Raw genomic sequence first — 57671 nt, forward strand, 5'->3', positions numbered from 1 at the left:
TCATCCTGAATGCAATGAAGGATCTTTAAATCAGTAACTTAATAATTTTATTTAATTGATATTCAGTGTTTTGTATTTTTAAACTGATTTTTCAGTAATATAACTTGTTTTATAGTTTTGAAACTGAAAAATAAGTTATAGATTTGGGTATGGAAGAATTAACCAAAGCAGAAGAGCGTATTATGCAGGTTTTATGGAAACTGCAAAAGGCATTTGTAAAAGATATTATTGATGAACTGGATGATGAACCCAAGCCTCCTTACAATACCATTTCATCAATTGTTAGGCTTTTGGAGAAGAAAGGTTATGTTAACTATAAGGCTTACGGCAAAACCTACGAATACTTTCCGGCCATTGGTAAAGATGAATACGCCAAAACCACATTCTCCAAATTATTTGCGGGTTATTTCGATAATTCCCCTACCAGCCTTTTATCATTTATGGTAAAAGAAGAAAAATTAAGTGAAAAAGATATAGAAGAAATTAAAAACATCATTAACCAGGATTCGAAATCATGATTTTAATCTATCTGTTAAAGGTTTCGGCCTGTACGTTTGTATTTTTTGCTGCTTACCAGCTTTTATTGGCTAAACGCACGTTTTTTAACCTTAACCGTGTTTATCTGCTGTTAACGCTGGTATTTAGTTTTACAATTCCGGCAATCACCATCGAAAACAGGCACGAAGTGGTGGTGCACAACCAGGAAGTTCCTTTAAAGATAGGGTATAATAACGATGGTTTTGCAGAAAAGGATTACGTAGATGATGGAAAAGCCAATTTTAATACCATAAACTGGAACCAGCTTCTGCTGTATGCTTACTGTTTTATTTTGGCTGTTCTGGTTTTTAGGATGCTATTGATGATGTTGCACATTAAGCTGCAATTGCGTAAACATACGCTAAATGTAAATGGTGCAGTTGTTTTGGTTGATGGACAATCGACCATTAAAAACTGTTCTTTTTTTAACCGGATTATTGTCGATTCTTCCTTAAAAGCCGATCAAAGGCAATTGGTTATCAAACACGAATCTGTTCATGTGCAACAATTGCATGCCGTTGATAAGCTTTTGGTCAATTTAATAACTGCAATCCTTTGGTTCAATCCTATTATTTATTTCTGGCGCAACGCAATCGATCATAACCACGAATTTTTGGCCGATCGGCAAACTGCCAGGGTTGCAGATAAAAAAGAATACGCTTCATTACTTTTAAATCTGGCCGTGCCTTCTAAAAATATTGCTGTCAATAGTTTTAGTAAACTCCCACTAAAAAACAGGATCATGATGATGTACAAAGAACCCGATTTAAAGTATCAAAAGCTTGCTTATCTGGCAATATTACCGGTTTTATTAATCTGTTGTATGGCTTTTATCAACCGGAAAGAAATTACTGTAGAGAAAACAATTGGTCAAAATCAGCCTTCTGCCGATGCCGCTCAAGCACCAAATGTATATGCCATGAATTATTTAAACAGCAGCATAAAAGTTAACCCAAATGCAAGGGCTGCTTTTAAAGAGGTGAAACCTACTTTAATTATCGATGCCGGACATGGCGGAAAAGATGATGCATCAACTGCCCTGGACGGGCAAAAAGAAAAAGACCTGAATTTAAGGGCAGTAAAAATATTGGCTGAAGAAGCCGCCAAAAGAGGCATTAAGGTAATATTAACAAGAAAAGACGATCAGTTTTTATCCCTGCGCGATCGTTTGCCAAAACAGGAAGCTACTGCATTTATTTCCATCCACCACAATACCGCATCTTCAGCTGCTGTAGCGCCTTTCGGGGGGATAGAAGTTTATGTTTCTAAGCTTAACCCTAACATCAGAATTAATGAAGAATTGGGAGCCGGTATCTTAAATCGGTTAAAACAGCAAAATGGTTTGGCAGTGAAAGAATCTTTAAAAGATGCAAGTCTTTTATTGTTGAGGGAATCGAAAGTGCCTGAGGTTTTAATCGAAATGGGAAATGTATCGGATGTAAAAACGCTGGATTATATCAACCGGGAAAAGAATATCAGGAAAATCAGTAACCTGATTCTGGATGGCTTTGTACAGTTCTCAAAACGCGGATGCTAAATAATCTGACTATGGAAAGCTTAATCTATCTGCTTAAAGTTACTGCCTGTACGGTACTGTTTTTTGGTTTTTACCTGCTGTTTTTACGAAAACTCACTTTCTTTAAAATCAACCGGTTTTACCTGCTGGTTACGCTGTTACTAAGTTTTATAATTCCAACACTACAGCTTGAGCTGAGGCGCGAAATAGCAGTGGTAGAAGAGGTTGCTGCAGAAATACCCGAAATAAAGCCTGTTAGCCCTGCTCCGGTTCAGTTTATCCAGCCGGTAATGGTTAAGGATGATCAGCAGGTTGTACATCGCATAGATTGGTCGGCATTGGCTTCTTATATTTATGTTGGTATCGCTTTGCTTTTATTGCTCATCAGCCTATGGCGGGTATTGGGTTTGCTTAAACATACGAGGGGATATACCAAAAATAGCGATGGTTTAAAGCTGATACCCAAAACAGAAGGCTTTACCAACTGCTCTTTTTTTTATTATGTTTTTATAGATGGTGCTGCTTTAAGTGCTACCGATTTATCTGTTCTGCTCAAACACGAGCAGGTACATGCCAGGCAACTCCATTCCATAGATAAAATTATCCTGATGGTTTTTAAATCCATCTTATGGTTTAACCCTATTGTTTACCTGTACGATAAAGCTTTGGAACAGGTGCACGAATATGAGGCTGATGAAATTACCTCTGGCGATTTCGGGAACCAGGCTTACGCCAATCTTTTATTAAAACTGGCCATCAGTAAAAGCGATATGCCCCTGGTGCACAACTTTGTTAAAAGCCCGATTAAGGCCCGGATTAAAATGTTGTTCGACTCAAAATCTAAAAACATGAAAAAATTAATGTATTTATTGGCTTTGCCGGTTGCTTTGGGCCTGTTCTGGTTATTTGCCATACAGGTGGTATATGCACAGCAGATAAAAGAAGGAAAGAAACCAGCAAAAGATTTTTATGAGGGGACCTTAAAAGGAAAAGTCCTTAAAATTGAAAAAACCACGATGGGTGGTTATACCATTAATTTATTATCTAATGGCGAAATTTACCCCATTTATGCAGCCGATTTTAAAGATAAAATCAAAATTGGCGATGAGCTTGTAACTTACATCAGCAGTAAAGTACTTGGTATGAAAACCATGGATAAAAAGGGTAAAGTAATTGCTGAATTGCATGGACCTGTGTACATTCCAAACAAAATCACAAACTCGGACGGAACGCTGATTTTTGAGGAAAAAATAGAAAACTATCCCTTTTTGTACGAAGCGAATAAAGCCCGTTCTGCCCTTACAAGAATTAAAGCGATAGAAAAATCGGGCAATAATAAGATCGAAAAAATTGTACTGAACAACGGTACGTATACCATAAATTTAGATTTAAGGGGCCAGCATATTACAGATAAAAACTTTAAAGTGGGAGACCGTGTACTGGCTAAATTTATCGGCGAAAAACTGGTTTCGAAAAATACCTATACAACAGATAAAATGATTGTGCTGTATTCGCAGCCCAAAAAATACCTGATCAAAAACGCAGCGCTTTATAACCGTTTTTATCTTATCGATGGGAAACAGAAAATGGTTGCCGTAAAAGATGAGCCGGTTGTGCTTTCAGAAGCAGCCAGTCCAAAAATTATTTCATTTTCCAAAATAACAGGGGATGTAAGAAATAAGACTACTTACATGAATGATGCAGTGATGGATTTTCTAAATTATAAACTGGAAGCAAAGAACATTGAGTTTGATCAGGTTAATAACAGGGTAATAGCCAAAGATGGTATTCTTAAAAGTTTGGATGGCCGGTCAATAACAACGGCCAGTTCATTTGATTTAGACCTCAATAAAGGTGTTTTTAAGATGGGGCATGGAAAGGGTGAGTTATGGGCAGATAATTTAACCAATGCCGACCATAAAAAGGAGGATTTGTCAAATGCAAAAGATAAAGTAGAATACAAGGCACTTGATTCGGTTAGATTTAGCAAAGATAAATCGATTGTATATTTATTTGGCAATGCAGAATTACGCTATAACAAACTGGTTGTTAACGGAAGAAAAATCACTTATAATAAAAATAATAATACGGTACTGGTAAATGATGCAACCATGATATCGGACGATAATAAGGAAGTTAAAAAAGAAGTTTTATACTTCAATCTAAAAACAGCTGAAACCCATTAATAGGTTTTGCTTTAAATCGTTAAATGTTCAGATCTCTTTTTTTTCTGATTGCTTTTTTTTCTGTTTTATCTTCGAAAGCGCAGTTTAATCTTTCAGGAAAGGTAAGCGATGAAAATGCCAAGGCTTTGCCTTTTATTACCGTTAAAATTTCGGGTGCTAACCATACGGTAAATTATACCCAAACCGATAGTTTAGGAAGATACCATTTCAATAAGTTGCCTGCCGGAAAATATTCAGTTGTTTTTTCGGCAATCGATTTTAAAAACCTAAGCCAATCATTTATCTTAAACCGTGATACTTTAATCGATATTCAGTTACAGGAAAACTTTAAAAGTTTAAACGAAGTTGAGGTAAATGGTAAAAAAGCGACGATCGAAAAAAAGATCGACCGCACTGTTTTTAATGTAGAAAATAATGTTTCTGCAATCGGAACAGATGCATTGGAATTACTCTCAAAAGTGCCCGGAGTAAGGGTTTTAAACGATAAAGTATCTTTAGTAGGCAAAGGCGGGGTTAATGTAATGATCAATGAAAAATTGGTGCCATTATCTGCAGATGAACTATCGGATTATCTAAAATCAATCCCCTCTGATCGTATCGCGAAAATTGAGGTGATTACCAATCCGCCGGCCAGGTACGACGCGCAGGGAAACAACGGACTGATCAACCTGGTGTTCAAACCAGTTACAGCCGAAGGTTTTAAAGGTTCGGTAAATACAGCTGTAACGCAGGCAAATTATTTAACCGCATCTACCGGTGGAAATTTAAGTTATCGCAAAAATAAAATTACACTTTCTTCGAATCTCAACATCAGAAAAGGGTCTATTGTTCCTTTCGAACAAAGTGCTGTTTTTTATCCCAACCAAACCTGGAATATTGTAAATAAAGACCGCAATTTCAGAACAGTACCTAGTGGGCAGATCGGGGTAGATTACCAGGTTTCAAAAAATACCTTATTTGGTTTATCGTATAATGGTGGACTAACCAATTTCCATTCGGAAGAGAACATTAAAACGAAAGTTTACAATCAAAGCAAGGGTTTAGATTCGGTGCTTAATTCTGATGCAAATGCTAAAATCAGATCGCACTATCATTCGGCCAATGTTTATTTGAAACAAGCTTTAGATTCCGCCGGAAAACAATTAACCATTAATGCCGATTGGTTTAAATATAGTGATGATAAGAGCAGGTTTTTTAACAATATCAGCTATTTTCAAAACGGAGATATGATTCCAAATTCCTTTGCCGAATACCTGTCAACCAGTAAACAAAGCATCGATTTGTATACTTTAAAAGCAGATGTGGATCTTCCCTATAAAACCTTTAAATTATCCTTGGGTGCAAAACTGAGCCTTATCAGTAATCAGAGTGATCTGGCTTTTTACAGATCGCGTAATAACGCTTATGAAATAGATGCTGCACAAAGCAACCTATTCAATTATCAGGAAAACACCCAGGCCCTGTATGCAAATTTTAATAAAACGATAAAGAAATGGGATTTTCAAGTAGGATTAAGGGGCGAATACACACAGGTTGATGGAATTTCGGTTAATGAACAGCATAAAAGCGAATATTTCCGTCTTTTTCCAACGTTGTACATCGTTTATAGGGCAAATGATAAAAATACTTTTTCGCTAAACTATGGCCGTCGGATTAACCGTCCGCCGTACCGTAAACTTAATCCTTTTAGGTGGTACAGCAATCAATTTGCCTACGCCGAAGGTAATCCGTTTTTGCAGCCATCTTATAACGATAATATCGAGCTTTCGCATAGTTATGATAGGTACAGCACTTCACTATCTTTCAGTAAAACCACAAACGGATTTAATGATGTCAATTTTATTGACGCGCTTACAAATATCCAGGCCTCTAAACCGGTTAATTTTATAACAGGTTATCATTATCAACTGAGCAATGCCATTAGCCTTAATGTGGTAAAGGGCTGGGAAAGCATTAATCAACTGGATGTTTTTTACAATGCCTCCCATTCCAATATCGCCCAAACCCTTGGCAGTTTAAATGGATTTGGCGCCTATTTTTCTACCCTTAACCAGTTTGTTTTTAACCCATCGAAAACCGTTTTGGGTGAGGTAAGTTTCTGGTACCAGTTTCCAACTGTTGATGGACTGAATAAAAATAAAAACCAGTATAACCTCGATCTGGGTATTAAGGCTCTACTGCTTAATAAAAAAATACAATTGGCCATTACCGCAAGTGATATTTTGAAAACAAACCGGTACCGTTTTAGCAGTCTGGTTAATCACATCAGGCAGGATTATAATAACTATTACGATAGCCGCCAGCTGCGGGTTACACTCCGTTACAACTTTGGCAACGAAAAAATTAAACAACAGGATAGGAAACCGGGCAATGAAGAGGAGCGGAGGAGGAATAATTAGGGATGGAAGATGGAAAATGGAAGATGGAAAATGGATGATGGAAGAGGGAAAATGGATGATGTAAGAGGCATAGCATTTGGCGATAAGTGCAGGAGTATTGTTTGATCGGCATTGTTCTGTCTCCGTGGCAGTATTATTTGCTTAAAGATTGCCTGTTTTCATGGTTCGTTTAATTTAAAGGCAAAATTACATAGGGTTGAGCACTAATACTTGTGTTAGGTAAGGGAAATGTTGTAGATTTATAAGGCTCACTCAATCCGGGATAACCATATGGTAAACCAAAAAACACTATTTCTTTTCATAATTCTAATTGGCAGCTTTATTCAATCACAGGGAAAAGGGAAAACTGATTTTATCAATTTTTATAACGCCTATACCATTGATTTTGATTCCCTGCTAACGGGTATTGATCATAAAATTACTAATGATTGGGAGCCATTAGGCAGATTATTGGCTATTGAAGATTTTATGTTGATATATAATCATCCAAAAATGTACCTTGAGGATATTAAAAGAAATATGGGGGATAAAAGCCTAAGTGAATCTAAAAAAATGATTTGCATCATTGGAATTCAGAAACTCGAATTGAATGAATATCTTGAAGTATCAGAATATTGTTTGGAACTGGTTAATCTGGGCAACCTCAGCGAGAGGGTTTTTTACTTTATGATTTTCCCTCCTTCATGGAATACGGATATGAGATTTGCCGAAAATTACAAATTAGCCGGCGTTCAAATATTTTTGAAAAAAGTAATCCATAATAAGAACCTTCCCTGGCGAAAATCAATTAAGAGAATTGCAAGCGGACGAATGTTAAGGGATAGATTAAGAATGATTAAGCAAGGTTGGAAGCCTTAACTTGGAGTTTCATTAAGTTAATATCACAGATTATTGGCAGGACAATGGCAACACAATCATATTCAAAAGGGATTAATATGAGAAATATCTTCTTAATCTGTATTCTTTTTACTTTAGGTAAAAGCTTAAAGGCGAGTAGCTTAAAAACAATATCTAATGATGAGAAAAAGATTGATAGTGCTGGCATTATCAACGCCCTCTACAAAGGTTTTAAAGTTGTTCCTTCTCTAAATGGAAGTGCATTTAATTATAAATATACTTATACAGCTAAGAGCAAGGCCATAAAAGTTTTCTGTACAAAGAAAATCGGTAACATCAACATCGCATATAATATTGAACTAAAAGATACTAAAGGGATTTTTAACAAGAATAGTTTTTTCATAGGTGATGATTATAGATATGTTAACAGTTTTTTTATGCTCGATGGTGTAAAATTATCTCTCGGTAAAGTACATGCCCTAAACATTGGAGAAGATTTTTTAAGGCAGTTTAGTAATGTTTGGAGTGGTGATAAATCTTCACCCTTTATTAAGCTTTATAGTACCGGGAAGAGAAAAATCTTTTTAATAAAAGGTATAAATCCCTTTTGTAATGGACATAACTGTAGTAGCTATGTGGTTTATATATTGCAAAAAGAAGGTAAAATGTGTAGTGTACATCCTTTGTACTTTGATGGTACAAATCATCCTTACGATTTTAATAATCTCAAATTATTTTACAGTCCGGATGATGCTAATCTATCGATTCTGGTGCCTAAGGGTAGTGGTTCCGTAAAATCAAAGGCTGATGTTAATGTCTTTAAAATTTATCTTAATGATATTGGGCTCAAATAAAAGATTAATTGGGTTAATAATTACGAAGATTAAGATGGATCTAAATAAAATAAATACACTCCTTTTTGAAACTTTGGACAGTATAGCTGCAATCGGGACATCCAAAGTATCAATGTTCGATAAAAAAGATAAATATAGCTACATGCCTTTTTTTAGGTTTAAGTTTAAAAACAAAAAGAAAGACGATAAAATTTATAAAGACATTGAGGTTGTAATTAACAGCTTTAAAGGGAATGTTAAATGGGGACTGACAACTAAGCTTTAAAGTGAAAACTTCATCATATCGCCAATTATTAGCGGGCCAAAAGAAGATGATACACACTGGAGCGTAAAGGAGCAGTTTATTTCATTATATGGAGCGCATCATTATCAGAAAAAAATAGATGAGTGTTTTGATGATATCCCAAAATTGGCTAAAGCTATTGGTAATTTTAAATGATATTAATGATGAAGAATATATTGATGGTTATTTTGTTAATAACAACTTATTGCAGCACCCGGGCACAGGAAAAAAAGCCTGTTTCGTACATTACGAATAATGCATTGATCGGTGTTTGGCAGAAAGGCAGCAAAATTGTAGGAAGTGGAATTGATCAGCATTTTGTATTTAGCAAAGATGGTAGGTTTATCCTCAATCTGTACAGCGAAGGTGATGATGCAAGAAGCCTTATCAGGTTGAAAGGTAAATATCGACTGGTTAAGGATGAATTGTATCTTACTATACTTTCAAAGGTTTTTGTTGAAGGAGAATTGGAAATCGGAAGTGAAGCCATAACATCCAGCCTGTTGCAGTTTGGGACTAATTCAAAGATCAGGGAAGTGAAGGTACCCAATCCAAAAGAAATTTCTGATCCATGTTATATTACGGTTATCTCCCGTACCAATATTAAACTCAATAATCAGGTGTATTATAAGATAAAATAATCATTTGCAGCCTTATTAATTAAAGCCCTATATGTCGCAAATCTTCGTAAACTGATTTACATACCTAACCTCTTTTACATTACAATAACCTCCATGAAAAATGTTCTCTATTTTTTAGCAGCTCTAATTATTGTATCAGTTGGATTGTATTACCTCGATTGGAATCGGAACAGGCTAAACAACTTAGCCTTCGAAAATTTGAACCTGCAATTAACAGGAGTTGTTTATAAACTCGATAAGGTGAGCAGTTTTAATGGTTTTGGTATTGCCAACCTTAGGATATTGAAATCAAACATTAAAATGTACGATCCGCGCCAAAAGGATAATTATTATTGTATGGTTAAGAGTGGGAAGGTTGAGATATATGACATACATGTTAGCGCAATGTCAATAGGAGATACCATAAAAATTGATACTAGGAAGAAAGTAATTTATTACCTAAATGCTGGTAAAAAAGAAGAAGGAAGTACTATTGTGAATACAGATGATGGTTTTTATCATTATATTAAAAAGTATCATCAGAAAATTTAGACTTTAATGAACAAATCAAGAGAAAATTTACCAAAGTCGGTAATTAAAGGTAGTGGATTCATTAACACTGATCTGGAATTTCGGGATAGTGGTGATACAATAATGTTTTTAAGCCCACAATGTGTCGTAATAGGTTTTGAAGGATTACCCCATACATTATTTTCTACACCGGATTTTGACAGCGTACAAATACCGGATATACTACAGGAAAAAATTTATCAAGTAAGAAAAATTATTCTGAAGAAAACGTTTTCTGATGAAGCACTGAAAGAGGGAATTTTTTTTGATATTCCAAATTGGCTCATTGGTTTTGATGCTCTTGAATGTATCGATTTTGATGGGGTGAACCTGGATCATTTAAGCATTTTAAAAAACCTTTCTATAAAACATTTAATTCTTCATAATACATCATTCAGTAGTAAAGAAAAAATTAAAGCTACTTTTAGTAGCTTTAAAAAGTTAACGAAAATTGATTGTGATCAGTCTTTTTACGCCCATTTTGGGAATGATTTGAAAACACTAAATTTAAATATAACGCTTATAGCACCGGAAGGATAAGTTCTTGGGCTTAACTGATTTGGCTTTCCTACATTGTTCTGAAAAGCACGTTAAAATCAGTATAAATTTGATCTATATGGAGTATTTTAAAGTAATGGTAACGGTGGCTGAGGAAGGTTTGATCTGGAAGCTTTTAACAGAAACAGAACTTGCCCCAGATCATGTGGCCTTGCAATACCTATCTAGCGAAATAAATATCACTGAATGGAAAAATAGATATTTAAATCTTTACAACAAGTGGCTGAAAAATGAAGACGACCGTATGTGCCAAATTACTGATCCTATCAACATGGAAATGATCAATGCATTGGTGGAGGTAAATAGTAAGGTTAGTGACTTTAAGCTATATTATTGGTTTGATGTTGACCGGGATAAATATCCGGATTACACCTGGAAAAAATGCCCCTTATCAAATTCTGACTTAGTTGTTTTGCCGGAAAATCTTCATGAAAATAACCGAAAAGTTTCTTTGATGTTTCCGTTGGTATTTCCTTAAACTAGATATCTATATGAATCGTTATAAAAATTTATTTTACGCTTTGGTAATGATATTAATGTCCTGCTCGTCGAAACCTGAAATTTACAGCAGCATATGCGGGAAAGATAAAACATATCAAAAGGTAGAAATGGATAATCTTTTGGTCAATATCAGTTACTATGATGGTAAATATGTAGAGCTTAGGGGCAAATATCGATCGGGATTTGAAGAATCTGCGCTGTATGGAAAAGGATTTTACAGCAATTCCGAAAATGCGTTATGGGTTGAATTTGATGCTTTCATACTAAAATGTCCTCTGATATCCTCTGTAAATAAGACTAATCTTTTTGGCAAAGAGGAAAGTTTCAAAAATATGTTCAATAGAACTGTAATGTTGCATGGAAGAATCGATGCTGAACATCAAGGGCATTTGTCTGGGTATAAAGCCACAATAAGGGATATAACTTTAGTTGTTATTGAGTGATTAGTGATATTACATTATTTTTCATTTTTATTTATGATTAGATATTGGTTTGAGTTTAAAAATTATCCTAAAGTACCACCAGGAACGAGAATGGGATGCGGTGTAACTGCTTTTGATTATGAAGATGCCTTAGCTATGCTTAAAGAAAAGGTTTTTAATGGTGGAAATCTGGCTCATATTATTTGTACAAAGGAAAACATTGATATATCTACTTTAGATGCCAACCATGTTTTGCCAAATATTGGATTAGCTAATAAACGTGGGATTTGGTTTCCCCCTGGGTATGATTATTGACAGGGTTAAAAATTAGCGTCATCTCGACCGAAACGCAGTGGAGATCTATATTGAAAGAGATTTAGCCTCGCTGAGCCTTCGGGTTCTCGACTGCGTTGCACTCCGCTCGAAATGGCGATCGCGTAAGATCCTTCGACTACGCTCAGGATGACAAACCTTGGTCGTGTAGTGATTAAGATGCATTCTCCGTGCTTTCCGTGTCTCCGTGGCAAATAATAATATCTGTGTTTAAAGATCTTTCACTGCGTTCAGGATGACAGCATGAAATACCCCATCATCCCTTTTCCATCTCCCATTTTCCATCCTTTAAAACCACTAATCTGGCGCAAGTCTTCGTGGTTAGGGCAAATGGGGCGGGAGACTTGTGCCTTTAAAGCTAAGACTCGCGTTGCATAAGAAGCAAATTATGACAAAATTTGGCAAGAATGCAAAGATCTTTGCTGCAGATTTCCCCGCTCCCGAATATTCGGAACAGGTTACGGTCGAAATGATGACCACTCGCATTTCGATACATTTTCATTCCATCGTCCATTTTACACCTTCCATAAAAGAATCTTCCGGCTAGTCTCAGAATTGACAATTGTAGGAGAGAGAATTTAGCTAAGTGTTGTCCATGTTTTCCGTGACAATAAAATTATCTTTGATCAAATCTTTAGTTCTGAATTACCATAAAGCTTAATCAATAAGAAAATATGAAAAGAATCATCATCATCTTTTTTAGTGTTCTGCTCCTACATCACCAATCGAAAGCCCAAAATTCCAGATTAACAGCTGTAAAAGTAGAATGGGAGGATTTTTTTACCACGACTTTTGTTGCAGTTAATTGTGATGTGTTTCATCGTACTTTCAGTAATACGATTGAAACGATAAATTTTATTAAGCAAAGCGACTTAAATAAGCTGAGCACGATGACGAAAGGTTTTATTGCTGCCGATGAAAAAAATATAGATGTTAGAGGAACAATCACATTTATTTACGGTAAAATAAAAGTTAAGTATTGTTTCGATCAATTTGGTTTGTTTACAGATAACCAAAAGTTTTATTACAATAAGACGTTAATGGCTTTTATTGAGAAAAAGCTTTATCCCAGAGGTTTTTATTGATGATTTTATTTAGAGGAGTTTCCTTGTTTTCTTTGTCTCCGTGGCAAATAATAATATCTGTGCTTAAAGATCCTTCACTGCGTTCAGGATGACAACAGGAAGAACCCCATCATCCCTTTTCCATCTCACATTTTCCATCCTTTAAAACGCTTCTGCTAAACTGATGTAAAATCCTGCCTGGCGTTTTTCATTTGGTAGTTTTTCGCCCATACCATAATCTAAACGAACGCTTAAACCTTTAGCAGGGTCGAAAAAGTAACGGCCGCCAACGCCAAAGTTTGGTTTTAAGCCATCTCCGTTAAACTGGCCATTTGCAAATACTTTACCTGTTCCGGCAAAAGCTACAATACCAAAACGGTTCATAAAGCGGTAGCGGAGTTCGGCCTGTGCAGCCATCAGATTTTCGTCGCGGTAGCGGCCGCTGTAATAACCACGCATCATCTGGTCGTTACCCAATTGTTGCAGTAAATAAAATGGCGTGCTTTTGCTCTGAATGGTATAAAATATTCCCTGTACACCCAGAACCACTTTTGGTGCCAGGCTAAAGAAACCGCGAAGGTCTAACTTAATCTGCGAGCCATTAAAACTTTCGCCCCCAAAAAAATCAGGTGCGTATTGATAAGTGGCCCTTCCAAAAAAACCTTTCGTTGGGTAATTATTGCTGTTGCGCGTATCGTAACTCTGCGATGCACCGATCCAGGCTACCGAGCCACCTTCTTTATCCAAAATACCTGGGTTGGTGGTAAAAATGCCTCCAGGAACTTTGTCGATAAAATGATAATTCTCAAAACCTAACGAAACACCAGTGTAGGCTTTGGGCAAAGTATTCATTTCTGCATCGAAAAGTGTTTTAAAAACCCTTTGGTCTAATTTATCTTCATCTGCCTTTTTAGCGTTGTTACCAATGCCATAAAAATTGAATGGCTGGTTTTTGAAACGGATATCGCCAATAAAATGATATTTGTTCCCTTTCGTCCACATATCGCCCTTAAGCATAAAGTTAGCCGTCTTTTTGGTAGAGTAGGTGGTGTTCAAAGCAAAATTGGAGCTGCGGTTCAACGTATCTTTACGATCGATATAAAATGAATAGATGGCACCCACACCAAATTCAAATCCGGTTTCCTGACTATAGCCAAAGGCCGGCAGCGGTAAAAAACTGGCTTTACGGGTAGTATCTTTTTCGTTAGAGAGCATTTTCCTGATCAGTTTCATCTGTGCAAAAGAACTTCCAGAAACAAACGCAAGTAAAATAATTAGATAATATTTTTTCATCAGCGCAAAGAAAAGGAAATTTAGTAATATGTTGGTTAACTGGTTAATTGTTTAATCGGTTAATTGTATATAACGACTTCCAACTCCAAACACAATAATGTTCACTGGTCATTTGTTTATTGGTTAGCATAGGGCTTAATATTGTTTTATTGTTGGATTGCTTAATTGTTAACTGCTAATTGAGAACTGTATTATTGGTTAACTGGTTAATTGTGTCTGGCTACTCCCAACTCCAAAAACCCAAGCCGTCATTTCGAGCGGAGTGCAACGCAGTCGAGAACCACGAAGTGCTCAGCGAAGCTAAATCTACCCCGAGAATACTTTTAATTTAGATCTCTCCCTGCCCGAAGCAGGCGGGCATTCCGCTGCGCTTCAGTCGAGATGACGAGCCGTTTTATTAGTCTGCCATGCTCTGGTCAATATAACGATCGCTAGGATTCGAAGCAATGCCTGCCGCCATCTAAACCGGATTGAAGGGAAAAGCCCACAGGTGAGGTACGAGCCGAGGACTTGTACCGCAAAGCCGGACTACCTTTATAATAAATGCAACTGCAACTGCTTTTCAAATAAAAACAGATATTCATGATTGTTCTGCATGAAAGATCCTGAAATAAATTCAGGATGACGATTGCAAAGTTATACAGTAATAATTTGTACTGCTTAATTGGCGCTATGCCCTCAGCGCCATGGGCGAAACACCATGCTCCAAACGCTAATCGCTTTTACGTTTTAACCTTTCGGCCTAAATACCTATTTTTGCGGCAAACAATACAAAACGAAATGAGCAATACAAGAGGACCAATATCTCAGTTTATGGAGCGTAATTACCTCCATTTTAATGCTGCGGCAATGATGGATGCTGCTAAAGGTTACGAAACGCATTTAGATGAGGGTGGTAAAATGATGATCACACTTGCCGGTGCAATGAGTACTGCAGAATTGGGTATTTCACTTGCAGAAATGATCCGCCAGGATAAAGTGGCCATTATTTCTTGTACTGGTGCCAACCTTGAAGAGGATATTATGAACCTGGTTGCACACTCACATTATAAACGTGTACCTAATTACCGCGATTTAAGTCCGCAGGACGAATGGGATCTTTTAGAAAACCATTACAACCGCGTTACCGATACCTGTATCCCTGAGGAGGAGGCTTTCCGCCGTTTGCAGAAACACATCCACAAAATCTGGAAAGATGCTGATGATGCTGGAGAAAGATATTTTCCGCATGAGTTTATGTACAAAATGCTTTTAAGCGGCGATTTGGAGCAATATTACGAAATCGACCCTAAAAACTCGTGGATGCTTGCTGCGGCAGAAAAGAATCTGCCAATTGTTGTACCGGGATGGGAAGATTCTACCATGGGTAACATCTTTGCTTCTTATGTAATGAAAAAGGAGTTAAAAGCCACAACAATGAAAAGCGGTATCGAATACATGGGCTGGTTAGCCGATTGGTATATTGCAAACAGTGGTGGTAAAGGAATCGGTTTCTTCCAGATTGGTGGCGGTATTGCCGGCGATTTCCCGATCTGCGTTGTACCTATGTTATATCAGGATATGGAAATGGAGAATATTCCTTTCTGGAGTTACTTCTGCCAGATCTCTGATTCGACCACTTCTTATGGTTCATATTCTGGTGCAGTACCGAATGAAAAAATCACTTGGGGTAAATTGGATATCCACACGCCTAAGTTTATTGTAGAAAGCGATGCAACAATCGTAGCACCGTTAATGTTTGCCTGGATATTAAAACAATAATCATAACATTTTAATAAACCAAATCGGTTTCTGGTATGCCCATTTGAGATTTCGTATCAAAAATGGGCATTTTTATGGCCTGAATGGCTTGAAACGACATTTGTTTAGAATGATTATAAATTGTATTTCCAGTCACTATTATGTCATGGGATTTATTAATAAGTTATACTTTTGTTCAAGTTTTGGTGGGGCTATCTGGGTTCAATCATCAATTTCACAACAAAAAGTAAATTAAATAAGTATAAAGTGTTCATTATGAGAGATATCTCGATGATTTTAAAAAGCGTTTGGAAGTCGTTATTCGTATTTTCAGCAATTTCCGTAATAGCGGTTTCTACCGTAAATGCGCAGGATGCTAAAGAGGGAAGAACGCTTTTCAAAGCAAAATGTGCTTCTTGCCATGCATTAGATCAGAAAATGGTAGGCCCTGCCTTAGCCGGCGTAAGCGATCGTCACCCTGAATCGTTCCTGTTAAAATGGATTCCGAACAATGCCGCATTAATTGCTTCAGGAGATCCTGCTGCTGTTAAATTATTTAACGATAACGGTAAAGTAGCAATGACTACCTTCCCTGAGTTAGATGAGGCAAAAGTAAAAGATATCTTAGCATACATTAAAGAAGGTGAGCCTAAAGCAGCTACCCCGGCAGGTGGAGCAGCAGTAAAAGATGATTCTACTTCAGGTTTATCAATTGCGGGTATCGTTGCTATCGTAGTATTAGCTATCGTTATCCTGGTAATCTTAGGTCGTGCTTCTAAATTGCTGGAGCGTTTGATCCTTCAGAAACAAGGTATCGAGATCGAAGAAGATGTGCCATTAAAAGTTGGTGTGCGCAAAATGTTCAAAAACAAGAAGTTCGTGATGTTCTTTATCTTGTGTTTGATCATCTGCTTAGGTTCGTTCGGTTGGATGGGCATGTGGGAAACTGGTGTTCACACCGGCTATCAGCCAGTGCAGCCAATTAAGTTCTCGCACGAGCTTCACGCGGGTATCAATCAGATCGATTGCCAGTATTGCCATAACGGTGCATTCAAATCTAAAAATGCAACCATCCCTTCGTTAAACGTTTGTATGAACTGCCACAAAGCGGTACAGGCACGTGATAAATATGATGGTGAAATTTCTCCGGAGATCAAAAAAATCTATGCTTCTTTAGGATATGATCCTGAAACACAGAAATATGATGAGAGCAAAGCGAAACCAATGGAGTGGGTACGTGTACACAATCTACCTGATTTTGCTTACTTCAACCACTCTCAGCACGTAGTTGTGGCCGAAGATGCAATCCGTAAAGCAAAAGGATTACAGCCAAACGAACCTGTGTGTTTCGCTTGTCACGGTCCGGTTAATACAATGGAAGAAATTTATCAATATTCTCCGTTAACCATGAAATGGTGTATTAACTGCCATAAAGAAACAGATATTTCTGGTCAGAAAAACAATGCTTTCTACGCTAAGGTTATCGAAGCGCACGAGAAGATTAAAAAAGGCGAGAAAATCACACCAGCTTTATTGGGTGGTTTAGAGTGTGGTAAATGCCACTATTAATAGATTAGAGTTTAGTAAGAACGTTCGATAAACAGTAATATAGCTTAAATGGAAAGCAATAAAAAATACTGGAAAGGCTTAGAGGAGTATAACAATACACCCGATTTTGTTAAAAATAACAAAAACGAATTCGCCGAGCCACTTCCAATAGAAGATGTTTTAAATGAAGCAGGGTTAAGTACCGTTACCCCACGCCGCGACTTTTTAAAGGCGTTAGGTTTTGGATTGGGTGCCGTTACGTTAGCTGCCTGCCAAAGTACACCGTTAAAAAAATCTATCCCTTATCTGGTAAAACCTGAAGAAGTAACTCCGGGTATACCTAACTTCTATACTTCTAGCTTCAACGGCCAGAGTATTTTGGTGAAAACAAGAGAGGGACGTCCGATTAAAATTGAACCAAACCCGAATGCGGGCCAGTTTAACTGCGGTACTGATGCCAGAGCGCAGGCTTCGGTGTTGGATTTATACGATGTATCTAAACTAAAAGCACCTGCTACCGTAAAAGGTGGTCAGGTTGAAGAAACTACCTGGGCAAAAATCGACAGCTTTGTAAAAGGCGAGTTGGCAAAAGCACAGGCAGGTGGAAAGAAAATCCGTATTGTATCATCAACAGTTAATAGCCCGTCAACTAATGCAGTAATTGCAGCTTTTGCGGCTAAATATCCTGCTGCTAAACTGGTTCAGTACGATGCCGTTTCTTATACAGGTATTATCCAGGCCAATCAGAACAGTTTCGGTAAAGCAGTTTTACCGAAATACAATTTCGATAAGGCTGATTTAATTGTAAGTTTCAGTGCCGATTTCTTGGGTACGTGGATCAGTGGTGAAGAGTTTACTTCACAATACACTGCTAACCGTAACTATAAATCGTTAGAAAATAAAAAAATGAGCCGCCACATTCAGTTCGAAAGTGGAATGAGCTTAACAGGTACCAATGCAGATACCCGTGTTCCGGTTAAATTATCAGAAGAAGGTCCTGCTTTAATTGCTTTATACAATGCAATTACCGGTGCTTCATTACCTGGCGGAACTTTAGGTAACAATACTACAGCTGATAAAGTAATTAAATTAGCTGCTAAAGAATTGTTGCAGAATAAAGGTAAAGGCCTTGTAGTTTGCGGTTCGAATGATGTTTCTACTCAAATTTTAGTAAATGCCATTAACGCCGCTATCGGAAGTTATGGTACTACCATCGATTTAGATAACGCCAGTCATTTATATGCTGGTAACGATGCCGAGTTTAACGGTTTAGTTGCCGAAATGGGCCGTGGCGAAGTTGGTGCTGTTTTATTCTTAAACAGTAACCCTGCTTACGATGCTGCAAATGCAAAAGCATTTACTGATGCATTGACTAAAGTACCTGCTAAGATTTCATTCTCAGATCGTGCTGATGAAACAGCTACGCTTTGTGATGTGATCGCAATTAACCACAATTACCTAGAATCATGGGGTGATGCAAACGCTTACGAAGGATATTATTCTATCGTACAGCCAACCATCAATCCTGTTTTCAACAGCCGTCAGGCAGAAGAAAGTTTATTAACCTGGGCTGATGCTCCTGTTAAAGATTACTATCAGTTTGTACGCAGCAACTGGGAAGCTAAAGTATTACCTGCAGCCGGTTTAAAATGGAACGATGTTTTAGAAAAAGGTGTAGTTACCTTAGCTGCTAAAACTCCGGTAGCTTATGGCTTTACTTTATCTTTGGATGCGGTTGCTACTTCAATCAGCACCAGCAGCAAAGCTTTAGTTAAAGGTGGCGATCAGTTAGAATTACAGGTTTACGAAAACGTACCGATGCGTGATGGTAAAAATGCAAACAACGCATTCTTACAGGAATTACCTGATCCGGTATCGAAAGTAACATGGGATAACTTTGTTGCCCTTGCACCTAAAACTGCTGAGAAATTTAAAGTTAAAGAATTTGACGTGGTAACTGTTAAAGGTGCCAACGGATATTCGGTAGATCTTCCGGTGTTAATCCAACCAGGACAGGCACAGGGAACAGCTTCTATCGCTTTAGGTTATGGCCGTAGTAAAGCTGGTAAGGCAGGTAACGATGTAGGTAAAAATGCATTCCCTTTTGTTTCTTTTGTAAACGGAACCATGCAATATGCCAGCAATGTAAGCATTACCCCAACAGGTGGTTTTTACGAATTGGCCCAAACACAAACCCACCACTCTTTCGAGGGCCGTGCAGTGATTAAAGAAGCTACTTTTAAAGAGTTTTTGAAAAATCCTGGAGCAGGTAACGAAAAAGGCGAGCATAAAGATTACGATCTTTGGGATCAATACGAAAAACCAGGTAACAACTGGGTGATGGCAATCGATCTGAATGCCTGTACAGGTTGTGGTTCTTGTATTGTTGCCTGTAATGTAGAAAATAACATTCCTGTTGTAGGTCGTGATGAGGTTCGCCGTCGTCGTGAGATGCACTGGATCCGTATCGACCGTTACTATAGCTACGAAACACCAACAGGTGATGTAACCAAAGAAAAAGAAATTGCCAAATTAGAAGATTTGGATCATGTTTCTGTGGTTCACCAACCAATGTTGTGCCAACACTGTGATCACGCACCTTGCGAAACAGTTTGTCCGGTATTGGCTACGGTACACTCTTCAGATGGTTTAAACCACATGGCTTACAACCGTTGCGTAGGTACACGTTACTGTGCAAACAACTGTCCGTACAAAGTACGTCGTTTCAACTGGTTCAATTACTGGAACGATTCGCGTTTCGATAACTATTTAAATAACGAGTTTACCCAATTGGTATTAAATCCTGATGTAACTACACGTTCGCGTGGTGTTATGGAGAAATGCTCTATGTGTATCCAACGTATCCAAGGTGGCAAATTACAGGCTAAAATGGAAAAACGTCCATTAAAAGATGGCGATATCAAAATGGCTTGTCAAGAAGCTTGTTCAGCAAATGCAATCATATTTGGTGATTCAAACGATCCTAATTCAGAAGTTTCAAAAGCATTACGTTCTGAGCGTATCTACTACGTATTGGAAGAAATCAATGTGAAACCAGGTATCGGATATATGACTAAAATTAGAAATACAGATACAAAAGTACAAGCGTAAGCTTTAGCATAAAGAAAATACAAATTATGTCAGGACATAACGAATCAATACTTAGAGAACCATTAATTACCGGCGATAACATTACGTATGCAAAAATTACGGATGATATCTTGATGCCGGTAGAGAACAAGCCGAACAAAGCTTGGTGGATTGGTTTCACCTTTGCTTCATTAGGTGCTTTACTTTGGGTTGTAGCAGTAAGTTACACCTTCTGGAACGGTATCGGAGCATGGGGTTTAAATAAAACAGTAGGTTGGGCTTGGGATATCACCGGTTTCGTATGGTGGGTAGGTATCGGTCACGCCGGAACACTAATTTCGGCAGTACTATTACTTTTCCGTCAGAACTGGCGTAACTCCATTAACCGTTCGGCAGAGGCGATGACGATTTTCGCCGTAATCTGTGCCGCAACTTACGTAGTATCACACATGGGCCGTCCATGGTTAGCTTATTGGGTTTTACCTTTGCCAAACCAGTTCGGATCATTATGGGTAAACTTTAACTCACCATTGGTGTGGGATATGTTTGCAATCTCTACATACTTCTCTGTATCATTATTATTCTGGTACACAGGTTTATTACCAGATATTGCTACCATCCGCGACCGTGCAGTGGGCACACGTAGAAAAATCTATTCTATCTTCTCTTTTGGATGGAGCGGAAGTGTTAAAACATGGCAACGTTTCGAAGCGGTGTCGTTAATTTTGGCCGGTATCTCTACACCACTTGTACTTTCGGTACACACGATTGTATCAATGGACTTTGCAACATCGGTAATCCCTGGATGGCACACTACCATCTTCCCTCCATACTTTGTGGCTGGTGCGATCTTCTCAGGCTTTGCGATGGTATTAACCTTATTATTGGTTGCACGTAAAGTATTGGGTCTTGAGAATTACATCACCATGTTCCACATCGAGTCGATGAACAAAATCATCATCTTAACCGGATCAATCGTTGGTGTTGCTTATTTAACAGAGTTTTTCATCGCATGGTATTCAGGTTCTGAATACGAATCATACGCATTCGTTAACCGTTCAACTGGTCCGTACTGGTGGGCATACTGGATGATGATGACCTGTAACGTAATCTCTCCACAGTTATTATGGTTCAAAAAGATCCGTTTAAGCATCAAAGCTACCTGGATTTTATCAATCGTGGTAAACGTAGGTATGTGGTTCGAACGTTTCGTAATTATCGTTACTTCATTACACCGCGATTATATTCCTTCAAGTTGGGCAATGTTCTATCCAACCTGGGTTGATATCAGTGTATTCGTAGGTTCAATCGGATTGTTCTTTACTTTATTCTTATTGTTCTTAAGGGTATTGCCATCAATCGCTATCGCAGAGGTTAAATTATTATTGAAATCTGCAAGTGAGCAAGCCAAAATGAAACAGATTAAAGAAGGGCATGAGAATAAAGAATATGTAGCTGAGTACATAGAGTCTTTAGAGAAATTTGATAGTGTTAAACAAGAAGATTACGCAAAAATATAACAATGAGTGATATCAAATATATTTTAGGCAGCTTTGGCGATCCTGATGAAATGATGCATGGCATCGAAAAACTTCAGGAAAATAACATCAGCATTTATGATGTATATACTCCAATGCCTATACACGGAATAGAAGCCAAATTGGGAATTAAAAGATCGAGGATCGATATCGCAGCATTTTGCTTTGGTATTACCGGTACCTGCTGTGCATTCGCTTTGATTTATTTCTGCGCAGTAATCGATTGGAGAGTGAACATAGGTGGTAAACCATCATTTGCATTGCCGGATTTTATTCCGATAATGTTCGAGCTTACAGTATTATTCTGTGCTTTCGGTATGGTGTTAACTTATTATGCATCTACACACTTATTTCCAGGAAGAGCACCACGTGTGATGGATTTAAGGGCTACCGATGACCGCTTTGTAATCGCAGTTGATGCGAAAGACAATGCAGCACATACTGTAATTGATGGATTATTAAAAGATGCAGGTGCTTTAGAAGTAAAGTATAATGAAAGGAAGTACATTAGCTATGAATAAGAATAAATTTGTTTACACGGCGTTTTTAGCTATCGCTTTTGCAGCTACCTTTTCTGCTTGTAAAGATAAACGCAGTACTGGCTTAGAATATGCCAGAAACATGTATGATCCGATTGCTTACAATCCGGATCAGCCAAACAAGAATTTTAAAGATGGTAAAACTGCACAGTTGCCACCTGCACATACAAAACCGGTTGGTTTTACCGAGTATGATGAGTTTCCTAATACAAAAGAAGGATACGAAGCAGCAGGTGTGAGCATGGTAAACCCTTTACCAGTTGATACCCTGAATTTAGCCGAAGGTAAACACCTTTTTACCGTGTTCTGTAGCCCATGTCATGGTGAAAAAGGAGACGGACAAGGACACCTGGTTAAAATTGAGAAATTTAATGGTGTACCTTCTTACTTCTCAGGAAGTTCATCAAGAGGGGGAGATATGAAAGCACTTACTGCCGGTAAAATCTACCACACCATTACCTACGGTGTAAATAACATGGGTTCGCATGCTTCGCAAATCACGCCTAACGATCGTTGGAAAGTGGTGATGTATGTTCAGGAATTACAAAAACAACAATAAGTAAAGCAGAATATAAATGGGAACTCACAATATTAATTTTAGTGAACAGTTTGAGTTTACAGGTAAAGTAAAAACATTAAGTATAGTTGGTATCGCTTTAGGTGTCGTTGCTATTGCTTATGGTTTCTTAGCTGGTGATAAAGTGATGCACGAGCGTACTTTTGCCAACCTGTTGCTTATGGCATATTACTTTGCATGCGTATGTATGTCGGGTACATTTTTCCTTGCTGTTCAATATGTAGCTCAAGCAGGTTGGTCTGCATCAATTTTACGTGTACCACAGGCTATGGCAAAAACATTGCCGATAGCAGCTGCAATACTTTTTGTAGTTGTAGCCGCTGGTTTAAGCACACATAACCTTTATCACCACTGGCACGCTGACGGGTTAACCGATCAGAACAGCCCTAACTATGATGCGATCATTGCCGGTAAATCGGTATTCTTAAATGTACCGTTCTTTTTAGGTCGCCAGGTAGTGTTCTTAGGTGTTTACAGTATATTTTCGATCATGTTTGTTAAGTTTTCTTATAACGAAGATTTAGCTGGTGGTTTAAATTCGTACAGAAAAAGCTTTAAAAACGCTTGTATCTTCTTAGTAATTTACGGTTTTACTACACCGGTATTTGCTTTTGATACGATCATGTCGTTAGAAGCTCACTGGTTCTCAACCATGTTCGGTTGGTATAACTTCGCCGCAATGTGGGTGAGCAGTTTAGCTACCATCGCCATCATCATTATCCTTTTAAGAAGAGCTGGTTATATGCAATGGGTTAACAATAGCCACTTACATAACTTAGGCCAGTTTATCTTTGGTTTCTCTATCTTCTGGACTTATGTATGGTTTGCACAGTTCTTATTGATCTACTATGCAAACATGCCTGAAGAAACGGTATACTTCTACAAACGCTTCGAATATTACAAGTTCTGGTTTTTCTTAAACCTTGCCATGAACTTCTTAGCGCCGGTATTATTGTTAATGGATAGGGATAACAAAAGAACAGATGCGAAGTTATTGTTCGTTGCCATCGTGGTATTGTTAGGTCACTGGGTAGATTACTACCAGATGATTATGCCAGGAACGGTAGAAGCACATAATGGTTTCGGTATTATTGAAATTGGTACTGCAGCAGGTTTCGTTGGATTGTTTACCTTTACGGTTTTAACAGCACTGAGCAAAAAGCCATTAATTGCAAAAAACCACCCATTATTACAAGAAAGTTTGCATCATCAACTATAGTGGTGATAGGATAAAGCAAATATTTGATTATTATTATAATTAGCAGTACAGCGTACTACTTTTAAGAAAATGAGTTTAAGAAAGTTTATAACGAATAAAACGACCGCAGCTTTAGCAGTATTGATTACTGCTTTTGCAAACACTAGCGTATTTGCGCAAGATGCAGCAGCAGGTGCTGCCGCGGCACCGAAGGTTGATATGGGCGAGGTTTATAAATCGGTAATATTTTATATTCTGGTTTTCCTTGCCGCATGTTTATTCATCGCCATTATTGGTAAAGCAATAAGGGTTTATGAATTGAGCCGCGAAGCACAGGGTAAAGCTGTGGGCATAAACTGGAACAGGATACATGCAAGTTTATTTGCCCTGTTTTTAGTGGTAGGTTTATATGGTGTATATTGGGAATACACGGTGCATGGCGCCATGTTGTTACCTGATGCAGCATCTGAACACGGAAAGAAAATTGATGAAATGTTTAACTTAACATTAATCATCACCACAATCGTATTTGTGGTTACACACATCCTGTTATTCGGATTTTCTTATATCTACAAATATTCGGCTAAAAGAAAAGCTTACTACTATCCGCACAACAATACAATTGAGAAAATCTGGACCATCGTTCCTGCATTGGTATTAACGGTATTGGTATTAATGGGTTTTTTAACCTGGAGATCTATTTTCTTCAAAGTTGAAGATCCTAAAAATAAACCATTGCAGATTGAGGTTACCTCTGAGCAGTTTAAATGGTCTATCCGTTATCCTGGAGCTGATGGTGTAGTTGGTAACAAAAACTACAAATTAACTACGGCTACCAATCCACTGGGTATCGATTTTAAAGATCTTAATTCACGTGATGATGAAATGGCTGATGAGATGGTAATTCCGGTTGGAAAACCTGTAAAACTGATCTTAACCAGTAAAGATGTAATTCACAGTTTTTATATGCCGCATTTCAGGGTACAGTTAAATACCGTACCGGGTATGAGGGTATATTTTGAGTTTACGCCTACAAAAACTACTGCCGAAATGCAGCAGGAAACTAACGATCCTAACTTTAAATATCTTTTCTACTGTGCTAAAATCTGTGGATCTGGTCACTACAACATGCAAAAAGTTGTACGTGTAGTTTCTGAAGCCGAGTACAAAACTTGGATAGCTGAACAGAAAACATACTTAAACGACGATTTAAGAAAACAATTTAATTTGCCAGTGGCACCTGCAGCTGCAAAATCAGAAGCAGATTCGACAGCTACAGATACAGCAGCTGTTAAAACTAACCAAATGGCTTTAAATAAATAATATTAAGCAGGAGCGAACGAATTATGTCAACAATAGCATTACACGACGAACACAATCACGATCACGCTGATCATGGGCATCATAAAGAGACTTTGATTTCAAAGTACATCTTTAGTATGGATCATAAAATGATTGCCAAGCAATTTTTGATTACCGGTATTATTATGGCGGTAATTGCAATGGGCTTATCCATTTTATTCCGTATCCAATTGGCATGGCCAGATAAAAACTTCCCTTTCCTTGAAACATTTTTAGGTAAATGGGCTGAAGGTGGCCGTATCAAACCCGATTTTTACCTTGCATTGGTTACCATCCACGGTACCATCATGGTATTCTTTGTACTTACCGCTGGTTTAAGTGGTACATTTAGTAACTTACTTATTCCGCTTCAGGTTGGTGCAAGAGATATGGCTTCGCCATTCCTGAACATGCTTTCATACTGGTTCTTCTTTTTAGCCTGTGTGATCATGATGTCATCATTCTTTATACAAACGGGACCTGCATCTGGTGGTTGGACGGTTTATCCGCCGCTATCTGTTGTTGCCAAGGCTATGCCGGGTTCGGGCCTGGGTATGACTTTATGGTTATTTAGTATGGTACTTTTCGTTGCATCATCTTTAATGGGTGGTATCAACTACGTAAGTACAATCTTAAACATGCGTACTAAAGGTATGGACCTTTGGAAAATGCCATTAACCATCTGGGCTTTCTTTTTGACTGCTATTTTAGGTATCTTATCATTCCCTGTTCTTGTAGCTGGGGTAGTGTTAATGGTATTCGACCGTAGCTTCGGAACAAGTTTCTATTTATCAGATATCGTAATGGGTACTGATATTTTACCGAACGAAGGTGGTTCTCCAATTTTGTGGCAACACTTATTCTGGTTCTTAGGTCACCCTGAGGTATATATCGTAATTATGCCAGCATTGGGTATCTCATCTGAGGTAATCTCTGTAAACTCACGTAAACCGATTTTCGGTTACCATGCAATGGTTTACTCTTTAATCGGTATTACCGTATTATCATTCATCGTTTGGGGTCACCACATGTTTGTAACCGGTATGAACCCATTATTGGGTGGTGTATTTATGATCACAACATTGATCATTGCAGTACCATCAGCAGTAAAAACCTTTAACTATTTAGCTACATTATGGCGCGGTAACATCCGTTTTACCCCGGCAATGTTATTCGCTATCGGTTTGGTATCATTCTTTATCTCTGGTGGTTTAACCGGTATCTTCTTAGGTAACGCATCATTGGATATTAACTTACACGATACTTATTTTGTTGTTGCCCACTTCCACCTGGTAATGGGATCGGCCGCAATCTTTGGTATGCTTGCAGGTGTTTACCACTGGTTCCCTAAAATGTTCGGTAGAATGATGAATGCTAAACTTGGTTATTTACACTTCTGGTTAACTTTCATCGCAGCTTACCTGGTATTCTTCCCACTTCACTTCTTAGGTTTAGATGGTGTACCACGTCGTTACTATGCATTTACCGAGTTCGAGTTTATGAAAAAATGGTTAACGGTTAACGTATTTGTAACTTGGGCAGCTATTATGGCCGCACTTGCACAGGTAGCGTTTTTGTTTAACTTCTTCTACTCGATCTTTAAAGGAAAAGTATCTCCTCAAAACCCTTGGGAATCTAATACATTAGAGTGGACTGCACCGGTTGAGCACTTACATGGTAACTGGCCTGGAGAAATCCCAACTGTTTACAGATGGCCTTACGATTATAGCAAACCAGGACATGATGCAGACTTTATTCCTCAAACTGTTCCTTTCTCTCAAACCATGAGCTCTAACTTACCTCACGATTTTGAAGGAAATGCAGAAGCAGAGAAAATTCAGCAAGATTGGGAATTAGCTAATCCTGTTACAGAAAACAAGGGCTAGTTTAAGCTTTAAATAAAATTTTAAAAGGGGTATCTGATTAAGTTTCTGCTTATCCGGATACCCTTTTCATCTTAATAGATATATGGTCAGTAGATCAGAACAACGTTTCATTAGTATTAATCTTATAACCATTGTAGTTACCCTATTGGTTATACTTGCCGGAGGTATTGTGCGCAGTACAGGCTCGGGCATGGGCTGTCCGGATTGGCCTAAATGTTTCGACCGTTATATTCCACCAACCGATGTATCGCAGCTTCCTGCCAACTATAAAGAAAAATATGTGGCAGGCAGGTTAAAAAAGAACGAAAAATTTGCCAAATATTTAGAAAGCATGGGCAAAGTTGCCCTTGCCGATAGCATTAGGCACGATAAAAGCATTACCATACCCGAAGAATTTAATCCAACTAAAACGTGGACAGAGTATTTAAACCGATTGGCTGGTGTAGCTGCAGGGATATTCCTGTTTTTAACCGTTGTTTTTTCGTTTACCTATCGTAAAACGGCAAAACGGATTATCGTATTAAGCATACTCAATTTATTAGTTGTAGGTTATCAGGGCTGGCTGGGATCAATTGTGGTATCAACCAATCTTACCCAATGGGTGGTAACGGTACACATGCTTTTGGCACTGGTTATATTAGCTATTTCCATTTATACCTATAACTATGCGAAACAGCTTAACAAAGCGCCTTCGGTAATTATGTACAGGATATTATGGCTTAAAGGATTTTTATTCTTTACACTTGTGATCAGTATTATCCAGGTAGTTTTGGGTACGGATGTAAGGGAAGCAGTTGATGAAATTGCAAAGGCGCTGGCTTATGGCGGTAGAAATACATGGATTTCGAAAGTAGGATCGGTGTTTTCTTACCACCGCGATTTAGCTATTTTGGTTGTGGTATGTAATGCCATCGTTTATAAAATGGTTATCGATCGTTTTAGCGGCAAAGCAGCACCGCTGTTAACGGCACGCTTTATTTTAATTACGCTCCTTGTTCAGTTATTAAGTGGTTTCGCATTGGCTTACATTGCTTTTCCACCTGTAGCACAGGCTTTGCATATCCTGTTCTCAACACTGTTATTTAGTTTACAGTTTTATCTGTACCTGTTGGTTTACCGTACAAGTACCTATAAACAATAATATTTAAGGAAATTGAAACAATATCTTTCAGATTTTTCTAAACTTATCAAATTCAGGCTATCGTTTACGGTAGTGTTTTCTGCGTCGATTTCTTTTTTGATCGGGCAGAAAATGCAGGTTGGAAGAGGCCATATTCCTACCATCGATTGGGGGAACTGGCTAATCTTAATTGCCGGAGGGTTTTTAGTTACCGCAGCAGCAAACTGTTTTAATGAGATTATCGAAAAAGATCTGGATAAGTTAATGTCGAGAACAAAAGACCGCCCAATGCCTGCAGGCAGAATGACTACCGGACAGGGATTGATTCTGGGCGTGTTTATGGCATTTTTAGGCACCTGGTTATTGGGTAAACTAAACCTCGAAACAGGTTTGTTATCGGTATTTTCAATCCTGTTATATGCATTTGCCTATACGCCGTTGAAAAGAAAATCACCTATTGCAGTTTTTGTTGGTGCCATTCCGGGTGCATTGCCACCACTTATCGGTTATTTAGCTGCTTTTGGTAGTTTAAAGGCTGAAATGTTCCACGAAATTGATTATTACATAGCAGGTATTTTATTCCTGATCCAGTTTGTATGGCAGTTTCCACACTTTTGGGCTATTGCCTGGGTGTTGGATGATGATTACAAAAAAGCCGGTTTCAGGTTATTACCAACCAAAAAAAGAGATAAAACTTCGGCATTGCTTACTTTTTTAAGCACGTTGATCTTAATCCCGGTAAGTTTATTGCCAACCATTTATGGTTTTGGCGGTTATTACATTGCGGGTTTATCATTAATAGCCGGATTAATATTTAGCTGGTTGGCTTTTAAACTTCTAATGAACAGAGAACTGATTGATGCAAAGAAAGTGATGTTCTGTTCGTTTTTTTACATCCCGGCCGTACAGTTGGGTTTATTATTAAATTTTATAGCAAAATAACTTATGGTTATCACAATGGAAAAAATCCAGGATACATTTGATCCAAAACCCAGAAAGTTTATTGTTTGGCTATTTGTAGTATCATCTACCATTATGTTTGGGGGCTTTACCAGTTATTACCTGGTATTTGCCGCATCTAAAGGTAAAGGGCATGGTTTAGTATTGCCCGATGCATTTATTTACTCAAGCTTAGTAATTATAGCAAGCAGTATTACCCTGTTTTTAGCCTCCAGGGCATTACGTAAACTTAATTTCAGCTTACAACGCAACCTGCTTTGGGTTACCGTTATATTGGCCATTGTTTTTGGCGTAATGCAGTTTAATGCATGGGGAAGCATGGTAAGAACAGGAGCTACCTTAGTGGGTAACAATGCCGCCATTTCTTTTATTTATGTGGTATCGGGTATGCACTTATTGCACATTATTGCGGGTGTTGGCCTTATTATTAATGCATTAGCCGGTAGCTATAAAAACATTCCTGCCGCTAAAAGCCAGTACAGAATGGAAATTGCTTCTATTTTTTGGCATTTTATAGATATATTATGGATATATCTGTATGTTTTTTTACTTTTGAACCGTTAAATTTGTTAACAAACTATTATACTATTTCCAAATGAATGCAGTATCACAATTAGATCAAGTTAAAACCGGACCATGGAATGGTGGTCGTTCTCCGTGGTCGGTAGAATATGGCAAAATCATGATGTGGTTTTTCCTTTTGTCAGATGCTTTTACCTTTTCATCTTTATTGATCTACTACGGCGCTCAGCGTTTTTCTAAATTAACATGGCCAGCCCCTGATAAGGTTTTCCAATCTATCCCGGGCGTTATGGAGCATGGTGCACCACTGGTATTTGTGGGTATCATGACTTTTATATTGATCATGAGTTCGGTAACTATGGTATTGGCCGTAGAAGCTGGACACAGACGTTCTAAAAAAGAAGTAATCGGCTGGATGATTGCAACCATCATCGGTGGTTTCATGTTCCTGGGCTGTCAGGCAATTGAGTGGACCCACTTACACCATGATGGTTTCTGGTGGGGACATATCCCATCTGCCGAAGAATTAAAACACTTCTTCAATAAACCTGAAGATGTATCTTTGATCGCTTCACAACAATTTGCAAACTTGTTCTTCACCATTACAGGTTTCCACGGTTTCCACGTATTCAGTGGGGTTATCATTAACATCATCATCCTGATTATGACAATTAATGGAACGTTCGAAAAACGCGGACATTATTTAATGGTTGAAAAAGTTGGTTTATACTGGCACTTCGTAGATTTAGTATGGGTGTTTGTATTTACATTCTTCTATTTGGTTTAATTTATCATTCTATAAAAATATTTTTATGTCAGAGCACTCACATACAACAGAAGAACACGGACACGAAGAGCATGCAGGTTTATCAAAAGGTAAAATCTGGAAAGTTTTCGGAATCCTTTTATTAATCACCGTAATCGAGTTTATCATTGCATTGGTATTAATTCCAAAAGGAATCATGACCCAACATTTTGGTAACTACGTTTACATCGTGTTAACCTTGTTAAAAGCATTTTATATTGTAGCCTACTTTATGCACTTAAAGTACGAGAAACTGGGCTTACAGCTTGCATTAACCGTATCATTCATTTTCATTATTTATTTTATTGTTTTAATGTTAACTGAAGGTGGGTTTTTAAACCTGCACATGATGCACCATTAATGAAAAGAAATCCTATAAAAAAGGTATTAATCCTGGTAAGCATTTTAGCTATACCGGGATTTTTGTTTTTTTACTTATTGCCTCACTTTGCAAAAAACAGGTATAAGAGTTTACCCGTTTTTGGAAAAAAGATAGTTGCATCAACATTCCACAGTGTAAAAGGAAAGAAAATCCCCGATACCATTTACCACCAGATCCCCGATTTTAAACTGATCAACCAGCACAGCGATACCGTTAGCTGGAAATCGCTCGAAAATAAAATTGTAGTGCTTAACCTGTTTTATTCGGGAGCGGGTAGTCAGCAGACCAACAAATACATTAAACAGTTATCAGATGGTTACGAACAAAAGCCTTTGGTTAAGTTTTTAAGTTTATCGGTAGATCCTGCTGATAAAACTAAATTGAAAGATTTTGCAGCCGGTTTTAAGGCCAAAGAAGGCAAATGGGATTTCCTGGCGGGAGATACTATACAAACTTACCCTTTGATTAAACAAGGCTTATTGCTTGATGTAATCGAAGATGACAGTAAAGATAAACCAACCTTCATTTACGGTAATAAAATCTTACTTATCGATAATCTGCACCGCATTCGGGGCATGTACGATGCCGATAACGCCGAAGCCAATGCCAGGCTGGAAGATGAGATAAAAGTACTTATTGCCGAGTATCTGAGGAATGTTAAGGACGGTAGGTAGTTTTGAGTCCGAAGTCCTTAGTCTGGAGTCCAAAGTCTACTGTCTAATAGAATAATAAATATAAAGAGATTAAAGAATACTCATGGAAAATAGCCCGATTGAGAAAAAATATAATAAATGGATCATTATCCTATCCATTTTTATCCCTGTTGCAGTAGCATTTTTATTTGTGGTTAAATTAAAGGATTTAGGCATTGATGCACCAACCCTTCCTTTTTTGCCGCCTATTTATGCAACCATTAATGGTATAACAGCCGTACTACTTGTTGTTGCCGTTTGGGCAATTAAAAACGGAAAAGTCACCCTACACCAAAATTTAATGAAAACGGCCATTGGTTGTTCATTGTTGTTTTTGGTGATGTATATTGCATACCATATGACTACCCCTTCTACGAAGTTCGGTGGCGATGGAACAATAAAATATATCTACTTTTTTATCCTTTTAACGCACATATTACTTTCTATAGCGATTATCCCTTTGGTTTTGGTGAGTTATGTGAGGGCAATCGCCGAGCGTTTTGATAAACACAGAAAGATTGCAAAAATAACTTTTCCGCTATGGCTTTATGTGGCGGTTACCGGTGTTGTGGTTTACCTGATGATTTCGCCGTATTATCAATATTAACCAATTCATCTCGCATTTATTGTTAAAATTCAAGGTTTAGTCAGCAATTTCACCCATTAATTTGTAATATTGAGGTCAAAACTCTTTTATCAGATTTTTTGATGGATGTTTTAGACATTGAATCGGGGCAACATTTGATTGAAATCATTGAAAAGAATCGAACATCGGTTTTTACCCAATTTTATACTTCATACTTTCAGAAACTCCTTTTGGCAAGTGATAAATATGTTAAGGATGTTTTTATTACAGAGGAAATTGTTCAGGATATTTTTCTTAAAATCTGGGAAAACCCTTATCATATTTCTGAAGTAAAATCTATCAGGTCTTATTTATACAAATCGGTTATTAATGCCTCTATTAATTATGTTAACCGGCAGAAAAATATTGAGGAGCATCATTTAAAACTAGTAGCCGAGTTTTCTGAAGAATACGTTAGGGATCTGGATGAAGAAAATGAAATGATTGTTTTGCTTCATGCAGAAATAGAACGATTACCCGTTCAATGCAAAAAAGTGTTTAAATTAAGCCGTTTTGAGCACCTGAAGTATAAAGAAATAGCAACACAGTTGGAGATTTCTGAAAAAACTGTTGAAAACCATATCGGGAATGCGCTCAAAATCCTCAGAGACCGGTTTCTGAATGATGAAAACCTAAATAAGAAAGCTAAGGGCTATCTGCTTTTAATAAATATCTTCCTCTATTAGCTTTTTAAGGCCAATTTTAATTTTTTTTAAATTATTTCGTTTTTTTTTCGGCAACACTAGGGGTTTTTGGTTTCTTATTTGTCTACCTAATAACAAACCAAACTAACTAATGCGTAACCATCCCGAATACCTGAACTTAATTGTTCGGTATTTAAACAATCCCCAGGATGAATCACTTCATGCTGAAATAACTTCTTACAGAGCAGAATCTCCGGAAAATGAACTTCACTTTAAAGAAGTAGAAAGAATCTGGCAACTCACTTCCAGAGCTTCCCGGTTAGATCTGCTTCCAGTTAAAGATGCAGAAAAGAATTTCAGAATTTCTTTAAAAGCCATATCGTCGCGCCCGTTAAGTATTACAAAATGGCTGACTGGAATTGCTGCAGGTATTTTGATCGCTGGTGGCGGGTTAATTTTTTATAATGCTAAAACCAGGGCTGAATTAGTTACTGTTAAAACCGGTGTTGCACAAGTAGACACAATTTTGTTGGTAGATGGTTCTAAGATCATTTTAGCTGAAAACAGCATCGTAAAATATCCCAACAAATTTGTAGAAAATACCCGCGATGTTAGTTTAGATAAAGGCAGGGCTTTTTTCCTGATTTCGAAAGATCCCAAACATCCATTCCGCGTAAACATGGGCGAATCGCGGGTGAGCGTACTGGGTACTTCTTTTAACCTGATCTTTTCCAGATCAAATATTGATCTGGATGTAAAAACAGGTCGCGTAATGTTCCTGCCATATAAAGGTGCCGTTTCATCTATTTTAACTGCCGGACAGGGATTATCTTACAATATCAATCAAAAACAATTTTTAGCAAGGTTATCTCAGAATTCAGATTCGTGGATCACCAAAGAGTTAATATTTGTAGATACACCACTGGAAGAGGTTTGTAAACAGCTTTCGGATTGTTATGGTGTGGATATCGCATTTGATCCTGGTAAACGCATTAACAAAAAGTTTAATGCAACTTTTAAGCACGAAGACTTAGAAGACATTTTAAAGGTTTTACAACAAACCTACGATATAAAAATTCAAAAAAAGGGGACCCAACTAGTCCTTAAAACGCCTTAAAATAAACCAATTAACTACTTAACAAATAACCAAACTATGGAGAGAAATTTCTACAAAAGAAATGCTATGCTAAGTTGGGGCCGAATGGTCACGCTTATCTGTGCGATTTTTTGGAGTGTTTTGGCAAAAGCTGATGCCCAGCAAGCCAAATTGCAACCCGAAAGATTAGAAAACTATCTGAAAAAGATAGAGCAGGCTTACAAATTAAGTTTTGTGTACGATGCATCTGAAATCAGTAAAATGATGATTTTGGATGTGCCGGCTAAACTGAGTTCATTACAAGAATCACTCGATCAGTTAAAACAAAAAAACATTGGCTACACCAGGGTAGGTAGTCAGGTTATTCTTAAAATCCAGCCATCGGTAATCAAGGTGAAAGATATAACTGTTAAAGGACATGTAAGGGATAAAAAAGATAATTCCACTATGCCCGGGGTAAGTGTGCGCGAAAAAGGTTCGCCAAATGCTGTTTCAACAAATTCGGCTGGTGAATATCAGATCAGGGTAAAAGATGGAGCAATACTTGTTTTTTCATCTGTTGGTTATAAAACCATAGAAATTGCAGTTAATGGCAGGACAACAATTGATGTATCGATCGAAGATGATGCCGGACAATTAAAGGATGTTGTTGTTACGGGTATCGGGGGTACAGTAGATCGGAAAACCTTTACCGGTGCAACAACTAAAATCTCAGTTAAGGATGCCGAACTTGGCGGTTTACCCGATCCGAGCAGGATGCTGGAGGGTAGGGTAGCCGGCGTGAGTGTACAAAATACAACAGGTACATTTGGAACAGCTCCTAAAATCAGGGTGCGTGGTGCAACTTCAATTTATGGCAGTTCGAAACCTTTATGGGTAGTAGATGGTGCTATTTTAGAGGATGTGGCCGATGTTTCTGCCGATGACTTATCCAGTGGTGATGCACTTACCTTAATCAGTTCTGCTGTAGGTGGTATAAACGCTAACGATATCGAATCATTCCAGGTATTAAAAGATGGTTCTGCAACATCAATTTATGGTGCCAGGGCTAAGGCTGGGGTAATTGTTATCACCACCAAAAGAGGTCGTGCGGGTTATAGCCAGCTTAACTACGTAGCCGAACTTACTTCAAGAGAAATACCTTCTTACAACACGTTTAATATCATGAACTCGCAAGAGCAGATGGGTGTTTACCAACAGCTGTTTCAAAGAGGGAAGTTAAACTTGTCTGATGTTTCAAACGCTTCTTCGAGCGGAGTTTATGGTAAAATGTACCAGTTAATCAACTCTGGTCAGCTGTTAAATACCGAAGAAGCGCGTAATGCTTATTTGAGAGAGGCAGAATACCGGAATACGAACTGGTTTGATCAGTTGTTCAGCACGAATATTATGCAGAACCATTCGTTAAGTATTACTTCGGGTACCGATAAATCGCAGTATTACGCTTCCGTAAGTGCGCTTACCGATCCGGGATGGTCGAAACAATCGCAGGTAAAAAGATATACGGCCAATTTAAATGCTACCTATAACATATCTGATAAACTTAAATTAAACATTTTAACAACGGGTAATTACAGGGTACAGAAAGCGCCGGGTACACTTGGCCAATCTACCAACGTAGTAACGGCATTAGTTAAAAGAGACTTTGATATTAACCCATTTGCCTATGCTTTAAATAGTTCGCGCACGCTTGATCCTAACGAAACCTATACCCGGAACTATGCTCCGTTCAATATCTTAAAAGAGTTGGAAAACAACTATATGGATATCAATGTAGCTGAGCTCAAGTTTCAGGGGCAATTAACCTGGAAAGCCATTAAAAATGTAGAGTTAAATGCTTTTGGTAGCGTAAGGTATCAGCAAACCTCTCAACAGCATTACGTTAAGGACGAATCGAACCAGGCAATGGCTTATCGATCGATGGGAACAACCGTAATACGTGATGAGAACCCATACTTATATAAAGATCCATCTGTTCTTTATGCTGTACCGATATCGATTTTGCCTTCAGGTGGTATTTACAACAGAACGGATTATAAAGCACTGGTAAATGATCTGCGTGCAAACGCCAAATATCACAATAAATTTGCCGAAAAACATGTACTTGATGTAGAAGCAAGTGCTTCGGTAAATTCTATCCAGCGAAACAACAACTGGTATAGGGGCTGGGGCCTGCAGTATGGTTTGGGTGAAATTCCATTTGTTGATTACCGCGTTTTTAAAAGAGGACAGGAAGAAAATAGCCAGTACTATTCTGTTGGCAATACCAGAGGTAAAGAAATTGCCTTTTTCGGAAAAGCAGCTTATGCTTACGATGAAAAATATAGTATCGAAGTAACCGGTAGGTACGAAGGTTCGAACAGACTGGGCAAGAGTACATCTGCAAGATGGATGCCAACATGGTCGGTAGGGGGATTATGGAATGCAAGCGAAGAAAATTTCTTTAAAAATCTAAACACGCCAATTTCTACTTTAACCTTTAGAACCTCTTATAGTTTAATGGCAGATCGCGGGCCATCTAATGTAACCAACTCATTAGTGGTAATACAAAGCTATAATCCATGGAGACCAAGTACAACCGACAATGAAACCGGTTTACAGATCAGCGATTTGGAAAACTCTGCTTTAACTTACGAAAAACAGTATGAGCTAAACCTGGGAATGAACTTTGGTTTGTTCAAAAACAGGTTAAATGGTGAGATCAACTTTTACAGGAGAAAACAGTTTGACCTAATCGGTCCGATCAATACACAGGGCTTAGGCGGACAGATCAGTAAGTACGGTAATGTTGCCAATATGAAATCGGGCGGTTTAGAGATTGCACTTTCTGGTACCGTTATAAAAACACCTGATTTCTCATGGACATCCACTTTTAACTATACCCATGCAACCACTAAAGTTACCAACCTGGAAAACAGGCAACGGGTTATCGACCTGATTACCGGAAATGGATTTGCCATTAAAGGTTATCCGGTAAGGTCGTTGTTCTCTATCCCTTTTGTTGGTTTGCAGGCTGATGGTTTACCTGTGTTTACAAATGCAGATCAAACAACAACGGTTACGGGAGTATATTTCCAGAACAGGACAAACCTTGATTTCTTGAAATATGAGGGACCAACCGATCCAACTGATCTGGGTGGATTTGGTAACGTTTTTACTTATAAAGGATTTAGTTTATCACCATATATTACTTACTCTTTTGGTAATGTGGTACGTTTAAATCCGGTATATAAAACAGACTATTCTGATTTAGATGCCACAACGAGGGAATTTTACGATGCTTGGACTGTTCCGGGCGAAGAGCATGCAACCAATATCCCGGTAATTTTAGATACCAGGTTTATCCGTAGTAACAGCCAGTACAGTTATGCTTACAATGCCTATAATTATTCTTCTGCTACTGTGGCCAAAGGTGATTTTGTAAGGCTAAAAGATATCTCACTTACTTATCAATTGCCTAAGGTCTTTTTGGCACGGATAAAAGTAGCTTCAGCGAGTTTGAGGTTTAATGTTTCGAACCTGTGGCTAATTTACGCAGATAAGAAATTAAACGGGCAGGACCCCGAGTTTGTAAATGCAGGTGGTGTAGCATTGCCATTAGCCAAACAATATACGCTAACCTTAAAATTAGGACTTTAAATTATTTAATATGAAAAAGAGATTTATATACATCGCACTTAGTGCAGTTATATTATTTAATTTTTCTTCGTGTAAGAAATATTTAGATGAACTGCCTGATAACAGGGCTGAATTAAATAATACCGATAAAATATCACGGCTATTGGTTTCGGCCTATCCCACTAACGCTTACGTGGTAACTACCGAACTGGCATCAGATAATGTTGATGATTATGGAATTAATTTCACGAGTTCGAGATTAACCGAACAGATGTATGGCTGGCAGGATATTACCGAAACGAGCAATGATGGGATTGATAGGATATGGAGTGCTTGTTACGGTTCAATTGCAAGTGCAAACCAGGCGCTTACCGCCATTGAAGAGTTGGGTAACCCAAGTTCGTTAAGTGCTGCCAGGGGCGAGGCTTTGGTAGCAAGAGCCTATGGTCATTTTATTCTGGTAAACGTATTCGCCCAGCACTATTCGCCGGCCAATTCTGCTACAGATATGGGGATCACTTATATGACCAAGTCGGAAAATACCTTAAATCCTAAGTATACCAGAAATACCGTACAGGAAGTATACGATTATATTGTAAAGGATTTAGAAGCTGGCGTACCGTTAATCAATGATGCATCATACGCAAATGCAAATGCTGCAAAATTCCATTTTAACAAATCAGCGGCTAATGCATTTGCCGCAAGGGTATATTTATATATGGGGCAATGGGCAAAGGCAGTAACTTATGCCACTGCTGCATTTGCTAATTCGCCTACCAGCTATGTAAGAGATTATGCAAAGATTGCAAGTTATGCCGCATCATTTTCAGATATGGCACGTGAATATAACGGAAGTGGAATTAAAGCCAATTTTTTAATCACACCTTCATTTTCTACTATGGGTACTCTTTTCGGGGGCTATAGTACCTTATCCAGATTTGTACCCGGTTTAGCAATTTCGAATAACGAAACCATTGCATCAAAAGGTCCTTTCGGAACTTTTAGTACCACCGGTTACAGGCTTAAAGCGTTTTCATATTCATCAAGCAATAACAAGGTGCTTTTTGCACACTTAAGCTATCAGTTCGAATATACAGATCCGGTTGCACGTACCGGTTATGCACACGGTGTATTTACGCCTTTTACCTTCGAAGAAGCTTTGCTTACACGCGCAGAAGCAAATATCCAGTTAAAAAACTATACTGCTGCATTAGCCGATATGCAGTATTGGGGCAGTTTCACCTACACCAGCACTTCTTTGCCAACTTTAACCGAAACCAGCATTAACAACTGGGCAAATTCGCTGGCTTATTTTACGCCTACAGCACCTACGCCTAAGAAAAAGTTTAATTCCGAATATGTAATTGAAGCCGGAACGCAGGAAAACATGCTGCACGCGGTTTTATTTATGAGAAGGATAGAAACCTATAGTACCGGCTTAAGGTGGTTTGATGTGAAAAGATATGGTATTGAAATTACCAGAAGGAGTACAACAGGTGCGGTGGTAAATAGTGTTTCAACAAATACGTTGATTGTTAGAGATCCAAGAAGGGCTATTCAATTGCCACAAGATGTAATAGCAGCAGGTTTAACCCCTAATCCAAGATAATATGAAAATAAAATATAAACTGATGTGCTTAGTTCTTATTAGTCTGATCTACGCATCATGTAAAAAAGAAAAGCTAAGCGAGGAAAGCGTTTTTGTAGATTCAACACTTCCAAAAAATGCTTTAGACAGCTATATCTATAATAATTATACCATTCCCTACAATATCGATATCATTTATAAATATGTAGACAGGGAATCGGATCTGACTTATAATTTGGTGCCCGCAACTTATGAGGGCTCGATCAGGATGACGAAATTACTGTTGAATTTTGGTTTAAAACCTTACGATGATATCACTGGAAGTAAAGCTTTCATGAGGTCTTATTTTCCTAAAATTTTAACGTATATCGGTACTTCATCTGTTAAAAGTAACGGTACCATCGTACTTGGAACAGCCGAAGGGGGTAAGAAAATAAACTTGTATAATTTGAATAACCTGGCGGCAAATGCAACCAGCATCAGCTATTTAAACAAGTATTATTTTCATGTTATCCACCACGAGTTTCAACATATTTTAAATCAGACCAAGCCATTTCCAACCAGTTTTAATACCATTTCGGGTGTTGGTTATGTGGGCGATGTATGGAATACAACCTATACAACCGACGGCGCGGCTATTGCTGCCGGTTTTATCTCTCCGTATGCTTCAAAAGAAGCAACTGAAGATTTTGCAGAGCTGTATTCATTTTACGTTACATTATCTGCAAGCGAATATACTGCATATTTAAATTCAACTGGAAGTACGCCTGCCGGTATAGCCATTATTAACACCAAAACAGAAGTTGTTAAAACTTATATGAAAAATGAATTTGGTATTGATATGGATGCGCTCCGGGCAAATATTCAGGCTAAAGTTGCAGGCCTGTCAACATTCGATCAAACAACTTTACCTTAAACAGAAGAATTATGAAAAAACAATATTTATTGATAACGGTATTAGCTATTCTTTTATTTACAGGTTGTGATAAAAAGAAAGACCGGATATTCGAAGATAGTCCTGCGGCAAGGCTAAATGCCAGTATTGACGATGCATATAGTGCTTTAAACGGGAAGAAAACCTGGGTGTTCAGCTTTTATCCCGGTGCGAATGTGGAGTACGGAGGATTTAACCTCTTTCCTAATTTTACCAGTTCGGTTGATGTAACTTTACAGGCTGATTATGCTACAACCACACAAAGCAGTACGTTTAAGGTTTATGCCGGCGCTGGTCCCATATTAACTTTTGATACCTATAATCCGGTTATCCACTATTTTTCGTTGCCTGGCTATTATACCGGTAACAGTACCGGTTTAGGTATCGGTGCCTCTGATAGTGGTATGAAAGGAGAATTCGAGTTTTTGGTACTTAGTTCCAATCAGGATTCGGTAATGTTAAAAGGCAGAAAATACGGAAATGTAATGAAGATGAAATCTGTTGCAGCCGATCAGCTTCCAACGATTATTACCAACTACAAAAATGCCAACACTAAATTTAATACCTACAGGGGCTTTGCCATTGAGGTTAACGGTAAAACATTACAGGGGGTTCCAACGCTTGCAACGGTAAATGGTACATCAAGGCCGAACCGCAGTTTTACTTTAGCTACAGCACCAAGCCTAACCGTTTCGTATATCGTAACAGATACCGGTATCGAATTTTATAAAGAATATACTGTGGAAGGTGTTAAGGTAAACAAACTAACATTTTTTGCCGCAACTACCCAATATCCGTTGGGCTATTACGCAAATGGAAACAGTACGTTTAAAATGGTTCCTAGAACAACAACAACGCCTTAGTTGCTGCGTTTTTAACCTAAATACGGTTTAACATTTTTTAAAACCCCGTCTTAAAAAGCGGGGTTTTTTTATTTTATTCCGTGCAGCTATCAAATCAAATTGTATATTTATAAATATATCTCCCTAACCTATATAAAACCATGTGTTTTACTTATTCTTTTATTTACGCTTCGTAAACAGATCAATTAATAACTCGGTTAGGGGGTTGGAAGGATTTATTTTACAATATGCGCTTTAAAGATTCTGAGGGTGAAAAAATACTTGTGAAAAAAATTGTTGAAGGAGATGAACAGGCTTTCTCTGTTTTATTCTTCAATTATCTTCCCGTACTTCAGATTTTTGCTACAAAATTCACTAAATCCGACGATGCTGCTGAAGAAATTATCCAGGATGCTTTTTTAAGGGTTTGGCTAAACCGCGATAAATTGGCAGAAGTGGAGAATGTTAGGGCGTATCTTTATAAATATGTATCTAATGAATGTTTGAGCTATCTCCGCAAAAAACTTAAAGAAGACAGGGTGATTGATGCTTTTACAAACAAGCAGCCAAGCAGTCACAATAGTACATCTGATGCAATTAATTTAAATGAAATAACCAAAATCATTTCTGTAGCTGTAGAAAAACTGCCCGAACAGCGCAAAAATATATACCAATTGAGCCGTTGTGATGGGAAAAGTATACCTGAAATTGCCGAAATACTGAATATCTCTCCAAATACGGTTAAAAATGCCCTTGTGATATCACTTAAATCTATAAGACTGCACCTCAATCAGCACGGCATCATCTTTGTTTTTCCCTTAGTTCTATTCTTTTTTAAAATAAAATAAAAAAAAAATGAAATCCCGATAGTCCTAATTTTCTTTTACTGCTTCTTAGTATCAGAATCTTTATGGAAGAACGTATACATTATCTATTGCAACAGTTTTCAGCTAACAAATTAAGCCCTGCAGAAAGGGAAGAACTTTTGGCGTTGGTTGATGGCGGCTCTACAATACTGACCAGCGAAATTGTGAAAATGATTACCGCTGAAGAAGATTGTACAACCGAAGTATTGGAAGAAAGATGGAATCCGGTTCTCAATAAAATCCTGGCCATTGACAGGCCAAAACCTGCACCGCGCAGAATCTTAATGAATACATTAAAATGGGCTGCTGCAGCAGTGGTTTTTATCACGCTCTCCGTTACAGCCTATATCTCTTTAAATAAAAAGAAAGAACACGTTTTTGCAACCGATGTTGCCCCGGGTAAAAATAAGGCAATCCTAACCCTGGCCGATGGAAAAAAGATTTCGCTTTCTGATGCCACTACCGGTAATATTGCTGAGGATGCAGGTTTATCAATAACCAAAACAGCCGACGGCCAGCTGGTATATAATATTTCGGAACCTGAAAATGTTGATGATAAGAGGCTAAATACGATATCAACCCCTAATGGTGGGCAATGGCAGATCCGTTTGCCCGATGGATCAACCGTTTGGCTCAATGCAGCTTCTTCTATCCAATATCCTTTAAATATAGGTAAAGCCGATCAGCGTGTGGTAAAACTCGATGGAGAGGCTTATTTCGAAGTGGCAAAAGATAAATTACATCCTTTTATTGTAGAAACCGATAAACAATCGGTTGAGGTATTGGGCACGCACTTCAATATCAATAGCTATCGCGATGAAATTGTAACCAAAACCACGCTTTTAGAAGGAAGTGTACGTGTGCTGCATAAAAGCACTAATGAAACCGAAGTATTGAAACCGGGAGAACAATCTATTGTATCGGCCTCCGGTATCGATGTAAAGGAAGCTGACGTAGACGAAGCCATCGCCTGGAAAGAGGGTTATTTCAAATTTAACAACGAAAAACAGGTTAGCATTTTACGCAAGCTGGCCCGCTGGTACAATGTTGAAGTAGAATATGCCGATCCGGAAGCTAAAGAAGTAATGTATTATGGAACGGTAAGCCGTTTCGAAAAAATATCAAAAGTGCTTACCAAATTGGAACAGACCGGCCAGGTAAGATTCGATATTAAAACCAATAAGATTATAGTTTATAAAGAATAATATAACAGACAGGGGAGTAACTAACCTTTGTCTTTAAATAAAAGAACCTAAAATTAATCAACTAATTAACCTAATCAAAACTATGAAGCAATCTCGACAAAACATCTAGCCTTATCAAGAATTAGAGTAACAAAAAAGGAGTGCTTCCAACACCCCTTTTGTTCATCTGTTCATTCGTTCCGGTATGCCGGAACCGATTAATTAATTTATTTCTTGGATTAACCGCGAATCGCTTTTTAGCGCTTAAACATAAATGCGTTCGCACAAAAACAGACTACTAAATGTACAAAAATTATATTAAAAATTTATGTACGCCTTTGGGCTACATACCTAAATTTTTACGGATGATGAAGTTAATTACGGTCATAATGCTTGCTTCGCTCGTGCAGGTTAGTGCAGCTTCATTTGGCCAGCTCGTTACATTAAATGAAAAGAATGTAACATTCGAAAGGGTTTTTAAAGAGATAAGGAAACAATCAGGCTATGATGTTCTTTTATCAACCAATAAAATTAAAACCTCAACCACTTTAAATGTTGATTTTAACAATTCGACAGTTGAAGAGGTGATGAACAAAATTGTTGCAGGCAGAGACCTTAACTACACTATCGAAGACAGAACGATACTGATTACCTTAAAGGAAAAATCAGTATTTGATAAGGTGTTGAGCTATTTTGTTGCTGTAAAGTTAACCGGAAAGGTGAAAGATAAAAATGGGGCAGCACTACCGGGAGTGAGTGTTAGGGAAAAAGGAGTTGCCAACGCCGTATCTACCAGCAGCAATGGAGATTTTGCCATTTCGGTTAAAGAAGGTGCTACTTTGGTTTTTAGCTATGTTGGCTACAAAACCCTTGAAGTGGAGGTTGGCGCCAGAACAGTAATCAATGTTACTTTGGAAGAAGATGCAGCCCAGTTAAAAGAGGTAAACGTAGTATCAACCGGTTACCAGGAACTGAATAAAAAGCTTTTTACCGGATCAGCAACCAAGTTAAAGGCAGCCGATGTACAGAGAAATGGTGTACAGGATATCAGCCGTATGCTCGAGGGGCAGGTTGCCGGTGTTTCAGTACAGAACGTATCAGGTACATTCGGTGCTGCACCAAAAATCCGTATCCGTGGCGCATCTTCATTAAATGGCGATAATAAGCCGTTATGGGTAGTGGATGGTATTATGCTCGAAGATTTGGTAAATATTTCGAACGAACAGTTATCAAGTGGTGATGCTTCTACCCTGATCGGATCTTCGGTAGCAGGTTTAAACTCAGATGACATCGAAAGTTTTGAAATTTTAAGGGATGCCGCAGCAACGGCCATGTACGGTGCAAGGGCAATGAACGGCGTTGTGGTGGTAACAACCAAAAAAGGTAAAAATACCGAGGGTAAACCTGTGGTATCTTATTCGGGCAACTTTACAACATACTTAAAGCCAAATTACAACCAGTTTGATATCATGAACTCTGCTGATCAGATGCAGGTTTATCTGGATATGGAAAATAAGGGCTGGTTGAGACACTCAGACGTATCTAAAGCAGCAAGTGGTGGTGTATACCGTAAAATGTACGATTTGATGTACGATTACAACCCAGCTACTGATCAGTTTGCATTAAGAAATGATGCACCAAGCCGTCTTCAGTTTCTAAACAGATATGCCAATGCCAATACCGACTGGTTCGATGTACTATTCCGTAACTCTTTAATGCAGGATCATTCGGTGAGTATTTCGGCCGGAACAAATAAATCTAAATTTTATGCCTCAACCAGTTTTTTAAATGATAACGGCTGGACTGTTGGTGATGGTGTAAAAAGATTTACAGGTATGTTGAGGGGGAATTTTGATTTAACAGATCGCCTGCAGGTCGAAATTCTATCTCAGGGATCAATACGCGATCAACGCAGTCCGGGTACAACCAACCAGGAAGATAATGCAGTTTTGGGGCAGGTTGACCGTGATTTTGACATTAACCCTTTCAATTATGCATTAAGAACAAGCAGAACGCTTACGCCTTATGATGTAAATGGAAACAGGGAATATTTTGTTCAGAACTATGCTCCATTTAATATCCTTCAGGAACTTGAAAACAACAGTATCAAAACTACCCTGATTGATCTTAAGATTCAGGGAGGGGTGAAATATCGGATTTTGGACGGGCTTAAGTATTCGTTCACAGGAGCTTACAGGTATGTAAAGTCAGATCAGGAGCATAGCATTACCGAGTATTCGAACGCAGCCAATGCTTATCGTGCTTATGATAACAGTAACGTTATCGAAAATAACAGGTTTTTATACAGGGATCCATCAAAACCAGGATCTTTACCTAGTATCGTATTACCCGAAGGTGGATTTTATAATGTGACTTCGAACGGATTGGTAAATTATTTCATGCGCCATGATCTGGAGTACGATAAAGTATTTAATGAAGATCATTTGTTTAATGTTCTGGGTGTTATCGAAATGAGATCGAATGACAGGCAAAACCGTTTTAATAATGGTATTGGTTATCAATTCGATAATGGAGGGGTACCTTTTATTAATTCTGATTATTATAAGCAGGCTATCGAGGCCAATTCATATCCTTATGGAATGGGTAAAAACTTCGACCGTTTCCTTTCTTATGCATTAAAAGCAGCATACTCATATAAAGGAAGATATAGTTTTAACGCAACAGGCCGTTATGACGGATCTAATTTATTGGGCGAATCGGCTACAGCAAGATGGTTGCCTACCTGGAACGTATCGGGAGCATGGAATATCCACGAAGAAAACTTCTTTAAAAAACAAAGTTTATTAAACAGGGCTACCATTAGGGCTACTTATGGTTTAACTGCAAGTACGGCAAATGCTAAAAACTCAAGTTTAATTTTACGTAACCAAACCACCAGAAGAACCGACGATGTAGATAAAGAATCATCTATTTATATTGATGCGTTGGAAAATTCGGAATTAACCTGGGAAAAAACCTATGATGCGAATTTAGGTTTCGATTTCGGCTTTTTTAAAGACCGTTTATCATTATCAATCGATCTTTATAAACGTAACGGATTTGATTTGATCGGAAGATTTCCAACAGCAGGTATTGGCGGCCAGGGATTAAAGGATGCCAATTATGCAGATATGAAATCTAAAGGTATCGAATTAACCTTAAACGCCAGGATCATTAACCACGATAAATTTAAATGGAGCACCAATTTAAACTTTGGATACCATAAAGGTGAAATTACAAGGTTAGATTACGATCCTACTATTTTTAAATTGATTACCCCTAGCGGTGGTTCAAGATTGGGTTATCCACAAAGTGGATTGTTCTCTATAGTATTTGATGGCTTAGACCACGATACCGGTGTGCCTACCTTTATTGACGAAAATGGGAACAGAAAATCAAAAAGTGTTTATTTTCAAAGCAACAACCTGCAATACCTGAAATACGAAGGTCAGGTTGATCCAAAAATTACCGGTGGTTTTTCTAACAAATTTAGTTATGGAAACTTTACCCTATCGGCTTTAGTAACCTTTAGTGCAGGTAATGTGGTAAGGCTAAATCCTAATTTCAGCGATCGTTATACCGACCTTACCGCAACTTCAAAAGATTTCTTAAACCGCTGGACCCAACCTGGAGATGAGGCATTTACAAATGTGCCATCAATTGCAGATAGGTTTGTTGTTGGAAACTTTAGTAATATCGAAAAACCATATAATGCCTATAATTATTCAACTGTACGTGTGGCCGATGGTGGTTTTGCAAGGCTAAAACAGGTGATGTTATTCTATCAATTACCTAAAATTTGGGCATCAACCATTGGTGCAACCAATGCTTCAATTGGTTTTGTTGGTAATAATGTTTGGTTAATCTATTCTGATAAAAGATTGAATGGTCAGGATCCGGAGTTCTTCGGTTCCGGGGGCGTTGCCTTACCTATCCCACGTCAGTACACACTATCGTTAAAGGTTGGTTTTTAATTAATAACAAATCATGAAAACATTAAAATATTATATACTTGCAGCTTCGGTAATTGTTTCTGTTTCCGGCTGTAAAAAATTTTTAGAGCAAAGCCCGGATTTAAGAACACCCTTAAATTCAAAAGAGAAGGTGGCACAGCTGCTTGTTTCTGCATATCCAAAATCCGAATACCTTTCATTTACGGAAAACTCTTCTGATAACGCAGAAGATAAAGGACCAAGAACAGATTATTCGAGTGTTTCGGCAGAACAATCGTGGACCAAGGCCTATTTTTGGCAGGATTTTGAAAACGGCGTTGAGGTAAGTGGTTCTACTGATGATTATTGGAATAGTACATACCTTGCTATAGCGTCAGCTAATACTGCATTAAAATATATTGATGAACACCCAGGCGAAACCGATTTATTGCCATATAAAGGTGAAGCTTTATTGGCAAGGGCTTACGACCATTTTATGCTGGTAAGTTTGTACGCTAAAATTTATAAACCGGGAGAAGCAAACGATTCGCCGGGTATTCCTTTTGTAACTGATCCTGAAATAACAGTGTCGCCACAATATAAGAGAGGTACCGTTGCGGAAGTTTATGATAAAATAGAACGCGATTTAACAGAAGGTTTACCGTTGATCAATAATTCGGTTTACAAAAAAGCGCAGAAATACCATTTCAGCCTGAATTCTGCAAATGCATTTGCAGCAAGGTTTTATCTGTTTAAAGGTAATGCTGATAAGGTAATTGAGCACAGCGGAAAAGTACTTCTTGATAATGCGCAGGCCAAAGGAATGCTCAGACCATGGAACAGTACTTATTTGCCTTACATTGCCGCAGCTTTAAGAACGGCATTTACACAATCGGCACAAAATTCTAACCTATTAATGGGTGAAGCCAGTTCCGTTTGGGGAAGGAATTTTTACATCAGATATGGCTTAGGAAAAGTAATCAGCAATACGATTTTATTAGGCCCAAATATCAGTGGAGGAAACTATTCGTATAAACCTACGCCTTATGTTGAGCCTTATTACGACAGCTGTAAATTTTCTGAACTGTTTTTCGAAAGTAAAATCGGATCAGGTTTCGGACAACCATATATTATGGTTCCGTTACTTACTGCCGATGAGCTGATTATGAACAGGGCAGAGGCCTATGCTTCAAAGGGTTTGAACGATCTTGCTTTACAGGATATTAATACTTTTTTGAGTACCAGGATTACAAACTATAATCCCAGTACACATGCTGTTACGCTTGCACGAATTAATACTTACTACGGAATTGCAGATCCTAAGGCAGGTTTAATAAAAACCATTTTAGATCTTAAAAGAGCTGAATTTATTTCGGAGGGTTTACGTTGGTTCGATATTATCCGTCATGATTTAACAGTTAAACATAATATTCTGGATCAGAATGGTGCAAGTACCACAGTAGAACTTAAGCCTGGCGATCCGCGTAGGGTTTTCCAATTACCAATTCCAGCAACAAAAGCCGGACTAACTCTTAATCCTAGATAAATTTTATAGATATGAAAAAGATTTTTTTATTCCTCGTGTTACTAATTGTAACATTGGTATCGTGTAAAAAGGAGAAACCATTAAATGTAGATATTACAAAATCTAATTTAGATACTTACACTAAAGGCAAATTAGATAAATGGTTAGATGATAATTTTCTAAACCCATATAATATCGAGGTTTTATACCGGTTCGATAGGTTTCAGGCAAGCATTGATAAAGAAATTGCTCCGGTACTGGAAGATAATGTACAACCCATTATGGAAGGTGTTAGTGCGGTATTTATAAAGCCTTACCTTGAAATTACAAACAAAGCCTTTCTTTTGCCTATCCTGCCAAAAGAAATCGCATTATTTGGTACCGGTGAATATTCTGATGAGCAGATTACCTTGGGTACGGCCGATGCGGGCAGACAGATTAATCTTTATGAGGTTAACCAGTACGATAGGAATAGTTATACCAGTGTAATGGGAACACCAGGCAGGCCTGCTGCATTTCATACCATGCACCATGAGTTTACACACATTCTTAACCAAAACATACCCGTGCCACCGGGCTACGAAGAAATTTCTTCTAATTACATCGGTTCTGCGTGGGTAGGTGCCGGTAATTCTGCAGCAACGGCTAAAGGTTTAGGTTTTATTACAAGATATGCCAGAAATAATAAAAATGAGGACTTTGCAGAAATGACCTCTACCCTATTAGTAGAAGGGCAGGATTTCTTCGAAGCATATGTGGTAAGTGCCGATGCGGTTGCGGCTGCAAAATTACGCAAGAAAGAACAGGTAGTTGTTGATTATTTTAAAACAGCTTTTGGAATCGATTTTAGGGCGTTACAGGCAAAAGTTAGGTTAGCCATCGAAACTTATGCCCCGGTAACGATTTCTAGACCAATAGAAAATTTTAACGCAGGTTCGTATACAGGTTTTTTGGTTGATAAAAATGCTGCAAGTCAGGGAGCTGCCTATGTTACGGCATTCAATTCTGCCAACGCATTAACAACTGCAGGCGGCTATCCGCTTCAAAATACAGTGGAACTTAGTTTTTTAAACAGGGTTACCAACAGAACCGATATGGTACTTAAAGTAAGAACCAATACCGCTGTAGAATTTTGGTATAATTTAAAAGCAACAGTTTCAGTTCCGGGAAATACCATTAAATACGCTTTGGCCGCCCAGGGAACAGCAACCCAATATGCTAACGGAACTGCATTTCAAACCAGGTTTAAACCATTGCTGGATTATTTGACTACTAAAACCTTTGCGCTGAACTGGATTGATAATATTGTTCCAAATTCGAGGAATATATCAGTTGGCTTTTTTGATACTTCGAATAGTCAGCTTGGTTTTTATGGTACAATAACAAGAAACTAATAAGGCTTTTACCGTGGTTTTATTCTCGTAGGAGAAATTGAAGATCCAGGAAAAAAATAGTGTTATACAATAAAATAATATTACACATGAAAAAAATATTTATAATAGGTTTTTTTGCATTACTTATTATTCAGGCTTGTAAAAAAGATCAGGAATTAATTGATGGAAAAAGGCCGGAAGAAAGGGTTGCAGAAAATTTAGAAAAGTACAGAAATGAACTGATTAATAGTCCAAATGGCTGGGTGGCGTATTTAAACACCACTTTGGTGGGCGGCGGATACAATTTTTACATGTCGTTCGATAAGAATAACAGGGTAATTATGAGGGCCGATTACGATAGTGATTTTGCGCTCGAATCATTTGAAAGTACATATAGGGTGAAACAGGTGATGGCACCCTCGTTGATTTTTGATACTTACACACTTTTACATTTGCTGCAGGATCCGGATCCGAATTCTTTTGACGGTGATTATTCAGTAGGTTATGGTTCTGATTTTGAATTTGAAATCAGGGAACAGGTTGGCGATACCATAAAATTGATTGGTAAAAAACGTAACGCTCCGCTTATTCTGGTAAAAGCCACAGCAGATCAGAAAGCCTTTTATACCAGCGATAAATTTTCGGATAATATAGAGGGAATAACCAAGTTTTTAACAGATAATCCTTTTGTTTATATTCTTGATCCTAAAGATAATACCAAAAAGATCCAGGTATCAATGAGTGCTGATGTAAGATCGAGATCTTTCGCCCTCATATCTACAAACGCCGGACAGATTGCTACGAGTTCTGGTTTATTTTCGTTCTCAGATACGGGTGTGCGTTTAAATACACCTGTTAAACAGGGAGATGTAATCTACACCAGTTTGAATTGGGATAATGTTGCCAAAAAACTTTACCTGGTTTCGAGCACAGGCACTAAATCGGAAGTACTAATTTCGGCAACCCCTATTTTGCCATTACACCTGCTTTTAGGCGTAAACTATGCTTCGGTAACGATTCCCAATACCACAACTTATCCGGGATGGGGAACTGAGTTTATTTCGAGAAGAGCTTTGGCTAATCAAAGAACAAGTGCAAATATCGTTGTGGGTACAACGCCTGTTACCTTAGGTGCTATGCGATTTACTTTTAATGCAACTGCTAAAACGATGGTGTTAATCTGGAATACCCCTTACGGCGCAAACTCTCTTAACTTAACATACCCGTATTCGTTTTCAAAAACAAACGATGGTGTATTTAAATTTACCATAGGTTCTGGTTTTGATGCTAACTCTGCTTTCATTTATAACCAGGCTTCTAAACCTTTAGATCCAATATTGGCAGAAAGACTGAATGTAGATGATTTCAAACTGGACTATTTTATCAACCCTTCAAACGGAGCCATTTTAGGCCAGTTTATCAGTGTACAACATCCTGATTTTAAATTTTCTGGTACTTTACAATAACAACGAATTAACCTTAACCTCTCGTAAAAACCTCACCCTAAAAAGTGAGGTTTTTTTACGCTCTTTAATGCGTAATATGAAAGGTTCTATTTAAAATAATTTTCAACTAAAAAGTCTTTAATAACAGTTTTAGTTGTATATTTATCTATATATCAAATCCTTATAAAAATATTATTTATGAAAAAAAATCTATTAATTCTCCTGTTAGGAATGTTTTCCATTGCTGGATTATCGTCGTTTCAATCCATTTCTAAAAAGAATTTGAATAAAACGGAACCTGTTTTAATCAGTTTAGGTGTTGACGGTTATTTTGGCGAATTGTATTTTGATGATGCAACCGACCAGTTTTTAAACGGAACCGTAATGAAAGAAATTCCAAATGGTGGTGGGGCATTTCGGGTTTATACCATAAACTCGGTTAGTGGTAATTTGGTGCGTTCATTATTGAATAACCAGATCACCCATTTTGAAGGGAATATTTATGGAACTTCAGGTGGAGGCACGCTCTCGGTTAGCTTAACATTAAACTCGGGCAATAATGCGGCATTAATTGCCCAATAAAATAAAGCCTCAAAAATTCAAAAACCTCAACCTAAAATTGAGGTTTTTTTATGACATAATTTTTAAACCCCTCCATGCGTTTATTCTTATATTTGTAATCCATGAAGAAGAAAGCAATTTTTATCCTGTTTGCGCTGGTATTTACCTTTGCCATAAGTCCTAATGTAAATGCGCAATGTGCCATGTGTTCCATTAATGCAGAGCAGGGTGCTAAAAACGGGAATACGCAAACAGCGGGATTAAATACAGGGGTTCTGTACCTGTTATCGGTACCTTATTTAATGGCCGTTATTGTGGGCGTGGTTTGGTACAAAAAATACCGTAAAAAGAATATCCACCTCAACATGAAAAAAGAGCCTTTTAACTTAAACTAAAAAGGGTGGAGGGGCAAACTTCGAAATTATATGCCATTGTGCATTGTAAATGCCCGCATTGCCGCAGAGGATCTATTTTTACCGGCACAATGTACGGTTGGAATATCCAGCATACTAAAGAAATCTGCGGTCATTGCGCACAGCGCATCGAGATCGAACCCGGTTACTTTTATGCTGCCATGTATGTAAGTTATGCCATGAACGTAATCGAAATGCTGTTGGCCAGTTTCATCACCTATCTACTTTTCGGACCGCTTACCGATGCTACTTTCTGGCATTACCTCATCGTTATTTTCGCCGGTTGTTTGATCCTGTATCCCTTTAATTACCGATATTCGAGGATCATATTGCTTCATGTTTTATCGCCAAATATCAAATACAAGCCGTATTACGATAAATAGGTTAACTGTTTAAACTGTGTTTTGGTTAACTGTTTAAATTGTATAAATCGGTTAACTGTTTGATACAGCGCTTAAAAGATAAAATTGGTTTGGCGATAGGCGTTATGCTTTTGAAGGCAGTTACCAATTAACCGCTTAACCGATTAACCATAAAACTGTATGTTAAAAAAAGAAACCTTAACCTTTATAAAAAACGTTGCCGAAAACAACAACCGCGAATGGTTTGCTGCCAATAAAGATAGCTACGAAGCTGCAAAGGCCGATGTACTGGAGCTTGTAGCCGCACTTATTCCCGAACTGGCCAAGGTAGATCCATTGCTTTCGGCAGAGGCCGACCCGAAAAAGAGCCTTTTGCGTATTTACCGTGATGTGCGCTTTAGTAAAAACAAGGATCCTTATAAAAATAACTTCGGTATCTGGTTTTCGGCAAAAAGTAAAGGAGGCAATGAGCCTGGTTATTATCTCCATATCCAACCGGGCAAGGGTTTTCTGGCCGGTGGTTACTGGATGCCCGAGGCACCGCATTTAAAACTCATCAGGCAGGAAATTGATTATAATATCGGCGATTTTAAAGAAATCATCAATGAAAAGGATTTTAAGAAAAGCTTTAAACTAGGGGTCGATAATGCATTAAAAAATGCCCCAAAAGGTTATGATCCAGCCGATCCGAACATCGAATTTTTAAAGTTGAAAAGCTTCGAAGCCACTACAAAAATCGATGATGAAGAATTTTTAAAACCAAACCTCGTTAATAAGTTGATAAGTTCTTTTAAAACGGTACAACCTTTAGTTGCATTTTTACGGAACGCCATAGACGGTTAATTGTTTTGGCGATAAGCGTTAGGCGCTAAGCGACAATTAACCAATTAACCGCTTAACCAATTAACCAGATTTCGCTATCAACCATGAACCATCAAACTAATGACCAGTGAACCAATTAACCCAAAAATAAAACAATGAAAAATACCTTTCTTGCCTTTGCCGTTCTCCTTTTTATCTCTTCGCTAACTTCCTGTGTTGTATTATCGCCAAAAAAATACAAAGCTTTATTGGGAACAAAAGATTCACTTTATACCGCTTTTAACGAAAGTTTGGTCAAAATAGAAAACCTCGAAAAAGAAGTGGCCAAGCTGAAAAAAGATACCACCTTAATGGCCGAAGAGCTCCGCGATTTGCAGAACAGTTACAATACCGTTGATGCAAATTACAAAAAGCTTAAAAGTAACTCCTCAACCGAAATCACCAAATTATCTGGCGATCTGGCCGCACGCGAAAAACGCTTAAAAGAAGTGGAAGAAGTTTTACGTAAACGCGATGAAGCCACCAATGCATTAAAAGAAAAATTACAACAGGCGTTATTGGGCTTCACTAAGAGTGGCTTAACGGTAGAAATTAAAAACGGTAAAGTTTATGTTTCCTTAACCGATAAACTTTTGTTTCCATCGGGCAGTATCATTATCGATGAAAAAGGAAAGCAGGCTTTAACACAATTGGCAAACGTATTAAAACAGCAGCCCGAAATCAATATTGCTGTTGAAGGGCATACCGACAACCAGAAAATAAATAACCTTGGACAGATAAAAGATAACTGGGATTTAAGTGTGCTCAGGGCAACTTCCGTAGTACGTTATTTAACCGAAAATGAAAAAGTAGAAAGCGTAAGGATGACGGCCACCGGTAAAGGCGAATTCCAGCCTTTGGGAACCAATGCAAATGCCGATGGCAGAAGCAAAAACAGAAGAATCGAAATTGTGCTTTCGCCAAAACTGGATGAACTCTATAACCTGATTAAATAGCAGTTAGCAGTTAGCAGTTTACAGTTGGCAATTTGCAGTTAACAATTAAACAATCCTGCAATTGAACAATTAACCGGTTAGCCCAATGAACGAATGGCCAATGAACGAATGGCCAGTGAACGAATGACCAGTGAACTAATGAACTAAAAAAGTCTTGCATAATCTGCAAGACTTTTTTTATAAATTCTGATGGCGGCGGTACGATTTCAAAATCTTAAAAGTATGTTCAAACTCACTACCACTGAGGTTCGAATAATCCGGCATCGATAATTTATGCACCGTCAAGAAATTAAGCAGTTCCTTAATTACATTCGATACCTCTTCCGATTCTTCGGTGTGTTTTAAAGTGTCTATTTTACTTAGTAGGAGGGAAATCTCGAACATCTTAAAATCGTTGCTGCCGGTAATTTCGAGGCCCGCATTGGCTTCTATCAATGCCTGTTCATAATTGTTCGTTGCATTGTAAAAGTTTGCCTTAAAAATGCTGAAACTGGCCAGGATGAAATTGGTATGGTAGGTATATTCGCTGCTGATAATCTTATCCACAAACTGCATAATACGCTGTGCCTTTTTAAAATAGTTGAGTTTAATATAGGTCTGGCCCAGATGAAGTAACAGGAATGGCGAAAAAACTGAGTGCCTTACATAAAAAATATTAGGGTATTTACTTAAAATAGCCATAATAAAACGATGGCATTCGGCATAACTTTTTTGCGAGAACAGGGTAATCAGCACCAGGCGGTACGATAATATTTCTGTTGCAGTAATTTCATCATTTTTCTTGGGGCCGCTCCTGTCTATATCCTGGCAAAGTTTGATAATTTTATCTTCCAGCGTTTTGCTCTCGTTGGGCTTGTTTACAATGTTGTTGTAAAAATAGAGAATCAGATCGTAAGGATTGATCGGGAAGAGTTCGCCCAGTCTTTTATAATTCCTTTTAAGCAACTGCATGGTGTTGGCCAGCGAAACCTTGTCTACATCGATCAGATTTACGTTACACTCTATTACATGCAGCATAATCTGGATATCTTCGTTCAGTACATTTTCCGAAATGGTTTTAATGGTTTCCTTATAAAGCGTACTCATGGTACGGCCCGAAGCCATAATGTCGATAAAATCGACCCCGATGCTTAACTTGTTAAAGTTGGAATTAGGTTTGGTAAGTTCAAATTTGGATACATAACAGAAAAAATCGAAAGCACTGTTTTTCTCCCTGTTGGTAAAAGGGAGCTTAAAAATGTTTTTTAGTGCCGCAATTTCGTTCCGGTTGATGCAGAAGCGGATAGACCAGTTTAAAATATGATCCCTACGGGCATTATGCGCCGGAAAACTGTTTAAAATATATTCGAAAAATGATTTTCCGGGTTTGTATTCGAACTTATCCGTAATCTGTATAAAAAGGAAATAAGTATAGATATCGTCGCTTAAAAAACGTACAATTTCGGTAGGTATGGTGGTACTTAAACGCTTTTCTTCAATAATAATACCTGCATGCAGCAATTCTTCGTAGGCATCGGGATAACAGTTGATATAACTCAATATCTTTTCTTTCGATACCCTTAGTTTTTTATTCCCTTCGGATATGCAATCGCTTATTTTTTTGAGGAGGAATATCTTTTCTGTACTTTTTTTTGCCAGAAATACCCGTTTTTCCAAAAAATAACTGATCAATTCATAACAGAGCAAAGGGTTACTCAGCTCAAGATGGTGGTTCTCATCTTTGAGCTTGAAATAAACCTGTAACCAAAATGGGGTTTTAAACTGGGCCAGCAGGGCCGGACTTACATCTGCCCTGTTGATAATCTTATTTTCGATGTGACTGAGCGTGTAAAGTACCTCATCAGCATTTAGGGGCGGTACATTGCTTAGCGTGTCTTCATCATAAAATAAGCCCGTATACCAGGCTTTAGTTAAAGATGCAGAACCGTAAATAGCAGGTTGCAGGTTAATCCAGCTGTTTGTCCTTAATCCGAAAATAAGTTTAACAAAATTGTTTTCTTCTATACTGTATAAAAAATCTATAAAAGTTTTAAAATGGTTGCTTCTGCCAAGCAATTCGTCAATACCATCAACAATGATGATGAAACGGCCTTCACGCTTTTCGGGGTTTTTCTTAAAAAAACTGATCAGCTCGGTAAGGCTGCCGAATTTAAATTCTTTTAAAAACCAGTCTTTTAAGGTATTGCCACTCTGTATAATGGTGCTAATGCTGGTAGAATTTACCATCAGCACAATATCGTTTTTGTAAATGGCGTTTTCCGAAAAGAAAAAATACTCTACCATGTGTGCCAGTAAAATAGACTTACCCTGGCCGGGCTGTGCACTTACGGTGGTAAACTGGTAGTTGTTTTTTAAAAAATAATCGAAATCGGGGTAAAAGAAATTCCTGTTGGCTGTGGCATTAAAGGGAACACCCGAATTATTTTTTTTGGCAATTAACGAAACTTCGGTAATGGCATGTGCTTTTAGTTTTAAATCCTGCCATACACTCTGAACGGAAGTGGTCTGGTTTTCCTTGTCTTTACAGAACGAATCCCAATCGTTGTACCCAATATACTGCGAAAGGCTGTTTAAGGTAAACAATGAAAATTTGTGCAAAGTATTTGCAAAACCAAAGAAGCGTTTGATGGTTGTTTCGCTTACATAATTCTTCGTTTCCTGAAATACATATTCGGAAATGATCTTACAATGGGCCGGGTCGATATTTCTCAAACCAGATTTTATAAGGACAAACTTCCTGAGTTCGATAAGGAGATCGTTAGCGTTCATGAATTGACTGATGGGATGACTAGCGCTAATGTCATCATAATTTCACAATTGAGGAAATCTATTCAGCAAGAATGCTCTGTATGAATAAAATGAATGAAAGCGATTGCATAAAAATGAATAGCAATGGATAAGATAGGTTGCTATTCTAGGTATAGATTTGTCATAA

49 protein-coding genes are annotated in these 57671 nt (G+C 38.0%); 47 read left to right on the forward strand and 2 right to left on the reverse strand.

The genetic code is table 11. From position 1 onward, the window contains the following. Positions 1-149 precede the first annotated feature (149 nt). The 14 genes from B2V92_RS24090 to B2V92_RS24155 all read left to right on the forward strand — a co-directional run bounded on the left by B2V92_RS24090 (position 150) and on the right by B2V92_RS24155 (position 12701). A complete protein-coding gene (locus B2V92_RS24090) occupies positions 150-518 on the forward strand; it encodes a BlaI/MecI/CopY family transcriptional regulator (protein ID WP_293312912.1) in 369 nt (122 codons plus the stop codon). Then, positions 515-2074: an N-acetylmuramoyl-L-alanine amidase gene (locus B2V92_RS24095; RefSeq protein WP_293312914.1), complete on the forward strand. Its 1560-nt coding sequence runs from the start codon at positions 515-517 to the stop codon at positions 2072-2074. The genes B2V92_RS24090 and B2V92_RS24095 overlap by 4 nt, the downstream gene beginning before the upstream one ends. Positions 2075-2085: 11 nt before the next feature. After that, complete coding sequence (locus tag B2V92_RS24100; RefSeq protein ID WP_293312916.1) at positions 2086-4239, forward strand: M56 family metallopeptidase; 2154 nt, start codon at positions 2086-2088, stop codon at positions 4237-4239. Positions 4240-4262: 23 nt separating this feature from the next. Then, a complete protein-coding gene (locus B2V92_RS24105; protein WP_293312917.1) occupies positions 4263-6638 on the forward strand; it encodes an outer membrane beta-barrel protein in 2376 nt (791 codons plus the stop codon). Positions 6639-6908: 270 nt separating this feature from the next. Continuing rightward, positions 6909-7496 (forward strand): hypothetical protein, encoded by a 588-nt coding sequence (locus B2V92_RS24110; RefSeq protein ID WP_293312919.1) that lies wholly within the window; start codon positions 6909-6911, stop codon positions 7494-7496. Positions 7497-7573: 77 nt separating this feature from the next. Beyond that, positions 7574-8329, forward strand: coding sequence for a hypothetical protein (locus B2V92_RS24115; RefSeq protein WP_293312921.1), 756 nt, complete (start codon positions 7574-7576; stop codon positions 8327-8329). A gap of 34 nt (positions 8330-8363) precedes the next feature. Then, positions 8364-8594, forward strand: coding sequence for a hypothetical protein (locus B2V92_RS24120; protein WP_293312922.1), 231 nt, complete (start codon positions 8364-8366; stop codon positions 8592-8594). A 179-nt stretch (positions 8595-8773) separates the two neighbouring features. Then, positions 8774-9253: a hypothetical protein gene (locus B2V92_RS24125; protein ID WP_293312924.1), complete on the forward strand. Its 480-nt coding sequence runs from the start codon at positions 8774-8776 to the stop codon at positions 9251-9253. Between the two features lie 93 nt (positions 9254-9346). After that, entirely contained in the window at positions 9347-9784 is a 438-nt protein-coding gene (locus tag B2V92_RS24130; protein ID WP_293312926.1) for a hypothetical protein, read from the forward strand. A 6-nt stretch (positions 9785-9790) separates the two neighbouring features. Beyond that, entirely contained in the window at positions 9791-10342 is a 552-nt protein-coding gene (locus B2V92_RS24135; protein WP_293312928.1) for a hypothetical protein, read from the forward strand. A gap of 76 nt (positions 10343-10418) precedes the next feature. Next, positions 10419-10838, forward strand: coding sequence for a hypothetical protein (locus tag B2V92_RS24140; RefSeq protein WP_293312930.1), 420 nt, complete (start codon positions 10419-10421; stop codon positions 10836-10838). A gap of 13 nt (positions 10839-10851) precedes the next feature. Further along, a complete protein-coding gene (locus B2V92_RS24145) occupies positions 10852-11304 on the forward strand; it encodes a hypothetical protein (RefSeq protein ID WP_293312932.1) in 453 nt (150 codons plus the stop codon). Positions 11305-11337: 33 nt separating this feature from the next. Then, entirely contained in the window at positions 11338-11598 is a 261-nt protein-coding gene (locus B2V92_RS24150; RefSeq protein ID WP_293312933.1) for a hypothetical protein, read from the forward strand. A 692-nt stretch (positions 11599-12290) separates the two neighbouring features. Beyond that, the gene (locus B2V92_RS24155) at positions 12291-12701 is read left to right on the forward strand and encodes a hypothetical protein (RefSeq protein WP_293312935.1); all 411 of its coding nucleotides are present in this window, start codon (positions 12291-12293) and stop codon (positions 12699-12701) included. A gap of 141 nt (positions 12702-12842) precedes the next feature. Here the strand turns inward: B2V92_RS24155 and B2V92_RS24160 are convergent, their stop codons facing one another. Next, on the reverse strand, positions 12843-13973 hold the full coding sequence (locus B2V92_RS24160) for a BamA/TamA family outer membrane protein (protein ID WP_293312937.1): 1131 nt from the start codon (positions 13971-13973) through the stop codon (positions 12843-12845). 780 nt (positions 13974-14753) lie between these two features. On the opposite strand from B2V92_RS24160, the gene B2V92_RS24165 reads away from it, so the two are divergent. The 33 genes from B2V92_RS24165 to B2V92_RS24325 all read left to right on the forward strand — a co-directional run bounded on the left by B2V92_RS24165 (position 14754) and on the right by B2V92_RS24325 (position 54736). Next, a complete protein-coding gene (locus B2V92_RS24165) occupies positions 14754-15734 on the forward strand; it encodes a deoxyhypusine synthase family protein (protein WP_047798874.1) in 981 nt (326 codons plus the stop codon). Positions 15735-15989: 255 nt separating this feature from the next. Then, positions 15990-17282 (forward strand): c-type cytochrome, encoded by a 1293-nt coding sequence (locus B2V92_RS24170; RefSeq protein ID WP_293312940.1) that lies wholly within the window; start codon positions 15990-15992, stop codon positions 17280-17282. 48 nt (positions 17283-17330) lie between these two features. Continuing rightward, on the forward strand, positions 17331-20372 hold the full coding sequence (locus tag B2V92_RS24175; RefSeq protein WP_293312942.1) for a TAT-variant-translocated molybdopterin oxidoreductase: 3042 nt from the start codon (positions 17331-17333) through the stop codon (positions 20370-20372). 26 nt (positions 20373-20398) lie between these two features. After that, positions 20399-21871: an NrfD/PsrC family molybdoenzyme membrane anchor subunit gene (nrfD, locus tag B2V92_RS24180; protein WP_293312944.1), complete on the forward strand. Its 1473-nt coding sequence runs from the start codon at positions 20399-20401 to the stop codon at positions 21869-21871. A 2-nt stretch (positions 21872-21873) separates the two neighbouring features. Then, positions 21874-22410: a DUF3341 domain-containing protein gene (locus tag B2V92_RS24185; RefSeq protein WP_039471449.1), complete on the forward strand. Its 537-nt coding sequence runs from the start codon at positions 21874-21876 to the stop codon at positions 22408-22410. Continuing rightward, on the forward strand, positions 22382-22987 hold the full coding sequence (locus tag B2V92_RS24190; RefSeq protein WP_293312949.1) for a c-type cytochrome: 606 nt from the start codon (positions 22382-22384) through the stop codon (positions 22985-22987). Before B2V92_RS24185 ends, B2V92_RS24190 begins: the two co-directional genes overlap by 29 nt. A 16-nt stretch (positions 22988-23003) precedes the next feature. Continuing rightward, positions 23004-24224 (forward strand): quinol:cytochrome C oxidoreductase, encoded by a 1221-nt coding sequence (locus B2V92_RS24195; protein WP_293312951.1) that lies wholly within the window; start codon positions 23004-23006, stop codon positions 24222-24224. Positions 24225-24293: 69 nt separating this feature from the next. Further along, positions 24294-25526 carry a cytochrome c oxidase subunit II gene (locus B2V92_RS24200; protein ID WP_293312953.1) on the forward strand — a complete coding sequence of 411 codons (1233 nt, stop codon included), beginning with the start codon at positions 24294-24296 and terminating at the stop codon, positions 25524-25526. 116 nt (positions 25527-25642) lie between these two features. Continuing rightward, complete coding sequence (locus B2V92_RS24205; protein WP_414691908.1) at positions 25643-27430, forward strand: cytochrome c oxidase subunit I; 1788 nt, start codon at positions 25643-25645, stop codon at positions 27428-27430. A gap of 82 nt (positions 27431-27512) precedes the next feature. Beyond that, entirely contained in the window at positions 27513-28571 is a 1059-nt protein-coding gene (locus B2V92_RS24210; protein WP_293312957.1) for a COX15/CtaA family protein, read from the forward strand. A 12-nt stretch (positions 28572-28583) separates the two neighbouring features. Then, a complete protein-coding gene (gene cyoE / locus B2V92_RS24215; protein WP_025144057.1) occupies positions 28584-29492 on the forward strand; it encodes a heme o synthase in 909 nt (302 codons plus the stop codon). A 15-nt stretch (positions 29493-29507) separates the two neighbouring features. Then, complete coding sequence (locus B2V92_RS24220) at positions 29508-30074, forward strand: cytochrome c oxidase subunit 3 (protein WP_293312959.1); 567 nt, start codon at positions 29508-29510, stop codon at positions 30072-30074. A 31-nt stretch (positions 30075-30105) separates the two neighbouring features. After that, on the forward strand, positions 30106-30819 hold the full coding sequence (locus B2V92_RS24225; RefSeq protein ID WP_113947728.1) for a cytochrome c oxidase subunit 3: 714 nt from the start codon (positions 30106-30108) through the stop codon (positions 30817-30819). A gap of 25 nt (positions 30820-30844) precedes the next feature. Then, positions 30845-31198: a cytochrome C oxidase subunit IV family protein gene (locus B2V92_RS24230; RefSeq protein WP_293312962.1), complete on the forward strand. Its 354-nt coding sequence runs from the start codon at positions 30845-30847 to the stop codon at positions 31196-31198. Beyond that, positions 31198-31893 (forward strand): SCO family protein, encoded by a 696-nt coding sequence (locus B2V92_RS24235; protein WP_293312964.1) that lies wholly within the window; start codon positions 31198-31200, stop codon positions 31891-31893. Before B2V92_RS24230 ends, B2V92_RS24235 begins: the two co-directional genes overlap by 1 nt. 82 nt (positions 31894-31975) lie before the next feature. Next, complete coding sequence (locus tag B2V92_RS24240) at positions 31976-32518, forward strand: DUF420 domain-containing protein (protein ID WP_293312965.1); 543 nt, start codon at positions 31976-31978, stop codon at positions 32516-32518. Between the two features lie 101 nt (positions 32519-32619). Next, a complete protein-coding gene (locus tag B2V92_RS24245) occupies positions 32620-33222 on the forward strand; it encodes an RNA polymerase sigma-70 factor (RefSeq protein WP_293312967.1) in 603 nt (200 codons plus the stop codon). A gap of 109 nt (positions 33223-33331) precedes the next feature. Next, positions 33332-34297, forward strand: coding sequence for a FecR family protein (locus B2V92_RS24250; RefSeq protein WP_293312969.1), 966 nt, complete (start codon positions 33332-33334; stop codon positions 34295-34297). A gap of 36 nt (positions 34298-34333) precedes the next feature. Then, positions 34334-37915, forward strand: coding sequence for a SusC/RagA family TonB-linked outer membrane protein (locus B2V92_RS24255; protein WP_293312971.1), 3582 nt, complete (start codon positions 34334-34336; stop codon positions 37913-37915). 10 nt (positions 37916-37925) lie between these two features. Then, positions 37926-39503 carry a RagB/SusD family nutrient uptake outer membrane protein gene (locus B2V92_RS24260; RefSeq protein ID WP_293312973.1) on the forward strand — a complete coding sequence of 526 codons (1578 nt, stop codon included), beginning with the start codon at positions 37926-37928 and terminating at the stop codon, positions 39501-39503. Between the two features lie 22 nt (positions 39504-39525). Beyond that, positions 39526-40398: a zinc-binding metallopeptidase gene (locus B2V92_RS24265; protein ID WP_293312975.1), complete on the forward strand. Its 873-nt coding sequence runs from the start codon at positions 39526-39528 to the stop codon at positions 40396-40398. An 11-nt stretch (positions 40399-40409) separates the two neighbouring features. Next, positions 40410-41279 carry a DUF4302 domain-containing protein gene (locus B2V92_RS24270; RefSeq protein WP_293312977.1) on the forward strand — a complete coding sequence of 290 codons (870 nt, stop codon included), beginning with the start codon at positions 40410-40412 and terminating at the stop codon, positions 41277-41279. A 263-nt stretch (positions 41280-41542) separates the two neighbouring features. After that, positions 41543-42106, forward strand: coding sequence for an RNA polymerase sigma-70 factor (locus B2V92_RS24275; RefSeq protein ID WP_293312979.1), 564 nt, complete (start codon positions 41543-41545; stop codon positions 42104-42106). A gap of 62 nt (positions 42107-42168) precedes the next feature. Further along, entirely contained in the window at positions 42169-43329 is a 1161-nt protein-coding gene (locus tag B2V92_RS24280) for a FecR family protein (RefSeq protein WP_293312981.1), read from the forward strand. A gap of 344 nt (positions 43330-43673) precedes the next feature. Further along, entirely contained in the window at positions 43674-47282 is a 3609-nt protein-coding gene (locus B2V92_RS24285) for a SusC/RagA family TonB-linked outer membrane protein (protein ID WP_293312983.1), read from the forward strand. Between the two features lie 13 nt (positions 47283-47295). Further along, positions 47296-48786 carry a RagB/SusD family nutrient uptake outer membrane protein gene (locus tag B2V92_RS24290; RefSeq protein ID WP_293312984.1) on the forward strand — a complete coding sequence of 497 codons (1491 nt, stop codon included), beginning with the start codon at positions 47296-47298 and terminating at the stop codon, positions 48784-48786. A gap of 11 nt (positions 48787-48797) precedes the next feature. After that, positions 48798-50159 (forward strand): substrate import-associated zinc metallohydrolase lipoprotein, encoded by a 1362-nt coding sequence (locus B2V92_RS24295; protein ID WP_293312986.1) that lies wholly within the window; start codon positions 48798-48800, stop codon positions 50157-50159. An 86-nt stretch (positions 50160-50245) separates the two neighbouring features. Further along, complete coding sequence (locus B2V92_RS24300; RefSeq protein WP_293312988.1) at positions 50246-51604, forward strand: DUF4302 domain-containing protein; 1359 nt, start codon at positions 50246-50248, stop codon at positions 51602-51604. 177 nt (positions 51605-51781) lie between these two features. Further along, entirely contained in the window at positions 51782-52165 is a 384-nt protein-coding gene (locus B2V92_RS24305; protein WP_293312989.1) for a hypothetical protein, read from the forward strand. Positions 52166-52266: 101 nt separating this feature from the next. Then, a complete protein-coding gene (locus B2V92_RS24310) occupies positions 52267-52539 on the forward strand; it encodes a hypothetical protein (RefSeq protein WP_293312991.1) in 273 nt (90 codons plus the stop codon). Between the two features lie 5 nt (positions 52540-52544). After that, positions 52545-52940 carry a DUF983 domain-containing protein gene (locus B2V92_RS24315; protein WP_293312993.1) on the forward strand — a complete coding sequence of 132 codons (396 nt, stop codon included), beginning with the start codon at positions 52545-52547 and terminating at the stop codon, positions 52938-52940. Positions 52941-53099: 159 nt separating this feature from the next. After that, complete coding sequence (locus B2V92_RS24320; protein WP_293312995.1) at positions 53100-53762, forward strand: DUF2461 domain-containing protein; 663 nt, start codon at positions 53100-53102, stop codon at positions 53760-53762. A gap of 134 nt (positions 53763-53896) precedes the next feature. Next, complete coding sequence (locus tag B2V92_RS24325) at positions 53897-54736, forward strand: OmpA/MotB family protein (RefSeq protein WP_293312997.1); 840 nt, start codon at positions 53897-53899, stop codon at positions 54734-54736. Positions 54737-54913: 177 nt separating this feature from the next. Here B2V92_RS24325 and B2V92_RS24330 read toward each other — a convergent pair whose 3' ends face one another. Then, positions 54914-57448, reverse strand: coding sequence for a hypothetical protein (locus B2V92_RS24330; protein ID WP_293312999.1), 2535 nt, complete (start codon positions 57446-57448; stop codon positions 54914-54916). Positions 57449-57671 lie beyond the last annotated feature (223 nt).

It is taken from the genome of Pedobacter sp. UBA5917 (genome assembly GCF_002432345.1).
Taxonomy (GTDB): Bacteria; Bacteroidota; Bacteroidia; order Sphingobacteriales; family Sphingobacteriaceae; genus Pedobacter.

What these genes read in the sequence shown, in the direction of transcription:
- B2V92_RS24115 (WP_293312921.1), top strand. Translation starts at nt 7,574, where the DNA reads ATGAGAAATATCTTCTTAATCTGTATTCTTTTTACTTTAGGTAAAAGC.
- B2V92_RS24235 (WP_293312964.1), top strand. Translation starts at nt 31,198, where the DNA reads ATGAAAAGAAATCCTATAAAAAAGGTATTAATCCTGGTAAGCATTTTA.
- B2V92_RS24160 (WP_293312937.1), bottom strand. Translation starts at nt 13,973, where the DNA reads ATGAAAAAATATTATCTAATTATTTTACTTGCGTTTGTTTCTGGAAGT.
- B2V92_RS24310 (WP_293312991.1), top strand. Translation starts at nt 52,267, where the DNA reads ATGAAGAAGAAAGCAATTTTTATCCTGTTTGCGCTGGTATTTACCTTT.
- B2V92_RS24125 (WP_293312924.1), top strand. Translation starts at nt 8,774, where the DNA reads ATGATGAAGAATATATTGATGGTTATTTTGTTAATAACAACTTATTGC.
- B2V92_RS24285 (WP_293312983.1), top strand. Translation starts at nt 43,674, where the DNA reads ATGATGAAGTTAATTACGGTCATAATGCTTGCTTCGCTCGTGCAGGTT.
- B2V92_RS24105 (WP_293312917.1), top strand. Translation starts at nt 4,263, where the DNA reads ATGTTCAGATCTCTTTTTTTTCTGATTGCTTTTTTTTCTGTTTTATCT.
- B2V92_RS24090 (WP_293312912.1), top strand. Translation starts at nt 150, where the DNA reads ATGGAAGAATTAACCAAAGCAGAAGAGCGTATTATGCAGGTTTTATGG.
- B2V92_RS24130 (WP_293312926.1), top strand. Translation starts at nt 9,347, where the DNA reads ATGAAAAATGTTCTCTATTTTTTAGCAGCTCTAATTATTGTATCAGTT.
- B2V92_RS24095 (WP_293312914.1), top strand. Translation starts at nt 515, where the DNA reads ATGATTTTAATCTATCTGTTAAAGGTTTCGGCCTGTACGTTTGTATTT.
- B2V92_RS24100 (WP_293312916.1), top strand. Translation starts at nt 2,086, where the DNA reads ATGGAAAGCTTAATCTATCTGCTTAAAGTTACTGCCTGTACGGTACTG.
- nrfD (WP_293312944.1), top strand. Translation starts at nt 20,399, where the DNA reads ATGTCAGGACATAACGAATCAATACTTAGAGAACCATTAATTACCGGC.
- B2V92_RS24305 (WP_293312989.1), top strand. Translation starts at nt 51,782, where the DNA reads ATGAAAAAAAATCTATTAATTCTCCTGTTAGGAATGTTTTCCATTGCT.
- B2V92_RS24185 (WP_039471449.1), top strand. Translation starts at nt 21,874, where the DNA reads ATGAGTGATATCAAATATATTTTAGGCAGCTTTGGCGATCCTGATGAA.
- B2V92_RS24175 (WP_293312942.1), top strand. Translation starts at nt 17,331, where the DNA reads ATGGAAAGCAATAAAAAATACTGGAAAGGCTTAGAGGAGTATAACAAT.
- B2V92_RS24230 (WP_293312962.1), top strand. Translation starts at nt 30,845, where the DNA reads ATGTCAGAGCACTCACATACAACAGAAGAACACGGACACGAAGAGCAT.
- B2V92_RS24320 (WP_293312995.1), top strand. Translation starts at nt 53,100, where the DNA reads ATGTTAAAAAAAGAAACCTTAACCTTTATAAAAAACGTTGCCGAAAAC.
- B2V92_RS24225 (WP_113947728.1), top strand. Translation starts at nt 30,106, where the DNA reads ATGAATGCAGTATCACAATTAGATCAAGTTAAAACCGGACCATGGAAT.
- B2V92_RS24150 (WP_293312933.1), top strand. Translation starts at nt 11,338, where the DNA reads ATGATTAGATATTGGTTTGAGTTTAAAAATTATCCTAAAGTACCACCA.
- B2V92_RS24250 (WP_293312969.1), top strand. Translation starts at nt 33,332, where the DNA reads ATGCGTAACCATCCCGAATACCTGAACTTAATTGTTCGGTATTTAAAC.
- B2V92_RS24200 (WP_293312953.1), top strand. Translation starts at nt 24,294, where the DNA reads ATGAGTTTAAGAAAGTTTATAACGAATAAAACGACCGCAGCTTTAGCA.
- B2V92_RS24165 (WP_047798874.1), top strand. Translation starts at nt 14,754, where the DNA reads ATGAGCAATACAAGAGGACCAATATCTCAGTTTATGGAGCGTAATTAC.
- B2V92_RS24155 (WP_293312935.1), top strand. Translation starts at nt 12,291, where the DNA reads ATGAAAAGAATCATCATCATCTTTTTTAGTGTTCTGCTCCTACATCAC.
- B2V92_RS24220 (WP_293312959.1), top strand. Translation starts at nt 29,508, where the DNA reads ATGGAAAAAATCCAGGATACATTTGATCCAAAACCCAGAAAGTTTATT.
- B2V92_RS24290 (WP_293312984.1), top strand. Translation starts at nt 47,296, where the DNA reads ATGAAAACATTAAAATATTATATACTTGCAGCTTCGGTAATTGTTTCT.
- B2V92_RS24295 (WP_293312986.1), top strand. Translation starts at nt 48,798, where the DNA reads ATGAAAAAGATTTTTTTATTCCTCGTGTTACTAATTGTAACATTGGTA.
- B2V92_RS24300 (WP_293312988.1), top strand. Translation starts at nt 50,246, where the DNA reads ATGAAAAAAATATTTATAATAGGTTTTTTTGCATTACTTATTATTCAG.
- B2V92_RS24135 (WP_293312928.1), top strand. Translation starts at nt 9,791, where the DNA reads ATGAACAAATCAAGAGAAAATTTACCAAAGTCGGTAATTAAAGGTAGT.
- B2V92_RS24325 (WP_293312997.1), top strand. Translation starts at nt 53,897, where the DNA reads ATGAAAAATACCTTTCTTGCCTTTGCCGTTCTCCTTTTTATCTCTTCG.
- B2V92_RS24260 (WP_293312973.1), top strand. Translation starts at nt 37,926, where the DNA reads ATGAAAAAGAGATTTATATACATCGCACTTAGTGCAGTTATATTATTT.
- B2V92_RS24140 (WP_293312930.1), top strand. Translation starts at nt 10,419, where the DNA reads ATGGAGTATTTTAAAGTAATGGTAACGGTGGCTGAGGAAGGTTTGATC.
- B2V92_RS24195 (WP_293312951.1), top strand. Translation starts at nt 23,004, where the DNA reads ATGGGAACTCACAATATTAATTTTAGTGAACAGTTTGAGTTTACAGGT.
- B2V92_RS24280 (WP_293312981.1), top strand. Translation starts at nt 42,169, where the DNA reads ATGGAAGAACGTATACATTATCTATTGCAACAGTTTTCAGCTAACAAA.
- B2V92_RS24245 (WP_293312967.1), top strand. Translation starts at nt 32,620, where the DNA reads ATGGATGTTTTAGACATTGAATCGGGGCAACATTTGATTGAAATCATT.
- B2V92_RS24240 (WP_293312965.1), top strand. Translation starts at nt 31,976, where the DNA reads ATGGAAAATAGCCCGATTGAGAAAAAATATAATAAATGGATCATTATC.
- B2V92_RS24255 (WP_293312971.1), top strand. Translation starts at nt 34,334, where the DNA reads ATGGAGAGAAATTTCTACAAAAGAAATGCTATGCTAAGTTGGGGCCGA.
- B2V92_RS24205 (WP_414691908.1), top strand. Translation starts at nt 25,643, where the DNA reads ATGGATCATAAAATGATTGCCAAGCAATTTTTGATTACCGGTATTATT.
- B2V92_RS24120 (WP_293312922.1), top strand. Translation starts at nt 8,364, where the DNA reads ATGGATCTAAATAAAATAAATACACTCCTTTTTGAAACTTTGGACAGT.
- B2V92_RS24210 (WP_293312957.1), top strand. Translation starts at nt 27,513, where the DNA reads ATGGTCAGTAGATCAGAACAACGTTTCATTAGTATTAATCTTATAACC.
- B2V92_RS24270 (WP_293312977.1), top strand. Translation starts at nt 40,410, where the DNA reads ATGAAAAAACAATATTTATTGATAACGGTATTAGCTATTCTTTTATTT.
- B2V92_RS24190 (WP_293312949.1), top strand. Translation starts at nt 22,382, where the DNA reads ATGAAAGGAAGTACATTAGCTATGAATAAGAATAAATTTGTTTACACG.
- B2V92_RS24170 (WP_293312940.1), top strand. Translation starts at nt 15,990, where the DNA reads ATGAGAGATATCTCGATGATTTTAAAAAGCGTTTGGAAGTCGTTATTC.
- B2V92_RS24265 (WP_293312975.1), top strand. Translation starts at nt 39,526, where the DNA reads ATGTGCTTAGTTCTTATTAGTCTGATCTACGCATCATGTAAAAAAGAA.
- B2V92_RS24110 (WP_293312919.1), top strand. Translation starts at nt 6,909, where the DNA reads ATGGTAAACCAAAAAACACTATTTCTTTTCATAATTCTAATTGGCAGC.
- B2V92_RS24145 (WP_293312932.1), top strand. Translation starts at nt 10,852, where the DNA reads ATGAATCGTTATAAAAATTTATTTTACGCTTTGGTAATGATATTAATG.